This is a genomic window from Flavobacterium sp. F52 (assembly GCF_000278705.1).
Lineage (GTDB): Bacteria > Bacteroidota > Bacteroidia > Flavobacteriales > Flavobacteriaceae > Flavobacterium > Flavobacterium anhuiense.
Map to the genome: position 1 here is coordinate 57,672 of NZ_AKZQ01000025.1, position 57,671 is coordinate 115,342.

Here is a 57,671-nt window from a genome sequence, read left to right on the forward strand (position 1 = left end):
GAAGTTCCATAAATTACATAGCCTGCTGCAACTTGATTGATTCCCGGCTGTAAAAAATCCTCGCTAGTTACCGGAGTTCCTATTGGAGTAACTCTTCTGAAAACAGAAAAGATAGTTCCAACAGAAACATTTACATCAATGTTTGAAGACCCGTCTAGCGGATCCATTAAGATCACGTACTTATTATTATGACAGTTGTCGCTCCCCTGAACTGTAATAAAATCGTCGTTTTCTTCAGAAGCAATGCCACAGACAATCTCACGGTTTATTAACGTCTGGATAAATACTTCGTTTGCATAGACATCTAATTTTTGCTGATCTTCACCTTGGACATTCTGTTCGCCTGCCGCGCCCACAATATCTACTAAACCCGCTTGGTTTACTTTATGATTGACCACTTTTGCTGCCAATCGAATAGAGTTGATAATTCGCGAGAGTTCTCCCGACGAATACTGAAATGCTTTTTGGTTCTCAATAATAAACTCTCCCAGTGTTTTATTGCGTTCTTCCATTTCTAAATCGTTATAGTTTTATTTTTAAGTCACAAATATCGCTTATTTTGTGAGAATGATTTAAAAATTATTTTGTTTGTTTGCTACTATTGTATATTTGCTAACAATCTGCAAAAAGCATCCAATAAAATGACGCTTTTTTAGATAATAAATAGTTAAAAATAAGAATATATGAATATTAGAAAAGGAAATCCTGAAGATATGAAATCGGTGTTAGGGCTTATTCAGGAGCTTGCAATATTCGAAAAAGAACCCGATGCGGTTGTTATTACAGAGGAAGATTTAGTGCGCGACGGATTTGGCGAAAAACCATTATTTCACGTTTTTGTTGCAGAGATCGAAAACGAAGAAAAACAAAAAGAAATTGTTGGAATTGCGCTGTATTATTATCGTTATTCTACTTGGAAAGGAAAGACAATTCACCTTGAAGATTTGATTGTAAAAGAAAAAATGCGAGGCACCGGTTTAGGTTCTGCTCTTTATGCTGAAATCATGAAACAAGGAAAACGAGACGGCGTGCGAAGAGTAGAATGGAATGTTTTGGATTGGAATACTCCAGCCGTAAAATTCTATGAAAATTCTGGTGCAAAAATCCTTGACACTTGGAGGGTAGTGCAGATGGATCAAGCAGGAATTAATTCGTTCTTAGAAAAATTATAAAAATATTATTCGCCACGAATTCACGAATTTTTATTCGTAAAGATTAGAAAAAATAATTCGTGAATTCGTGGCGGAAAAAAAATCTAAAAATCTAAAATTAAAAATGAGAGTATTTAAATTTGGTGGTGCATCGGTAAAGGATGCAGATGGAATTAAAAACGTGTACGACGTTTTACAAAAAGTGGGTTATGAGGATGTAATTCTTGTGGTTTCGGCTATGGGAAAAACAACAAATGCTCTTGAGGTTGTAATCAAGAATTACTTTGAAAAATCGACAGAATTAAACGCTTCTGTTCAGGAAATTAAAAAATATCACAATCAAATCTTATTGGATTTGTTTGAAGATGAAAATCATGCTGTTTTTGCGGCTGTAAATGCTCAGTTTGACGAATTAGAATACTTCTTGGCCCATAATAAATCTCCAAATTACAACTTTGTTTATGATCAGGTGGTAAGTTTTGGTGAATTGATTTCGACTAATATCTTAAGTCATTATATGAATTTCAGAGGAATTCAGACGCAATGGCTTGATGTTCGTAATTTCATTAAAACGAATGCAAACTATAGAGATGCTGAAGTTGACTGGGAAACTACACAGCAAAATATCAGCAAAAATGTTCCAAGAAAACAATTAAACATTACACAAGGTTTCTTGGGTGCAGACGAAAATAATTTTACAACAACTTTGGGCCGTGAAGGTTCTGATTATACTGCCGGAATTTTTGCTTATTGCTTAAATGCAGAAAGCGTAACGATCTGGAAAGATGTTCCTGGAGTTATGAATGCCGATCCGCGTTATTTCGAAAATGCAAGTTTGCTAAACCAGATTTCATATCGTGAAGCTATCGAATTGGCATTTTATGGAGCAACGGTTATTCACCCAAAAACCTTACAGCCGTTACAGAAAAAAGAAATTCCTTTATACGTAAAATCTTTTATCAACCCATTATTAAAAGGAACTTGCGTTTCTAAAGGTGTTGATTTAGAACCGCAATATCCTTGTTTTATCGTAAAAAGAGAACAGCTTTTAATTTCGCTTTCTTCTATTGATTTCTCTTTCATTATGGAAGAAAACATCAGTGAGATTTTTGGTTTATTTCACGAATTCAAAATCAAAGTAAACTTGATTCAAAACTCTGCTATTAGTTTCTCTGTTTGCGTGGAAGATAAATTTGGAAATTTCCCAGAATTGAATGCTATTCTTTCTAAAAAATTCAAAGTAGAATACAGCGAAAATGTAACCTTATATACAATCCGTCACTTTACAGAAGAGGCAGCGCAAACTGTCGAGGCAAACAAAGAAGTTCTACTAAAACAAGTTAGCCGCGAAACAATGCAGATTGTCACTAAAGAATTAATCTAATATTGCTTTATAAAAGGTAATTATTTAATTCAAAAATTATTGAAAAGGCTTCACATAATTGTGAGGCCTTTTTTTTACGAAAGAATTTTCTTTATTTAGTCAATTTTTGATTATATTTACTTTTCTTTCTAAAGAACTTAAAATGAGCAAAAAAGGCTTCTTATTAGTTTTCATTATTCTTGGTTTATTATACATCAGTATATCTTTAAGTCCATTGCTTTCAAAAGACATAAAAGACATTTCTTATTCAGATTTTAAATTGGTAATTGGTCCGTTTTTATCTACAGTTGCTATTCTCATTACTTATACACAACTTAAAAGGAGAAGAAATTAATTTACTAGTTTTTCCCTTTATTCAAGTGCTTTATAATGGTTTTCAAATCTTCAATTTGCAACTCATATTGCTTTATAATTTTTCTGTAAACTCCTAACATCGCAATTTCTGTTTGTCGTTCTGTATTCATTAGACTTTCATAAACAGAATCTCCTAATCCTTTTCTAACCAATTCTTCTGGAGATATTTCAAAAATCTGACATATTTTATTAAAATGAATAGCCCAAGAAGTACTTTCTCCACGCTCCATTCTTGCATAAGCAGATTGGGAAATTTGCAAATAATCTGCGGCCTCTTCTTGTGACATATTCTTTGATTTTCTCAAAACTTTTAGATTATCTCCTACAATTTTATTCATAATTAACATTTTAAAAACAAATATAAACATAAGAATTATTTTACAATTATTCGAATTTAGGTTTTTAATAACCGATTTTCGGTTGAGACTATTTCGCGACCTATTATAAATTTGCTATATCATTTATTCTGATAATCTAATATTAACCAATAAATTTTAAAAGCATGAAAAAATTAAAATTAACACAAATGGAAATTTTAATAGGTGGTCAAGCAATAGAAGCGGATCAAAATGCCGAAACATTTGATGATGGGAGAAGAATTAACCTTGATTGCGGAATAGGTTTAGCTGGATTAGCTCTAACAGTTGTTGGCGCCGCTGCAGTTGTAACCACAGGAGGAGCTGCTCTTTTTGCCGCAAGTTTCATACTGGGTTCTATTGGAACAGCGCGATCTTGTTAACATAAATTTGAAAAAAATGAATTTACAATTTAAAAAATGGCTGTACTTTGTTATCCTATTTATAGCATGTGGATTAACAGGCTATTATATTTATAGGTATTTACAAACTAAGGACTTCTATTTTTTAATTAGCACTTTAGCAATGCTATTACTAGCTATTGGAAGTTTTATACAATGGAGACATATTTTCAAGATTTTAAAATAACGAATCTTATACATCATCCATTTTATTGTAAGATGGGATTTAAATTTTCTTTATAAAATATGAAATGACTTCAAGATAATAAATAAGAAATTTACCTTAAAAACACTATTTCCAAATTTAAACGCATTATTCATAAATGAATAATGCGTTTTTAGCAAAAACAATACATCTAATAAATGAAAAACATTCTACTTAGATATGGTTTACTTTCTATTTCTTTTATAATCATAACAGAAATAACAAATAAAATTATAAATCTAAAAGACCTGCTCCATCATTTTTTAATTGATTTTTTGTCTGTAGATCAAATAAACAGTTATTTTGAATTTCAAGATAAATGGCATTGGTTAATTTATCTATACATTCCTCTAATAATCTTAATTAAGACTTCTGTAATTTCACTGATTATATATATTGGACTGTTTTTATTATCAAAAGAAACAAAGTATAATCAATTATGGAATGCAACTATAAAAGCAGAATTTATCTTTTTGCTAGTACCCATTTTTAAAATCATATGGTTTTATTTTTTTCAACCGAATTACGATTTAAATGATATTCAGAATTACTATCCGTTATCTGCACTTAACATCATTGGTTATAAAGGATTAGAAGCTTGGTTTATTTATCCCTTTCAAGTACTCAATCTATTTGAGTTTGTCTACGTTATTTACTTGGGTTTTGAAATTGGCAAGCTAACCAATACCAATACAGATTATGGGCTTAAAATCGTTGGAATAAGCTATGTCCCCTCTTTAGTTTTATGGGTTGCGACGGTCATGTTTTTCACACTTAATTATAGCTAATATGGCAAATTTAAAAAAAGTCCTTTTTGTCTTATCCACCCTTATGATTATAGCATACCTAATCGATTACTTTTTTAATAATGCTGAATTACTTCAAACCATATTGGGAATCATTCCAATGATCTTACTAATTATTATAACCCAATTAAAGGAAGACTAAAAAAAATGAGAAAATCGCTCAAAAAAATTTTCGTCTTATTATTTTCGATTATTTTTCTATTTCTAGGACATCAAATAATCACAAAATTAAACTATAAAAAAGAGGTTCAAAACAATATCAAAGTTATCCCTGAATTTTCTTATCTAAATATAAATGGAAAAGATTTCACCAATGAAGATTTAAAAAAAAGCATTCCTGCACTATTTATTTATTTTAATTCCGAATGCGAGTATTGCAATGAAGAAGCACAAATGGTAAATAATAACATTGGGAAATTCAAAGACATTCAGATCGTTTTTATTTCATCTGAAAATAGCAATCAAATAAAAGAATTTGCACAAAAATTTAAACTCAACCATTATGATAACCTTCATTTTTTGCATGATAGTAAAACTACTTTTGCTTCTACATTTGATGTAAACACCTTGCCTTGCCTTGTACTTTATGATAAAGACAAAAAACTTATCGAAAAAATTAAAGGGCAGACCAAACCTGAAATCTTGATTAAAAAATTAAAGATAGAATAAATGTCTACTGTAGATTTAAAACATATTACAAAAACGCATACCTTACAATTAGATCAATCTGATTGTGGCCCATCTTGTTTATTATCTATAATAAAATTATATAATGGAAATAGTTCTTTAGAAAAAATCAGAGAATTAAGCGGTACAACCAAACAAGGCACTACTATGCTTGGTTTATACCAAGCCGCAAATAAATTAGGCTTTAATGCGGAAGGATGTCAAGCTGATATTAATTCCTTAATTGAACATAATAAACCTGTTATTTTACATCTATTAATCGAAAATCAATTAGAACATTATGTAATTTGCTATAAATACTCTGAAATAGAAGGTTTTTTAGTTGGTGATCCCTCAGTAGGTATTTATAATTTATCGATCGAACAATTAGAGAATTTTTGGAAATCTAGAACTTGCCTTATACTTGAACCTAACGATACTTTTTTAACTCAAAAAAAAGAGAAGGACAACCAAAAAAAATGGTTTCTAAATCTCCTAAAAGAAGATTATAAATTAATTTGGATTTCTGTTTTACTTGGCGTTTTTGTTGCAGGTCTTGGATTAGCAATGGCTTTGTTTTCACAAAAACTTGTAGATGATATTCTTCCATCTAATAATATCAAAAAATTAATTTCTGGCATTATTCTTCTCGCTGTCTTACTATCTGCCAGAGTAGGAATATCTATTGTAAGACAATATTTTCTCCTGAAGCAATCAAAAGATTTTAACAATCGAATAAATAATTCTTTTTTTAAAGAACTATTACAACTTCCTAAATCTTTTTTTGATAACAGAAAAACGGGTGAACTGGTTTCAAGATTAAATGACACACAGCGTATACAAAACGTTATCAAACTTCTAACGAGTTCTTTAATAATAGATATACTTGTATCAATAATTTCATCCGTATTCTTATTCTTTTATTCTTGGGAACTAGGATTAATATGCATTTTAAGCATCCCTGTTTACTTTTTCATAATTTATCGCAACAATAAAAAAATTCTACAGTCTCAAAAAAAAGTGATGCAAAGTTCTGCAGCCAATGAGAGCAATTTTATAAATACGATTCAAGGAATCTCTACTATAAAAACAGATAACAAACAATCTATTTTTAATCAACTCAATAGACAAATTTTTGCTCATTATCAAAACCAAATATTTAACCTCGGAAAAATCAACATTTCCCTTTCTTGGCAATCTGGCTTTGCAAATGTTATGTTCATTATCGGAATTTTAATTTATACCTCTTTGCAGGTTTTTAATAAAGAAATTAAGATTGGAGAACTGATGGCTATTTTAGGTATATCGGGTTCTTTGCTACCGTCAATTGCTAATTTAGCTTTAATATCCATTCCTATAAATGAAGCAAAAATTGCATTTAACAGAATGTACGAATTTGCATCTATTGAAAAAGAAAACGAAGATGGCTTAGAAATTTTTGAAATTGAATCTATTTCAATTCAAAATCTCTCTTTTAGATTTGCAGGGCGAAGTCTTTTATTTCATGATTTACATATAGAAATTGAAAAAGGCAAAATTATTGCAATTGTTGGAGAAAGTGGCAGTGGAAAAAGTACATTAGGTCAAATACTAAAACGCTTTTATCCGTATGAAATCGGAAATATAACAGTTAATAATAAATATAAGCTTTCTGAAATTGGATTAAAAAGTTATAGAGAATTATTAGGTGTAGTCCCACAGGAAATAACAGTTTTCAACGGAAATGTATTAGACAACATTTTGTTGGGAGCTACAGAAACGCTTGAAAACATGATTGATTTTATCCGCAAATATGGTTTTGAATTTTATTTTGACCAATTACCTCAAGGACTTATGACTATTGTTGGAGAAGAAGGTATTAATTTAAGCGGCGGACAAAAACAGATTATTGCTTTGGCAAGAGCTTTATATAAAAAGCCTCATTTTTTAATTCTCGATGAGGCAACATCTGCAATGGACAGAAATACTGAAAATTTTACAATGCAATTACTTCAAAAAACAAAGCCCAATTGTGCAGTATTATTCATTTCTCACCGTCTTAATAAACTTAAAAATATAGCTGATACCATTTATATACTAGAAAATAAAACAATATCAAATTTTGGTAATCATGAAGAATTAATGAAATCCAGTAATTTTTATAGCGAGTATTGGAACGAACAATTAGTATAAATATTTTTTTAATCATGAAATCAAAAAATCATAAGCCATATATTTTTATCTATAATTACATTTATAGTCCCCTAGTTGTGTTAGTAATGTTTTGGATATTCTTCTTTAAAGGAGAAAGATTTTCCATCGAAAAAATAATTAATCAGCGATATGAGCCAAGTCTATATATAGCTATAGGATGTGCAATAGGTTTTTTGCTAATTATGAGGTACAATAAGAAATTTCCTAAAAAATAAATCTATCAATTCTAAACATTGCTAAATCACATTTTATGATTAAGTCTAAACAAAACTATTTGCTATCTATTTATTTTTTTCTGTTATGTTTAACCCTTGTTGCCAACCTTAACAGGATTAACTAGCGCTATTTAAAGAAACAAATTGTATTAAATAAAGAATATGAATAATATTGAACCATCCGAAGAAGAAAAAAACAATTGGAGCCAAGATCCAAACAATTGGATTTGGGGAATTTTCTATTATAACCCACAAGACAAAAGAATGTTCCCGCCAAAGAAAATAAAAGAATTGGGCTGGACTATAAATTTTGCCAACTCAAATTCTGTTTTTCTTTGTGTTGTGCTTATCCTTATTTTAATGATTCTAGGTGAACGTATAAAAAGATAATTTATTGATAAAAAATTACACGATGACTCGCAAAAACTTAATCTTGCTTCTTTTAATTCTAATTATAGTATTTATTGGCTTTAATTTATACTCACTTTTTCAAAGAGAAAATCCAAAAGATATATCATTTTCAGATTTCAGGTCTTCGATTGGTCCTGCCTCAACCTTTATTGCTGTCTTTTTAAGCTATAGAGCAGAAATCAAAAAAGAAAAACATAACAATACATCTATTTAAACAAACATTATGTTATATCGATTATGAAAAATATAACTCTTCAACTATTTATTGTTGCTTTTAATATTATTGCATCGTTACTAATTTTTGGTGATGAAAAATTACTTTTTCACATTGATGATATTTGGATCCATTTTTTGTTTGTGTTACTGATAATATGGAATCTAATATTATTCTATATGCTAGCAAAACCAAATCGCAAGTAATATTTAGTATGAGACTCCGCAGATAAATGTCATCTCGCCCTATTATTTTCTGACTGTTCAACTTCCGACTTTCTATAAGTCGTCTTTTTTGAGTCTCCAAAATTGTAAGTTGCAATTAGTTTAAAATAATCAGTACTATAGGTTCGGTGATAATAAATTTGGGTTCGCCCGACATTATAATCGCCAGAAACCATAAACTTATGAAAGATGTCATTTGCGGTAAAATTGAGTTTTAGTGCATCTTTAAAAAAGTTTCTTTCTATTCCTAAAGTTACAGTCGAACGACCGTTTTCGCTTCCTAATCCATGGCTTCTATCACTTAAATACCAAGCTAAAAACTGCAATTTAAAGAGTTTTGGAATTGTAAATGTATTATTAGTATATAAATAAATCTGAGGTTCTACTGGACTAAAAGCAAATGCATAATAATTGTCTACAGATTTCTGCCAAGTGATACTTGCTGTATTAACAGAATTCCACCATTTGTAATTGAAAGATCTAGAAAGCGAAGCAAAAAACGTATGCCCTTTTTCTAGATTCAGTGCTCTTAAAATATAACTGTTTGGTGTATCTCCGCGTAAAGCGGCTGCAGAAATAGGATCAATTTTATAAGTGTAGCCGACTTTAAAATCGAACTTTTTGTACATCGTGCCTATTTCAAAAGCATGTGTTTTTTCTGGAAGCAGATTTGGATTTCCTTCAATTGTAGTAAAAGGATCCTGATAAATCACATACGGATTTAAAGCCTGATATCTAGGTCTTGTAATTCTAGAAACATACGAAAAATGTCCTTTCCAGTCTTCTGAAAGATTAAAGTTTAAAAGTGCGTTTGGAAAAAAATTACTGTATGATTTCTCATATTTCTGAATTCCGTTGGCATTTGCAAATAAATCATAACTCGTTTTTTCTGCCCGTACGCCAAGAGAAAAATTGACTTTTTCGTTTAATGTTCTAATATAATTTAAGTACGCGGCAGCAATTTTTTCATTGTATTCAAAATCACTCGAAAGCTCATCATCGAGTTCAAAATCTACATTATCATTAGAAATCAAAAAATCCGTTCCAGAGTTTATTGTGGCATGGCTAAACTTCGCTCCTATTTCTAGTTTTGTTTTTTCGTTTATTTTCTGCGAATAATCGGCTTGAACTGCGATTATATTAATTCTGCTGCCCACATTATTCTTCAAAAATCTTTCAGAATTTATCTGTTCAACCAAACTATTTTCTTCTATAAAATCTCCTATGGTCTGATTATAATTTGAAAATTGTGATCCTATAAATAATGTTGAACTTTTAGCAGTTGTCCAATTATAATTCAAATTGATAAACTGATTTAATAAAACATCGTTTCGGTCAACATCTGTGGCGTAAAAACTTTTTCCTGAATTGTTTGTTATGGAATTCCTGCTTTCTGTAATGCCGCCCAAATCGTTCACATTTCCGCTATATGCCAATGAAATATAATTATTTGGAGAAAAACTATATTGAAGTCCAAATCCAAAATTTGAATAATTATTGAATCTTCTTTTCCAATCGGTTGTCAATTCAGATTTCATAAAATCATCAGGATTTGCGCGTGTTCGAGTCGTGTACAACAATTCACGGTTTCTTCCTAACTGTAAACCGTAATTGGTGATAAAAGAGAATTTTCCTTTAGAATAATTAAAATCCAAAAGCGTATTATAAATTGTTCCGCCAAATTTAGAAACGGTTATGTGCTGATTGACAGTCCCCATTGTACCACTTTCAATATTTAGTTTGGTTATAATATTGATTACTGCTTTTCCTTCGCCGTCATATCTCGCAGAAGGATTGGAAATAACTTCGATCTTTTGAATCTGAGAAACGGGAATTGCAGCAAAGCGCTCGTAATTAATCAGAACTCCGTTGAGATAAATAATGGCTTCCCCTTTTCCGACCACGCTGATTTCGCCGTCGGCAACCACAACATTTGGCACTCTTCCGAGCAATTCACTTACCGAACTGCTGGTTGCAAGAACAGTTCCGTTTACATTGACATCAATATTGCCATTGGCTCCGTATTTTAATAATGAAGGTTGGCTTTTTACGACAACTTCTGATAGTTGATTAAGATTTTCTTTTACAATAATAGCACCTAAATCTATATTTTCTGTTCCCGAAAAATTCACATTCAAATAGCGATCTGCAAATTCTGCTGAAGTTAGTTTTACCAACACCTCTTTTTGATTTATATCTGATATTTGAAAAACACCATCTAAAAAATCCTGATGCTTTATTATTGTAGAATCTTTGACTGATACTATAGAAGCTGTTCCCATCATTAATTCGTTATTTGAATTGACGACTCTCCCAGAAATTGTCTGAATTGACTGTGCATTGGATTGCGTTACATTGAAAAGAAAACAATAAATGTAAACGAAAATTAAAATTAAAAACCTCATAAATTTTAGCGATTAAGTTTTGACTTTGATAAAACAAAAGTCAGTTCTTAATCCCTTTATAAGGTAATCGAAAGCGAAATCAGGAGTACGGATTTATAAATTAATACTCTATTTATGCCTGCAAAGCCTGAATTTGATAGTTTAAAGGTGTGGTTCCAGTATGTTTTTTAAAAGCCGCAAAAAAGGTTGATTTGGAATTAAATCCCACATCGTAACCAACAGATTCTAATGTCAGTTTATCATTTGAAGTTATAATTTCGCAAGCATTTTGAATTCTAAATTCATTTACGAAACTGGTAAAATTCTTTCCGAGATTGTTATTTAAAAACTGAGACAACTGATGGCTGGATATATTTACTTCTTTAGATAAATCTTTTAAACTCAAATTCGGATTTTTATATAATGCTTTTTCATTCATGATATTTTCCAATTTTTGGAATAAAATCACGGCTTCCTCATTGTTCAGTTTTTTATCTTTTTGAATATTAAGCAGAAATAAATCATCTGTTTTCTTTCTGTGCAAAAGAACCAAAATGATCAGGTATAAAATAAAGGTGAAAGCAAGCGCTCCCGTAATGCAGGAAACAAACGGAACTCGCGCAAATCCGAGAAAGTAAGCCATAAATATTGAAGCATTTCCCAGAAAAATCATTCCGAACCATCTCTCTGAAGGTGAAGAATCGGTATAATTCTGAGCTACTTTTTGAAGCAATTCTCTGTTTTCAAAACCAGAAATAAAGAAGTATGAAAACCATTGAAGAAAAATAGCTGTTACAAAATAATCATTCCATAAAACTGGATAATTTTGATATGGAAATACAAAACCAATTATTAGAATTACCAAAACCCAAGTGGCTAGATGCCATTTCCATTGTATCAAAATGTTGTTTCGGATTCCTGATTTTAAAACATAATACAAAAGCGGACCAATTAACATACAAGCTGAAAGCCCAATTTGAAGATAGATTTTAGACAGGTCATTATTAAAGTAAACCAAAACTGTAACCACAATTCTGGTACTTAAAATAAACAAAAGCGCACCAAGAAAAAGATTAGAAAGATATTTTTTCTTCGTAAAAAATAAAAAATACAGACTTAGAATAAATCCGTTGAAAGCGCCCAAAGCACCAAAAAAGAATAACATTTCTTTGCCTATACTCATATTTTAAGTTTGTAAAGCTTGAAGCTGATAGTTAAGCGGAGTAGTTCCCGTATGTTTTTTAAAGGCCGCGAAAAAAGTAGATTTAGAATTAAAACCAACATCATAGCCAACGGATTCTAAAGTCAATTTATCTGAAGATGTAATAATTTTACAAGCTTCCCTAATTCTAAATTCGTTTACATAACTCGTAAAATTCTTTCCTAAATTGTTATTCAGAAACTGCGATAATTGATGGCTAGAGATATTAATTTCCTGAGACAAATCTTGAAGGGTCAGATTCGGATTTTTATACAAACTTTTTTCAGACATAACTTTTTCCAGTTTTTCTGACCAGATTAATGCTTCTTCCGAATCTATTTTTTTATTCGAAGTCTTTCCATTCAATAAAAATAAATCGTCGGTTTTTTTTCTGTACAAAAGAATTGAAATTCCTAAATATAAAATGAATGAAAAAACAACTGCGCCACTTATATAAGTTGCTGCAGAAGCTCCCATAATGGCCAAGAAATAAAACAGAAATAAGAGAAAATTACCAAAAAACAACATTCCGAACCACATTTCTGACGGAGTTGTTTTTTCTTTTCTACTCAAGATTTTTCTTAGAACACCACGAAGTTCAAAACCAGCAAAAGCAATATAAACCAACCATTGCAAATAAATGATTCTTATAAAAAAGCCTCCCCAAAATTTCGGATACATTTCATACGGATATAAAATGCCGACAGCTACAATAAAAATTGCCCAAAATGCCAAAATAAATTTCCAGGATTTGGGCATTGTTTGCACTTCATCAATAGCCGATTTAATAAAGTAATACAAAAAAGGTCCGATGAAAAAACAAGCTGTAAGTCCAAATTGCAAGTACATTCTTGGCAATTCGGGATGAAAATAAACAAATACAGATTTCCCAATTCGGATACTTAAGGCAAACAAGAGCGCTCCAAGGAAATAATTGGTTAAGTATTTTTTCTTGGTAAAAAAGAAGAAATAAACCCCGAGAATAATTCCGTTGAAAGCTCCTAAAGCACTAAAAAAGAATAAAAGTTCTTTGCTAGTATCCATAATGTAAGTTAGTTATATCAAAACAAAGCTAAAAAAAAGATTGGCTTACTATGCGATTTTTTCTGCAATTATTTTTTTCTCTGCGATTTTAAAAATCTCAAAATGCTTCATTTTTCAATAAATAAAAGCCTCGTAATTTCTTGATTATAAATACTACTTTTGACTTTTTTAGAGTTAGAGTATTTATGTTGAAAAAATTACTGTTTTTGACGGTTTTCTTCTGGTTTTCTGCGCTTCAAGCTCAGGAAACTGAATCGCTGTACAAAACCAAAAAAGTAGTTGTTTCAAAAGATACCATTCGTCTAGAAAAAGTGGCCATCAACTCTGGATTTTTCCAAATTCTGAATACTAAAAATGAGCCTATCGATTCGACTTCTTATAAAGTCGATTTTCAAAAAGGCTATTTGCTTTTAAATGAAAATTTCCAATCGGTTTCAGATACTTTGATTGTCAATTATCTTAATTATCCTGATTTCTTAACCAAAGAATATAGCCTTTACAATTCGGATCAAATTGTAAGCGGTGATGTTGGAACAGACAAATTATATCGAATAGATAATGGTTCAAATGCTAAAAAAGCAACACCTTTTGATGGTCTGGAAACTTCCGGAAGCATTACTCGAGGCGTTACGGTGGGAAATAATCAAAGCACGGTTTTAAACTCCAATTTAGATTTACAGATTACAGGAAAACTTTCAGACAAAGTGAGTTTAAGAGCTTCGCTGCAAGACAATAATATTCCACTGCAAGATGGCGGTTATTCGCAGAAACTCGATCAGTTTGACAATATATTTATAGAACTTTTTAGTGATGACTGGAACATTCGCGCTGGCGATGTTTTTTTAGAAAATAGAAAAACTCAATTTTTGGGCTTTAATAAAAAAGTTCAAGGACTTTCTGCCAACTTTGATTTTGATACCGAAAAAAGCAAAACCAATGTTTTTGCCTCGGTTGCTTTTGTAAAAGGACAATATGCCAAAAGTACTTTTACGGGTCAAGAAGGAAATCAAGGTCCTTACAAACTAAAAGGCCAGAATGGCGAATTGTATGTTTTGGTGATTTCAGGCTCTGAACGTGTGTATGTAAACGGAGTTTTGCTAAAACGTGGTGAAAACAACGATTATGTGATTGATTATAATGCAGGTGAAATTGTCTTTACATCACTTTTTACGATTACTTCAGAAATGCGTATTAATGTTGAATACCAATATTCAGAGCGAAATTACAATCGTCTCGTAACATACGCAGGCGCTACACACGAAAACAAAAACTGGAGCTTTGGCGGTTATTTGTATTCTGAAAATGACATGAAAAATCAGCCTTTACAGCAAAATCTTTCTCCAGAACAAGTTCAGATTTTGAGTCAGGCGGGCGATGATGTTAATTTGATGAAAGCGCCTTCTGCCTATAAAGACAGTTATGCCGAGAATAAAATTTTGTACAAAAAAATATTGGTCAATTCGGTTGAAGCTTATGAATATTCAAATAATCCTGCAGATGTTTTGTACAATGTACGATTTAGCCAAGTTGGTTCAAATGCGGGAAATTATATCATTCAAAACAATAATTCTGTTGAACGTATTTATCAATATGTAGAACCTGTAAACGGAATTCTGCAAGGAAATTACGAACCCATTGTACAGCTTGTTGCTCCAATGAAACTTCAAGTGGCAACGTTTTTAGGGAAATACAATCCGAATGAAAAAACGCTGGTTGATTTTGAATTGGCCGTTAGCAATAATGATCAGAATTTGTTTTCGGGAATTGATGATGCTAATAATGAAGGAATTGCTTTTAAAACCAATCTTAAAAAACGTCTTTTTTCGAGAAGTTGGAATTTAGATGCTTTTGCAAATTATCAATTTGTGCAGCAGAATTTTAAATCGGTAGAACGTTTGTACAATATTGAATTTAATCGTGATTGGAATTTAGCAGGAACACTTTATGGCAATCAAAGTCTTTTGGTTACAGGTTTAAATTTTGATTTATTTTCGAAAAAAGAAACTTCAAATATTGGTTTGCTGACTTATCAATTTGAAAAATTAGATTTCAGCGAAAGCTATTCTGGAGCAAGGCATACAACAAACGCTTTATTCAAATTGAAAAATTGGACAATCGAAAACAACGGAAGTTTTCTAAATTCTGACGCCACAGCTTCGACTTCAAAATTCATTAGAAATCAAACCAGAACCAAATATCATTTTGGAAAAAATTGGGTTGGAGGAACTATGCAATTGGAAGATAATCAGGAAAAAGATAAAGTTACCAATCAGTTTTCGGCTTTAAGCCAAAGATTTTCAGAATATGGCGTATTTACAGGACGGGGTGACAGCACTAAAGTTTTTGTTGAAGTTGGTTTTCTGCAAAGGCGAAACGATAGTTTGCAAAACGGATTATTACAGCACGTTAATAATTCGCAGACGTATTATTTAAAATCAAAATTGATCCAGAACAAAACAACTGATTTAGCCGTTTATGCAAGTTATCGAAATTTAGATTTTACTGATAAATCTAGACAGAACGAACCTTCATTAAATTCGAGAATTTTATACAATGATCGTTTTTTTAATCAGTTTATGCAGATTGGAACGGCTTACGAAACCAGTTCTGGAACTATTGCACAGCAAGAATTTACATATGCAGAAGTCCCGACAGGACAAGGAGTTTATACTTGGAATGATTATAACGGCAACGGAATTCAGGAATTGGAAGAATTTGAAGTTGCGGTCTACCAAGATCAGGCGCGTTATGTTAGAGTCTTTTTACCGAATCAGATTTACATTAAAACCAACCAAAATAAGTTTTCGCAGTCTTTAACTCTGAATCCGTTGCAATGGCAGAATGAAAAAGGCTTTAAAAAATTGCTGTCCTATTTTTACAACCAGACCTCGTTTATAATGGATCGAAAGATTAAGAGCGATGGAGAAAAATTAGAATTGAATCCGTTTGATTCATCAGAAGACAATATTTTAGGATTGAATTCGAGTTTTAGAAATAGTTTATTTTACAATCGAGGTAAGCAGAAACATTCCGTTACTTATTCTTATTTGATTAATAAAGGCAAAAGTCTGCTTTCTGTAGGTTCGCAGCATGTGCAGAATTATTCGCATCAAATTCAGTACACACATTTATATCAGAAAAGCTGGCTGTTTAATTTCTTTACCAAAACCATAAAAACCGATTTGGTTTCTAAAGATTTTATCGAAAAAAACTATGATATTCAAGGCTGGCAACTGGCACCAAAAGTCAGTTATTTATTCTCAAAAAACACCAAATTGGATTTCTTTTACGAGCTTCAAAACAAAAAAAATCAGATTGGAAATTTCGAAACTTTAGATCAAAATAGAATCGGAACTTCTTTTTCTTATGCAGGCGAAAAGAAAGTGACGGTGAATGGGGAATTCTCTTTTTATGAAAATAAATTTAACGGAAATGAATTTTCATCAGTCGGTTTTCAGATGCTCGAAGGACTTCAAGCGGGATCAAATTTGGTTTGGAAACTGCTTCTGCAAAAGAACATTACGTCATTTTTGGATGTCAATTTAAATTATCAGGGCAGAAAAAGCGAAAAGGGAAATACGATTCATACAGGAAACGTTCAGCTTCGTGCATATTTTTAATGTGTTGCGAAAAAGATGACAATAAATTGTTTAATTTTAATTGAAATTTAAACTTTTAACCTTATGAAAAAATTAGTATTGTTCTGTTTGATGGTTGTTTTCTCTTCTAATTTTTATGCTCAGGAAACAACTGCAAAAACTACGAAAAGTAAAACAGAAGCTTCAGCAAAAAAAGCGAAAGCAAGTGCAGACAAAGCTTCGGCCGACGCAAAAAAGGAAGCAGCAAAATCTACAAAAGCAGCAGATGACGCAAAAGCTGCTTCGACAAAAGCCAAAAAAGAATCTGCTGACGCAGCAAAAAAGACAGCCGACAAAGAAGCTGCAAAAGCTAAAGCTGATGCCAAAAAAGCAACTGTAGAATCTGATAAAGCAAAAAGTACCGCTGACAAAGCAAAAAGCTCTGCTGACAAAACCAAAGCCGATGCCAAGAAAACGACCGCAAAAGCTGACGCTGCTAAAAAAGATGCAACAGCTGCCAAAAAATCGGCCGCAAAAACTTTAAAAGAAACTAACGAAAAAGCTCCTGCTGTCCCAGACAAAGTAACTGGCGAGTACAATGGCAAAAAAGTATATACAGGTCCAAGAGGCGGTAAATACTACATTAACAAAAATGGTAATAAAACGTATATTCAAGATTAAGTTTCTAAGATGCTGAGACTCTAAGTTGCTAAGCTTCTAAGATTAACAAATTAAGCCGAACCTATAGTTCGGCTTTCTTGTTTTCTAAACAGAAAATCTTTGAACTTAGAAGCTTAGCAACTCAGAAACTTAACACCTTAAATTAATAATTTGGTAATACCTCCGAAATAACATAAAAAACATATTTTTCTATCTTCGTTTTTAAAACTGTTAAAAATGAGTATAGATTATTCTGCGAATAAAACTATTTTAGTGGCTCCGCTAAATTGGGGACTTGGACATGCTACCCGATGCATACCTATTATCAAGGCGCTACAAGAGAATAATTATATTCCGATTATTGCTTCTGATGGAGTTGCTCTGGCTTTATTACGAAAAGAATTTCCTTATATACAAACTTTAGAACTGCCTTCTTATCATATTGAATATGCTAAAAATGGCAAAAACTTTAAATGGAAGCTGATTAAAAATCTTCCGAAAATGATTACTGCTATTTTGGATGAGAAAAAAATGGTGAATCATTGGATCAAAAAACATGGCATTGACGGTATTATCTCAGACAACAGATTGGGAGTCATCAGTAAAAAAGTGCCTTCGGTTTTTATTACGCACCAATTAAATGTTATGACAGGAAATACGACTTGGTTTACCAGTAAATGTCATCAGCATTTTATTAAAAAATACAATGAATGCTGGGTTCCTGACACCAACGAAAAAATAAACCTAACGGGAGATTTGGGTCATTTAAAAAATAATGAGCTGAATTTAAAATACATCGGTCCGCTGAGCCGCATGAAAAAAAAGGAAACTCCAAAAATATATGATCTAATGATTATATTGTCTGGCCCAGAACCTCAGCGTACTTTTTTGGATGAAAAACTGCAGAAAGAAGCGGCAAAATATCCTGGAAAAGTGGTTTTTGTACAAGGAAAAGTAGAAAAATCACAGGAAAAGTGGCAAGCTGGAAATGTTACTTATTATAATTTCATGAACTCCAAACAGCTCGAACAGACTTTTAATGAAAGTGAATTTGTATTGTGCCGTTCGGGTTATACAACCGTAATGGATTTGGCAAAGCTGGGCAAAAAAGCCTTCTTTATTCCGACACCCGGACAATATGAGCAGGAATATCTGGCGATAAAACTTCAGGAAGAAAATCTTGTACCATATGCGATGCAAGACGATTTTACCATTGAAGATTTATCAAAAGTAAAATCGTTTAAAGGATTGTCTCAATTTGAAAATAATATTGATTGGGATTCTTTATTTAAAGTTTTTGAAGACAAAATTGCTTGATTGCACGCGGATTAAACGGATTTTACAAATTGCTTTTCACATAAAAAACCTCCAATTAAAATTGGAGGTTTTTCATTTTTATAAAATAAATCAGTTTTTATCAGCGTCTTTGTGATAGCAAATCCGTTTTATCCTCGTACTGATTTTAGAAATTAAACTGCACTTGCAATCTTAGAACGTTTCCTTGCTGTCTGTTTACAGGCAAGACACTATCTTCAAAAGTTCTGTCGGCTACTACGTATTCTGCTGTAAGTTCAAATGCTTTAATCGGCTGCCATTCTACACCAAATTCGTAATCTCTAACCACATAACTTCTAGCATCTTTTTCGTATTTTTTTCCTCCGTCATAATATTGGAATTTGGCAAAAGGATAAATACGCTGTTTTTTAAGATCCCATTTGTAGTTTAATAAAACGTAACCTCCGTTCAAATCGGTTTGGTCAATTCTATTGGTTGCAGGATTGTATCGAGGTCCTGTTCCGATGTTGTATTCCGTCTGGATTCCGAATGGTCGTGGATATAAAACGAAAGTCGCTCCAACTCGCTGGTCTTTTACGTATTGCGGATCATTGACAACCACTCCTGGCGAAACTTCCCCCGTGAATGCCCATTTACCAGTATAACCTTGAATTCCAGGTTCTATAATCTGGCTTCCGATAACAAAGGGATATGTTATTCTAGACACAACATTTAAGTCTCTGTTTCCGTCTAACTTATTTGCAATCTGACCATTGTAAACTCCTAAAGCAAAAACCCCGAAGTCTCCAGAACCTTTGTAGCCATCTTTAACCAACATTTCAAAACGTTTTCTGATTTCGGCCGGCGCCCAATAAAAGAATATTCCTAAATCACGCTCATTTAAAATTGAAGAGTTGATGGCATCAGCACGGTCTAAAGTTAAACGCTGTGAACTTGACTGCATGTTTTCAAATCCGTATGGAATTTTACTCTGCCCGACACGTACCCGATATTCTTTTTTCTTATCAAAAGAAAGATCAAAATACAGGTCACGAATTTGAACAAAGTTCTGAATTCCTGTACTCGGCGAACTCGCAAAATCGGGTTGAAAATAGAAAAATACATTTGGATGCACTTGTCCAGAAAACACTAAACGGGCACGGCGAATAAAAAGCCCGTTGTTTGCTTTTGCATCTGGAGCCGTCGATGTTGTTCCCCAAGATCTATCGCATTGCTCACAGGAAACTTTATCATTTGTAGAAAACAAACCGTTATATCTGATTTGCGCGTAACCTCTTAAAGAGATTCTATCATACCAATGTTCCTCAACTCCACCTCCAGATTTTGTTTCCGGAAGTTTTGCTTTGTTTATAGAATCTAAAATACGAATTACTTCGTTTTTTACATCCTGTTTATTCAATTCTTGTTTGTTTGTTTCTTGCGCATTGGCTGCACAAGTTAGCAGCAATAAAACTGCCAATAGTTTTCTTTTTATCATTAGTTCTGTAATTCCCTTAATTTCAGGATGCAAAGATGGAGCACCTATGTTAAGAAATCATTAACCAGATGTTACTATAATAAAAATTTAATGTTATGGCCTAAATCGGAATGTTTATTTAGTGTTAAACACCTTTGTTTTAGGGCTTTTAGCAAAACTGACGTTACGATTTTTTAACGTCAGTTTTTGATGTTTTATTTGCTTTTTCGAGCGTAAAAGAGAATTCAGAGCCAATTCCGAACTCACTTTCTACATAAACTTTCTCTTTATGTGCTTCAATAATATGCTTTACAATCGCTAATCCTAAACCAGAACCGCCTTCAGATCTAGTTCCGCTTTTATCCACTCGGTAAAAACGTTCAAAAAGTCTGGGAATGTTTTGTTTTTCAACACCTTCGCCGTTATCGCTAATGCGGATTAAAACTTTTTTCTTAGTTAAGTTTACGACGCCAACTTCAGTCAAGCCGCCTTCCTTTCCGTATTTAATTGAATTGACAATCAGATTTTCCAGCACCTGCTGAATTCTATCCTTATCTCCTCTAATCATGACTGACTGTACATTTTTACTTTCAAAAGCCAGTTTTATTTTCTTTTTGTCTGCTTTCATTTCGAGCAACTCGAAAACATTTTGAATTAATTCGACAATATCAAAATCAGTCATATTCAAATCCAAATCGCCTGATTCTAATTTAGTAATCATATCCAAATCTTCTACGATATAGATAAGACGCTCTACTCCTTTTTCGGCGCGTTTTAAATATTTTTTTCTAATATTTTTATCGTCCATTGCGCCATCAAGCAAAGTAGAAACGTAACCTTGAACAGTAAATAAAGGTGTTTTCAATTCGTGTGAAACGTTTCCTAAGAACTCCCTTCTATATTGCTCACGAATTTCAAGCATTTCGATTTCGAGTTTTTTATCGGTTGCAAACTTTTTCACTTCACGAGAAAGCGTTTCCATATCGGTATTAATCGGCTGATTGATTAATGTTGTTGATTCTAATAAAGAAACCTCATCATAGATTTTCTTTACTCTTCTGTAAATAAAACGTTCTACGCGATATTGCAAAACCAGAAATGAGAAAATATAAATTACGATAATGAAGATTATTCCAAACGCAACTTGATGTTTTAATTGATTTTTATAAAATAATGACATTAGCATCAGTACAAATCCTGTTGTAAAGAGACTGATATATAATGCCGATTTTATGGCAAACTTGTATGTTTTTTTAAAATTAATTTTCATTGAAATAATTAACCATTAAGAGATTATTTTTCACCATATAAGTGATATAAGTTCATTTAAAAATAACTTTTTTTGGGAATAAATAATAATTTTGAAAAGCCCATCTTTATCAAAGTCAGGCTTTGACAAAAATGAGCTTTTTTATTTTAAAGTAAACTATAATTTTAAATGAACTTCTATCACTTATATAGTTCATTTTCTATAGAGAAATTAAACTTCAAATTTATAGCCTACACCTTTTATAGTTTTAAAAAGATCTTCGCCTATTTTTTCACGCAGTTTTCTGATGTGAACATCAATTGTTCTTCCTCCAACTACAACTTCGTTACCCCAAACTTTATCCAAGATTTCGTCTCTTTTAAAAACTTTCCCTGGTTTTGAAGCTAATAGATAGAACAATTCGAATTCTTTTCTTGGCAAAGCAATTTCTACATTGCCTTTTATGATTTTGTATTCCTCACGATTAATTTCGATTCCGCCTACATTTAAAGTATCCGTAACAACTTCCTGTTCTTTTAACCTTCTTAACAGCGCCTTTACTTTAGAGACCAATAATTTTGGTTTTATTGGTTTAGTAATATAGTCATCAGCACCGGCATCAAAACCAGCTACTTGAGAATAATCTTCGCTTCTTGCTGTAAGGAATGTTATGATAACATTATTTAACTCTGGAATTTTTCTAATATGCTCGCAAGCCTCCATTCCGTCCATTTCTGCCATCATCACGTCCATAATGATTAGTTCTGGCAGCTCTTTCTGCGCTTTTGCTATAGCATCTTTTCCATTAGAAGCTGTAACAATCTGATAGCCTTCCTGAGCAAGGTTATAGCCAACGATTTCTAAGATATCTGGTTCATCGTCAACTAATAAAATCTTAGTTTGTGTTTTTTTCATAAATAGCAAAAATTGAGATTTTTATATCGAAACTTCTTCACTAAACATTCGATATTTCTTATTTCACAGGGTAAATATACTAACAAAAGAACCTTTAAAAAATGGTGTTAACCGTAATTTAATCTCGTAACAATTTGATAATCTTAACAACACAAAAACATAACAAGTCGGTAACATGGACTTCACAGAGCGGTTCTTTCTTTGCACAAAAATAATAAGACACAAACACAACACTGAAAAAAATGAAATTCAATTTAAGATTTCTCTTTATTGCATTATTTATCTGTACGATTTCGATCGCGCAAAACAAAGGTACGATTTCTGGAGTTCTGACTGACAAAGATATGAACAACGCAGCTCTGCCATTTGCTAATGTTTTAGTTAAAGGTACAAATATTAGCGTAAATACCGACGTAGACGGAAAATATTCGTTAAGCGTAAATCCTGGAAATTATACTTTAATTTTTAGTTTTTTAGGATATGAATCTGTTGAAGCTCCAGTTGCTGTAAAAGCAAATGAAACTGTAACAGTTAATCAAGGCCTTTCGTCTGGAAGTTATACTCTTAAAGATGTAGTTGTAAAATCTTCTGCAGGAAACAAACAAAAAGAATCGGCATTATTATTAGATCAAAAAAATGCAGTTCAATTTAAAGCTGCTATTGGTGCTGAAGAAATTGCAAGAAAAGGAGTTAATGACGTTGCTAACGCTGTTGCAAAAGTAAGCGGTGTTTCTAAACAAGATGATTCTGGAAACGTATTCGTTAGAGGATTAGGTGACCGTTATAATGTAACTACTTTAAATGGTCTTCCGTTACCATCAAATAACCCAGCAAACAAAAACATTCTTTTAGAAATTTTCTCTACAAACATTGTAGATAATATCGGAATTAGTAAAACTTTTGAATCTCAAAACTATGCTGACTTTGGAGGAGCTAATATTGACATTAGTGCAAAGAAATTCAGCGGAAAACCATTCATTAACGTTTCAATTGGTACTGGTGCAAATACAAATGTTTTAGGACAAGATCATTTTTACCTTCAAGACGGACCTACTTATGCAGGATTTAAGAAAGTAGGAGTTCCGGATTCTCCACTATTGCCATACAGCTATTCAACAAGCTGGGACAGACAAGAAAGTAAAAATGTATTAAATGCTTTTTACACTTTATCTGGAGGAAAAAGATTTCAAATAAACGACGAAAGTTCAATTGGTGCTTTTGTTACTGGATCTTTCAGTGCAAAAAACAAATTTACTCAAGGTTACAGTCGAGGAGGTATTACTTCTGACGGAGATATTTATTCTGATTTTATCAGAACAGCTTACAAACATAATACTACAACAACAGTTATGGGTACTGCTGATTATAAAATCAATAACAAACATTCTATCTTCTTTACTTCTTTATTCTTAAACTCTAGTGAGCAAGACTATAGCGAGTATGAAGGAACTAATATTAACTTTGACGGTGGTGGAGATGCTCAACAGCAAATTAGCGGTTTTATCAAACGTGGAACTTTTGAAAGAACTCAATTGGTGGTAAACCAATTAACAGGCAAAAGCAAATTTAACGATCAGTGGAATTTAAACTGGGGAGTTGGATATAGTATTTCTGATAGCGCAATTCCAGATCGTATGCAGAACTCTTTCGTGTACGCGCCTAATGCTATTGATTACACGTTTTTTACGAATTCAAACATTAATAACCATAGATTTTTTCACGACTTGAAAGAAAATGAAATCGCTGCAAATATTGCTCTTTCTTATAACTTCAAAAAAGGAAGTGATGATACTTATAAAGGAAAAGTAACAGTTGGTTACTCAGGAAAATTCAAAGATGTAGATTATGATATGCAGCAATTTTCATTTTTCCCAAACAGAACTTCGATCTCTTTCCCTAAAGAAGACATTCACCATGTAGATAATTATTTAGATCCTGCACATTGGGGGTCTTCTTACTCAAACAGAATTCACCAAACATATAATGGAAATTTAGATATTAATGCTGCATTTGCTAATGTTCAATATTCTTTAACTGAAAGATTGAGCGTAATACTAGGAGCAAGATTAGAGCAATTAAATCAAAATGTTTTCTATATCACAACAACAGTTCCATCTGGAGGAAACTCTGACGATTCTAAATTCAATATTTTACCTAGCTTAATTTCAAAATATACTTTGAATGAAAGACAGAATTTAAAATTCTCTGCAAGTAAGACTTATACTCTTCCTCAATTTAAAGAAAAAGTGCCAATTATTTACGAAGATGTTGCACAAGCATACGAAGGAAATCCAAGATTATATGCTTCAACAAATTACAACTTCGATTTAGGATGGGAATTTTTCCCTAAAGCAAGTGAGTTAATTTCGGTAACTGCTTTTGGTAAAATCATTCAAAACCCAATCAACGAAATGTTCTTGAACTCTTCTTCAAATGATATTTCTTATGCAAATACAGGAGACAAAGGAACTGTAGCTGGGGTTGAAGTTGAATATAGAAAAGATCTTTTTGAAATTGAAAAAAGAGACAACTTAAAAACAAAACTTTCTTTTGACGCAAACGGATCATATTTATACACTAAACAAGATCTGAGCAATGACAAAGTAAACAATGAAAATGATTTTGGAGCTAACTTTACTTTTACGTCAAGTAAATTAACAGGAGCTTCTAATTTCCTTGCCAATGCGAACTTATCATTCTTAAATGAGTTTTCAGAAAACACAGATCTTTCAGCAACAGTATCTTACTCTTATTTCTCAGATAAGTTAGCTGTAATTGGAACTTCAAGAGTTGGAAACATGGTTGATAAAGCCGTAAACAAACTCGACTTTATTGTAAACTCTAGCTTAACTAAAAACTTAAAAATTGGTCTTATTTACAATAACATCTTAAACCCAACTTTTAAGCGTGTACAAGAGCAGGGAGAAGTACCTGGAAAAGAGTCTGTAGGAGACATCACCGTAACTTCTTACAAAGCAGGTTCAGATCTTAGACTTACTTTAAACTATACTTTCTAAAAAAAAGATATTCAATAAATTACAAGAAGCGATTGGATAACCAATCGCTTTTTTTTTATCCAAAATTGAAATGTAAATTTTATATTAAGACAATGCATTTTTACCCCAGTATACTTAATGGATTGTTAATATCATCTTAACTCAGCAAAAACATATGTTCGTTTACTTTGCCTTGAATAAATAAAACAATAAAACACAACAAAATGAAAAAAAGTTTATTTGCAATGGCTGCAATATTAGGACTTACTTTGACAAGCTGTAGTTCTGATGATAATAACAAAAACACTAACAATAGTTCTTTTGTTTTAAAAGTTGACGATTTAAAAGGAGAAATTAAAGACGGTACAGTAACTTTAGATCCTACTCAAACTTATACTTTAACTGGAGGCTTAGTGGTTAAAGGTGGAGCTACTTTAGTAATTCCTGCTGGAACAGTAATCAAAAGTTCTCCTACTGCTGAAGCAACTTCTTTATATATCGCTGTAGAAAGAAACGCTAAAATTAACATCAATGGGACCGCTGCTAAACCAGTTGTTATGACTTCTGGAAAAGCATCTCCTGCTCAAAGTGACTGGGGTGGATTGATCATTGCTGGTAATGGTAAAGTAAATACTGGAGATAATGGTACTTCTGAAGTAGGTGGTTTAAGCTACGGAGGAAATGACAATGCAGATTCTTCTGGAAACATTAACTTCTTAAAAATTTCTTACACAGGTTCTAAATATACTGCTGAAAAAGAATACAATGGAATTTCTTTCTTCGGAGTAGGTTCTGGAACTATAGTATCTGATATTTACGCTTTCGAAAGTGGTGATGACGGAATTGAGTTCTTTGGAGGAGCTGTAAATGCTTCTAACTTAACAATCATTAACTCTTATGATGATTCATTAGATTTTGCTGACGGGTGGCAAGGTACTGCTACAAACGTATACATTAAAGGTGTTTCTAAAGCTGGTGTTGAAGGGTCTACTAACGCTAAAGATCCAAGTGGAGCTACTCCAATGACAAACGCTAAAATCAACAACATCTCTATCGTTAAAGGTGGGGCTACTTTCTTAGCTGACGAAAAAGCAATCAATTACAAAGAAGGTGGTGGAAAACAAACTTACACTAACGTATATGTTGCTGACGGAATGCCTGCTGCTCTTGCTAAATTATCTGCAGACGCAGGTGTAACTGCAAATCTTGCTGCTGGTAACTTTACTATCACAAACTATACTTTTGGAGCTTCTGTAACTGATTTTACAGGTCCTAAATTAGCTGGAACAACTACAGGAAACCTTGGAGCTGGTAACGGAGCTGAGTTACCAACTTGGGCTAACTGGACTAAATAATTAAAGTTAGATTCTAAAAATAGAAAAGCGGTCTGAAATATTTCAGACCGCTTTTTTTATTTTAGGATTCTTAGAGAGCGTAAAATCACACTTTTTCCTAATCACTTCGAACACATAATGTTAAAAACATCCTAAATATTTAGGATGTTTTTTTTTGGCGTCATTTTTGTAATTTTTTTTGTATATTTACGGTAATCAAATACATGCGATGGCAAAAAACTACTTTTATATTACTTTCTTATTGGCATTTTTCTTTACTCTTAGCGTCGCGGCGCAAGATAGTAAGCAATTACCAAAACCTCAAGAATCTACTTCTATTGAGGGTCTCAGCTTGTATCCTAACCCAGTGACAAACGGAAAAGTGTACATATCATCTAAAAACGATTTAGAGAAAGAAATTATTGTGTTCGATCTTTTGGGCAAAAAAGTATTGCAAGCACATTTAGTATCAAAAGAATTAAGTGTTTCAGAACTACCTCCTGGTGTTTACATCATCAAAATAAGCGAACAGAACGCTTCGGCAACACGAAAACTCATTATAAGATAAAAAAAGCTCCTTTGGAGCTTTTTTAGTTTACAGTCTCAGTCACAGTTTTCAGTTACAGACTTTGCGGAAAACAGTGACTGAGACTGTAGCTAAAAACTGAGATTGAGACTGCGACTGAAAACTAAAAAAAAGTATCTTTGCAAAAAAAAGTTTTGATCACAGCCAACGATATCTTTACCATTTCAAGTCAGAAACAATTTGAAAAAATAGCACTAAAAGTGTTTCGTTTTCAGCATGAGAACAATAAAGTCTATCGCGATTTTTGTGATTTTTTAAAAATCAACCCACAGCAGGTAAAATCACTGCAGCAAATTCCTTTTTTACCCATTCAGTTTTTCAAAAGTCACAATGTGGTTTCTAATACAGATCCTGCACAAGTAACTTTTACCAGCAGTGGTACAACCGGAATGATTACCAGCAGACATTTAGTGACCGATGTTTCCCTATATGAGGAAAGTTACCGCAAAGGATTCTCTCAATTTTACGGCAATATAGAGGACTACGTTGTTTTAGCCCTTTTGCCGTCTTATTTAGAACGAGAAGGCTCTTCGTTAATTTATATGGTTGAAGATCTGATAAAACTCTCTAATCAGCCTGAAAGCGGGTTTTATTTGCACAATCATGACGACTTAATCAAAAAACTTCTTGAATTGGACGAAGCAGGGCAAAATGTAATCTTAATTGGGGTCACGTATGCTTTGTTAGATTTAATCGAAAAACATCAATTCAATCTTCAAAATACCATTATTATGGAAACTGGAGGAATGAAGGGGAAACGCAAAGAAATGATTCGTGAAGAATTGCACGACATTTTATGTAAAGGTTTTGGTGTTTCATCTATTCATTCAGAATATGGAATGACCGAACTTTTAGCGCAAGCCTATTCTCTTGGCGAAGGTGTTTTTGAATGTCCTTCTTGGATGCATATTTTAGTTCGTGATCCTGAAGATGCTCTTACTTACGTGAATGATGGAAAAACTGGCGGAATAAATGTTATTGATTTAGCGAATATCAATTCGTGTTCTTTTATAGCTACGCAGGATTTAGGCAAAAAATATTCGAATAACTCTTTTGAGGTATTGGGACGTTTTGATAATTCTGATATTCGTGGCTGTAATTTGATGGTCTTATAAAAAAGATTTTTCACGTAGTAGAATCCAAACACCTTTTCGTAGGAATATACAGAATTTATTAACCCATTGTTAATATAAGAAAAATACTGTTTTCATATTTAAAATATATTTTTATTTCAAATTTTAAATATAATTCTTATGAAAAAAATTACTTTATTACTACTTGTATTCACTCGTATTGTAAGTTGGTCACAAACCTACAAATTTCATACATTACAGGATTTAGGCTCTAATGTTGAAATAGCGATTTCAACTGAATGCACTCAAAACACTTCGCCTGGACCAACTAGAGATTTTAATTTAAGACAAAACTATAAACTAGAAGTTGGTAAAATCTATAAATCCGATTTAATACAAGGATCAACATCAGGATCTCATTACTATAAAGTTTTATATGCCGTTGATTATTCACTTGACAAAGGAAGTGATATAGACGAACCAGCCTCTTTTGAACTGATTCCAGACTTGTGCAATGCATTATCTTGGAAATACATTAGACCTGTTTTATTAGGATCAACCCTAGAACAAGCTCAAAGCAACTATTGCGCAAATTTGACTGCTAACACTACTCGAGAAAGAGTAAATGTAAAAACCCAAAAACCTTTAAATATAGGTGAAGTTTATTTTATGGACTTCGGAAAAGGCGTAAATTACTATTTGATTACAGGAGCAAGTATCGAAGCTGGTGACAGCGAATATCAAATAGACCCAACAAACAGCAATACCATTTTTTCACCTGCAACATTAAATTGTCCTAAACCAGATTTACAAGCTAACGCTGTAGATTGCGGAACTGCAACAATGACTCCTGGAACTACTTTTACAGCAGTTTATTCTCTTAAAAACATTGGTGGTAGAGCATTTTCACCGTCTCACTGCTTAATTTACTTTTCTAAAGGCAATGCAACTCTAAGTGCTGATGATGTATTAATCACGGATATCACTTTAGACCCGCTAAATCCTAATGAAATTAAATACGGAACACCATCGATAACTATTCCTGCAAATATTAGCGGTGGTATTTACTATGCAATTATGCAATTAGTTAATAGTGAAGAGACAAATACTGAAAACAACATAGTTTCGTCTACATCGTCATTCATTATTAACCAGACAACAACACCAACAGGAAAACCAGATTTAGCTGTTGATCCAACTAACACGATTATTTTTAGCAACTGTTTTGATTGCAGTGCCGCTTTAAGTGATTTGGGAAGCAAAAGACACACAATAAACAATCAATCTGGAATTATCAATTTACAATCAATAACGATTAAAAACACGGGAAGTGTTGCCTCAACTCCTTCTACCCTTCAGTTTTATTTATCTTCAGACGGTGTTCTTGATTCTGCTGATATAAAATCTACATCTGGCGCAATCTCAATAGGTGCAATAAACCCTGGCGCTTCAATTTCTGTATCTAGATCAATTTTCTCTTCTGATTTTGGAGGATTAACAGTTACCGGAAATCGAAACATTCTTATTTCAGTTGACGATTCTAAAACAAATACAGAATCAAATGAAAACAACAATATAACACCTATACCTGTAACTTTCGTTAGTCCTTTTGCAAGAACAGCACAATCAAGTTCAGATACTGAAGAAGTTACTCAACCATACTCTATCAATGTTTTCAATTTTGATGGCCAAAAAGTATTGACTAAAGAAGTTAATTCTAAAGAAGAAGAGGATAAATCTCTTGACTCATTAAAAACTGGAATTTACATCATCAAATCAAATGGTGTGACTAGAAAAGTTCTAAAAAACTAAACTTTACTATTATAAAAAGAAAGGCATCCTTTTTTAGGATGCCTTTTTTATTTCAAATTAAAATATTTTGTTTTCGAAATTATACAACTCTAATCACAAAATAGTTTTTCTTTCCGCTTTGTAATAAAACGAATTGATTATTAATTAAATCATTTGCAGTTAAAACAAAATCTTCTTTTATTTTTTCTCTGTTTACAGAAATCGAGTTTGCTGTTAAAGCTCTTCTCGCCTCTCCATTCGATTTAAAGAAACCTGTTTTTTCGTTTAAAACAGTAATAATATCCAATCCGTTTTCTAAATCCGCTTTTGCGATTTCAGCTTGAGGGACTCCGTCAAAAACTTCTAAAAAGGTTGCTTCATCCAATTTTTTCAAATCTTCTGCAGTAGAATTTCCAAACAAAATGTTTGAAGCCTGAATTGCTTTCTCTAATTCTTCTCTATTGTGAACAAAAACAGTAATTTCTTCTGCTAATTTCTTTTGTAAAACTCTTAAATGCGGAGCTGTTTTATGCTCTTCAATTAAGGCTTCAATAGTATCTTTATCTAAGAAAGTAAAGATTTTAATGTATTTCTCAGCATCTGCATCAGTTGTATTTACCCAAAATTGGTAGAATTTGTAGACAGAAGTTTTATCAGCATCCAACCAAACGTTTCCACCTTCAGATTTTCCAAATTTAGATCCGTCTGCTTTTGTAATCAAAGGGGTTGTTAAAGCGTACGCTTTAGCATTCTCACCACCCATTCTTCGCACTAATTCTGTTCCTGTGGTAATATTACCCCATTGGTCAGAACCACCCATTTGCAGAATACAATTGTTGTTTTTATATAAATGATAGAAATCGTAACCTTGAATTAACTGATATGTAAATTCTGTAAAAGACATTCCCTCACCTTCTCCGCTAAATCTCTTTTTTACAGAATCTTTAGCCATCATATAGTTTACGGTAATTCTTTTTCCAACTTCACGTGCAAAATCGATAAAAGAGAATTCTTTCATCCAATCGTAGTTATTCACCATTACAGGTGCATTTGCTTCGGTTGAATTAAAATCTAAGAAACGAGACAAAACGCTTTTGATTCCGGCTACGTTTTTAGCCAAAGCCTCTTCGTCAAGCAAGTTTCTTTCATCAGATTTACCAGAAGGATCTCCAATCATTCCTGTTGCTCCACCTACTAAAGCGATTGGTCTGTGACCAAAATTCTTTAGGTGAACCAACAAAATAATCTGAACCATACTTCCGATGTGCAGTGAATCTGCAGTTGGATCAAAACCGATATAGGCAGTGGTTGCTTCTTTTAGCAATTGTTCTTCCGTTCCAGGCATACTATCATGGTATAACCCGCGCCATTTTAATTCTTCAACTAGATTCTTCATTTTTTAAATAATTTGCGCAAATGTAATCAATGTCAATGGTAATGACAAAAAAGTCTACTACTAAGGCACAAAGACATGAAGATTCACAAATAGTTTATTGCAAAGTCGCTAAGACGCAAATGTTTTTTCCATCTTATTGCTTTTGTGCTTTTGCAACTTTCCAACAAAAAACAAGAACTTTGCGACTTTGCGACTTTGTGGCAAAAAAACAAAAACTTATCTTTACAACATGATATTAGTAACTGGAGGAACTGGTTTAGTAGGCGCGCATTTATTGCTTCATTTAATCGAAAATGGAGAAAATGTTCGGGCAATTTACAGAACCGAAAAAAATATTCAGAAAACAAAATCGGTTTTTGATTTTTATAAAAAAGCCCACTTGTTTGAAAAAATCAATTGGCTTGAAGCGGATATTCTAGACGTACCTTCACTTGAAACTGCTTTTATCGATATCAAACAAGTGTATCACAGTGCCGCTTTTATTTCGTTTGATCCAAAAGACGAAGAAATCCTTAGAAAAACCAATATCGAAGGAACTGCAAACATGGTCAATTTTGCTATTGCTAAAGATGTAGAAAAATTTTGCTATATCAGTTCTATTGCTGCTTTAGGAGATATTGCACCTCACGAAACGTATATTACAGAAGATACAGACTGGAATCCCGAAAAACCGCACAGCGATTATGCCATTTCTAAATATGGCGCCGAAATGGAAGTTTGGCGAGGACAACAGGAAGGTTTGAATGTTATTGTTGTAAATCCGGGAGTAATTTTAGGTCCTCCAAAAATGATGGATATTTTTAATGAAGGTAGCAGTGAAATTTATCGAAAAGTATCAAAAGGCCTTTCGTTCTATACGCTCGGGAGCACTGGCTTCATTTCAGTTGATGATGTAGTCAAAATAACTATTCAATTGATGAAAAGCGAAATTAAAAATGAACGTTTCACGCTTATCTCTGAAAATATTGTTTTTAAAGATCTTTTAAATACGATTTCTGATGTTTTTAAAATAAAAAGACCTCATATTCATGCCAAACCTTTTTTAATGAATCTGTTGTGGATTGCTGACGGAATCTTTTCAACTTTATTCTTTAGAAAAAGAAGTATTACCAAAGCAACAGCAAAAGCTTCATACTCGAAAAATCTATATAGTAACGAAAAAATAAAAACCGCTCTAGGAACGGTTTTTACTGATATTCATCTTTATATTAAAAGAGAAGCTTAAATCTCTCTTCTGTGTTTTCTTTGCGCCAATCTAATTGAGTCAATATTAATTTTCGGAATTGTTTTTCGAACTGAATCTTTTGAAACCTCTTTCAATTCTTTTGGTTTATTTTTATTCGCTTTAGCTGCTTTTTTTTCATCAATTTTAGCTAATGAATCCGCAGCTCTTTGATTGACTTCAATTCTTTTATTAACCTGATCGAACATGTCTTTGTAATTCTCATAATCGGAAGCATAATACATATTGTTCTGTGCAAATTGAAGACTGTCTACTTTATATTTTTTATAAATAAACTTTTTAGGATCGCTATCTACTGAATCCATAAACAATGGCTTCTGATATCTCATGGCTTCCAAAAGAGATAGATCATACATAATATCAATCATTTTCTCTTTCTCAATAAGCTTTGCAGGCTGTTTTACCACATCCTTTTTACAGCTTATAGAAAGAAACAAAACCAATAGTATGACTATAAAATTCTTCATAGTTGTTTTTTATCTGTCAAACAATAATCTTTTACCCGCTCTAATATCTTTTACTTTGAAATTATTGTAAACCAATTCTCCGTTTACAAAAGTATGCGTAATTCTAGATTTGAAAGTATAACCTTCAAACGGAGACCATCCGCATTTGTATAAAATATTTTCTGGTTTCACGCTCCAAGGCAAACTTGGATTAACGATTACTAAATCGGCGTGGTAACCTTCTCTTATAAAACCTCTTTTTTCTATTTTGAAAATCTTAGCCGGATTGTGGCACATTTTCTCCACGATTTTCTCCACACTAATTTTCCCTTGATGATGCGCTTCAAACATAGCCACAACTGCATGTTGCACCAACGGACCTCCAGAAGGAGCATTCAGATATGACTGTTGCTTTTCTTCTTTGGTATGAGGCGCGTGATCTGTCGCAATTACGTCAATTCTTCCATCATTCAATGCTTTCCAAAGTTCTGCACGGTCATCAGCAGTTTTAACAGCAGGATTCCATTTTATGAAATTCCCTTTAGTTTTATAATCTTCATCTGTAAACCAAAGGTGGTGTACACAAACCTCAGCAGTGATTTTTTTCTCTTCTAACGGAATTTTATTCGTAAACAATTCCATTTCTTTCGCAGTCGAAAGATGGAAAATATGCAATCTCGCTCCAGTTCTTTTTGCTAAAGCTACTGCTTTTGAAGAAGACATATAACAAGCTTCTGCACTTCTGATTAAATTGTGCGCCATTACTGGAACATCGTCTCCGTATTGTTCTTTAAAAGCAGCAAGATTATTTTTAATTGTGGTCTCGTCTTCGCAGTGAACTGCAATTAACATTGGAGTACTTGAGAATATTTTTTCTAAAACAGCTTCATTGTCCACCAACATATTTCCTGTAGACGAACCTAAGAAAATCTTGATTCCGGCAACATTTTTTGGATTTGTCTTTAAAACTTCTTCCAAATTATCGTTTGTTGCTCCCATCATAAACGAATAATTCGCAAATGATTTTTGAGATGCAATTTGATATTTATCTTCTAATATTTCTTGGGTAACTGCATTTGGAACTGTATTGGGCTGCTCTATAAAAGAAGTAATTCCGCCAGCAACGGCAGCACGAGATTCCGATTCGATATCACCTTTGTGCGTCAATCCCGGCTCTCTAAAATGCACTTGATCGTCTATCGCGCCAGGCATTAAATAATTTCCTTCAGCATCGATGACAATACAATCTGAAGTTTTTAATGAAATGCTGTCTGCAATTTCAACAATCAGATCGTTTTCAATTAAAACATCACCTTCAAAAATTGTCCCTTCGTTTACAATTTTGGCATTTTTTATTAAAATCCTGTTCATTTCGGTTGGTTTATAATGAATTGACTAATTTTCTTAATCTAAGTGAAATCACTCCAAGAATAGCTTCTTTAATAATAGCATTGCTCATTTTAGAAACTCCTTTCGTTCTGTCTGTAAATATAATTGGGACTTCGGTAATTTGAAATTTCGCGCAGTAAGTTCTGTACTTCATTTCAATTTGAAACGCGTATCCGACAAACTTTATTTTATTTAAATTGATTTTCTCCAGAACTTCTCTTTTGTAACACACAAAACCTGCAGTGGCGTCGTGAATTTTCATTCCGGTAATAAATTTCACATAAACAGATGCGAAGTAAGACATCAGAACTCGGCTCAATGGCCAGTTCACCACATTTACCCCTTTTACATAACGAGAACCAATGGCCAGATCTGCTCCACCAAAATGGCAAGCATCGTATAATTTTTCTAAATCATTTGGGTTATGCGAAAAATCGGCATCCATTTCAAAAATAAATTGATAATCGCGTTCCAAAGCCCATTTAAAGCCATGAACATAAGCCGTTCCCAATCCTGATTTTTTAGTTCTTTGCTCTAAAAACAGTTTTCCTGGATATTCTTCCTGCAATGCAATGACTTTTTTTGCGGTATGATCAGGAGAATTATCATCTATAATCAGCAGATGAAAAGATTTATGTTGTGAAAGTACAGCTCGAACTATACTTTCTATGTTTTCAATTTCGTTATAAGTTGGAATTATGACAATGCTATCATTCATTTTTTCTCGGTAATTTCACCGCAAAAGTAAACTTTTTATAGCATTTGATTCATAATAAATATATAATAAAAGTATTGCATCAAAAAATTACTAATTTTGTAACGCTATGATTGAACAATTACATCCTCGAATTCTTGAAAACAAAGACTGGGCAACACTTTTATTTGTGCTGACCTTTGCTGTTGTTGCCATGACAAAATCGGCTTACGAAACAAGATTTAGTGAATTTAGTAAACTTATTTTTTCTGATAAATATGCCAAAATTTATCGAGACAACAGCCACATGAAAAGTAGCTTTACGGTTGGTTTATTTTTTGTACAGGTTGTATCATTTGCCTTTTTTATTCTGCTTACGATGAATATTTTTGGCTATGCTTCAAAAACCGATTGGCTTTTATTTATCCGAATTGCAACTTTTCTGCTTTATTTCATTTTAGGAAAATATTTAATCGAAAAAATTGTAGCGGCTTCTTTCAACATTGATGATTTCGTAGAGCTTTTTAACTTACAAAAAGTAACCTACAGGACGTATATAGGTGTTTTAATCCTTCCTATTAATGCTGTTTTGTTCTATTACAATAATATTCCGCAGATTATTCCGCTAGCAATCATAGGCATTTCCCTGTGTATTAGCGTATACTCTTACTTTATTTCAATTAAAACGTATCAAAACGTAATAATCGGTAAGTTATTTTATTTTATTTTGTATCTTTGCGCTCTTGAAATAGCCCCTTATTATTTTCTCTATTATTGGATAACAAAAGGGAGTGCTTAGAAAATATTTATAATATGAAAGTGAAAACAATTTTGGTGTCACAGCCTGAACCTAAAGTGGAGAATTCTCCTTACTTTGAGCTCCAACAAAAACACAAAATAAAAATTGATTTCAGACCATTTATTCATGTAGAAGGGGTTAGCGCAAAAGAGATTCGATTACAAAAAATCGATCTTAATCATTACACTGCGATCATTTTAACAAGTAGAAATGCTGTAGATCATTTTTTTAGAGTGGCTGATGAAATGCGTTACAAAGTTCCGGAAGGGTTAAAGTATTTTTGCCAATCTGAGGCTGTTGCGTTTTACCTTCAAAAGTATGTTGTGTACAGAAAACGTAAGATTTACGTTGGAGCAAAAGATTTTGCAGATTTATCTCCGCTGATTAAGAAGTATAAAGACGAGAAGTTTTTACTTCCTGCGTCTGACCAATTAAATGCAGATGCTCCTGTTACATTAAACAGTCTAAAAGTAGATTGGGCACAAGCAATTTTCTACAGAACTGTAATGAGTGATTTATCTGATTTGGCAGATGTTTACTATGACGTTTTAGCTTTTTTCAGTCCGACAGGAATTAAATCATTGTTTAAAAATTTCCCAGATTTTAAACAAAACAACACCAGAATCGCCGTATTCGGAAGCACCACTCAGAAAGAGGCTCTAGATCATGGTTTAAGAATTGATATTCTTGCTCCAACTCCTGAAACGCCTTCTATGACAATGGCTCTAGAGAAATATGTAGCAGAAGCAAACAAAGGAAAATAATCCTTTTATAAAATATACTCCCGAAGCCTCGGGATAAAATTCCAAATTCCAAGTCAAGCACTTGAAATTTGGAATTTTTCTTTTTAGGGTTTATTAGATACGTCGTCTCCCGTGGTTGAAACCACGGGTTATGTTTGAAATTTGGAATTTGGGTTTTGGTTTTTGGAATTTCAAAAATTTGGAATTTCCTATTCTAATGCATTTTGACTACATTTGATTTCTATTGATAACCCAAATCTTAAAAATAGTTTCAAATTATAAGTTATGAAAATCAACTCCCTTTTAATTGAAATTGACGGAATCGACAAAGAAATACTCCGTTATCTCATGGACGATGCCCGAAAACCAATCTTACAAATTGCTAATAAAATAGGAATTTCAGGCGCAGCAATTCACCAGAGATTAAAAAAGTTAGAGCAATCTGGCGTTATTTCCGGATCTAAATTTACCGTAAACCCAAAAGTCCTAGGATATAATACAATGGCCTTTGTTGGTGTTTATTTAGACAAAGCTTCTCGAAACTCTGAAGCTGTAAAAGAACTTAGAAAAATTCCAGAAGTTTTAGAGTGCCACTATACAACAGGAAACTGGTCAGTTTTGATTAAAATTATCTGTCGCGACAACGAACATTTAATGCAACTTTTGAATACAAAAATTCAAGCCATTGAAGGAGTTTCTAGAACTGAAACTTTTATCTCATTAGACCAACAGATTGATAGGCAAATACAACTTTAGAATTAGAAAATGTGCCAATTTAGTAATTATATAATTTTACTACATCTGTCACTTATAAAGGCTTCGACTCCGCTCAGCCACACAAACTAATAAAAACACAAACCCCGACAGATTTTAAAATCTGTCGGGGTTTACTATAAATTATCTAATGACTAATTATCTCAATTAAAATTAGTTCCTTCTGCTTCCAGAATAAATCGATATATAGTACAGCAACGTTGCAATAGAACCAATTGCCGCTACTACATAAGTTCTTGCTGCCCATTTTAAAGCATCTTTTGCTCCAGCTTGTTCCTCTTGAGTCAACATGTGTTTATTTTCTAACCAAGCTAACGCACGGTTACTTGCATCATATTCTACAGGAAGCGTAATGATCGAAAACAAAGTTGTTGCCGCAAAAATGATAATTCCAATTAATAATAATCCAGGAAAAACTTTAATCATAAGAATTCCAGCAATTAAAATCCATTGTACAAAATTGGAAGCAACGCTTACAATCGGCACTAGCTTCGAACGCATAGTGAGCCATTCGTAACCAATTGCATGCTGAACTGCGTGACCGCATTCGTGCGCTGCAACTGCGGCCGCAGCTGCGTTACGATGGTTATAAACCGCTTCACTTAAATTTACTGTTTTATCTGATGGATTATAATGATCTGTTAACTGACCTGGTGTTGAAATTACGCGAACATCTGTAATTCCGTTATCGGCAAGCATTTTTTCAGCGATTTCACGGCCACTCATTCCGTTTCTCAATTGCAATTTCGAATACAACTCAAATTTGCTCTTCAGCTGCGAGCTTACCAGCCAGCTGAACAACATTATAGCTCCAGCAATAATTAAATATCCTGATCCCATTTTTTTTCTGTTTTTAGATTGATTTTTAAATTTACAAAACAAACCGCAAAATGCGAACCATTTTAACAAAATGCCATTTTGACATCATTTCAGCACTTTTGACTTAATTCAGCATGTTGTTTTTAAGCAAAAAAGCGATTAACTCTGCCACATTTTTCATTTTATATTTTTGGAGAATATTGCGTCGATGCGTTTGAACGGTTAGAAAACTCAAAAACAAATCATCGGCAATTTCCTGAGTAGATTTCCCTTGCGAAAGCAACAGAGCAATATCACGCTCTCTTCGGCTCAAACCTGGAATTCTTTCTAAATCTTCAGACAATGGCTGGCTAATTATGGTTTTCACTTCTTCACTAAAGACAATTTCGCCATCAATTGCTTTGTAAATGCATTCTTTAAACTCATCAAAAGAAGCATTTTTGAGTATATATCCGTTTCCTCCATTCTGGATAAATTGCATGACCAAACTTCTTTCAGACTGGCTGCTCATACCAATAATTACAATTTTCGGATGTTTCTGCTTGATGGTTTTACACAGATCAACTCCATTAATTACAGGTAGAAAAATATCCATCAAAATCAAATCGACTTTATGGTCTTCGATATAATCTAAAAGCGCAATTCCAGATTCAAATTTCTCTACAATTTCTATATTATCTAAATCCGACAGCAAACCTGAAATTCCAGAAATCACAATCGGATGATCGTCTACTATTACCGTTTTATACTTCATAATCATGATTTGAGTTATATTTTTATTTCGATATAAGTTGAAGTTCCTTTGCCAATCACAGAATCAATTTCCAGTTTTCCATTTAAAAAAGCCACTCGGTTTTTTATATTCCGCAAGCCCATTCCATCTCTTTTTTCTGCATCATCAACATTAAAACCAATTCCGTTGTCTTCTACCGTAATAAAAAACACATCTTTATTCTGCGAACAGGAAACCAAAATTTGTGATGCTTTGGCATATTTTAAAGCATTGTTCAGAAGTTCTTGAATGATTCTGAAAATCATAATTTTAAAATGTTGCGGCAAAGTTGTCTTTTTATTTAAATACTGAAATTCTATTGCTGTTTCAGCTGTTGAATGTGAAGCGCATAAATCTCGAAGCGCATGCTCAAGTCCAAGTTTCATCAAACTTTCTGGCATTAAATTCTGAGAGATATTACGAAGTTCTTTGATCGAATCATTCAATAAACCATTAATATTCGGAGCATTTTCTTTATTCTCGCGATCGGCAAGATTCAAATGCATTTTAAGCCCCGAAAGCATACTTCCGAGCCCGTCATGTAGATCTCTTGCAATTCTTTTCCTTTCAATTTCTTCCCCTTCAATCAAAGCATTTGAAATCGATAATTTTTGCTGATTTTCTAATGCTTCCAGTTCTTGTTTGTGATTGACTTCTTTTTGGAAACTTATTTTTTTCTGATAATTATTCCAGCTCCATAAAAACAAAACTGCCAAAAACAAAACAAACGAAAGCACCGCAAAAAGCAGCATATTCAAACGGTTGTTATTGACCTGCAAAACCGCTTTTTCATTTTCTGACTGCAGCAGACCAATTTTCTTTTCACTTTCAGCTTTTTTATACTTCGCTTCAAGCTCTACAATTTCGCTTTTCAGTTTCGCATCGTTTAAACTATCATTTATTATATTGTATTTATTCGAATAATAATACGCTTTCGGATATTCTTTAGTCGCATTATACACCTTAGATAGCTCTTTGTAATAATTCTTCTTATCGACAATAAAAGGCGTTTTTTCTATCAAATATTCCAAATTGCTTTTGGCTTTATCATAATTTTTTAGTTTGAAAAGTACTTCATATTCTGCAAATTTCAATCGGTTTACTGCAATGGCATTCTGATGGCTTTCTGCCGATTTTATTCCTTTTTCAAAACTTACCAATGCTTCATTGTGTTTATTTTGCTTGGCATAATAAATCCCTTCCGAATAAAAATAAGAATCATTTAAGTTTGATGTTGGGTATTTTTCTAAAGTCGCATAAGCTTTGTCTAAAATTTCTTTGGCGTCGTAAAAATGCTTCAGCTCAACTAAATTTTCGGCATTTATAATATATGTTTCCATCTTAGACTCGGCTAAAGTTGCCGATTTCTTAGTAGCACTTTCAATATATTTCTGAGCTTGATCTAGATATTCTGCTGCTTTTTCGCGTTCATTATTATTCATAAAAATAATCGCGACTGCTTTGTTTAATGCACTGATCAATTCATAATCGCCACTTTTTTTAGCAATCGGAATCGCTTCATTTACCAGCAATTTCATATAAGCGTTTTCATTATTCTTTCGCTGCTGCATAATGCCATAATTCTGAAGTATTACGGCACGAAGTTTATAGGCTTCTTTATTTCGATATTTTTTCAGTTTTGTATTGGCTTCGAGTAAGGCTTTTTCAAAACCTTCCAAATCGCCCTTTTCTATAAAACTATAGGCGTTATAAAAAATAGAAGCGTCTTTTAGAAAAGGAAATTTAGCTTTAAGCTTATTGGCTTGTTCAAGATATTCTTTAGATTTTTCAGCATCCTGCGCCATTAAAAACAGTTTTGACAATCTAAAGCTATTCAAACTTTTGACACTATCGGATTTTGTGTTTTTTGTGATTTTAACAATACTGTCAATATAAACAGTATCATCATCTAATGAAAGAATTACTTGTGAATTTGAAATTGCACTAAAAAATAAAAAAAATAAAAAGGCGTAGAGTTTCTTCATAAATGTGGCATTTACCCAAAGTTATTAAAGCTTAACGACTTTCAAAAAGAAACTGCTTGCTTTTACCTGATATCAGGTAATAAAAAATACATTTTATCAGGTATTGCCGTCCCGTAAGTAAGGGTCTAATTTTGTTATGAATCAGATTATTAATTAAAAAGAATATATTATGAAATCAATTTTGAAAACCTTAGCAATTGTAATGACTCTTGCTTTTACAACAGTTTCTTGCAGCAGTGATAACGACGATAATAACTCTGCTCCAGCATCAAGAGATGTAAAATATGAAATTACTGGAAATTATACTGGACAACTTGATGTAACCTATATGGAAAAAAGCGGCGCTCCGCTTATTGAAGATGTGCCTTCATTACCATGGACTAAAGAATTTACTGCCGATGCAGATTCTGATGGCGCGTTGGTACACACAAGTGGTTACGGAGGAGTTGCTGGACAAACTGTGACAGCAAAAGTTTATGTGGGAGGAAAAGTAGTTTCTGAGTTAACAGGAAAAGCAGATAGTGAAGGAATCATTGTTGCACATCCTAAAACATATATTTTTCCCAGATAAATCTTACTTTAAAATTTTAGATTTTTGTTTTTGGTAAAAGAAAGCTTCGCAATTGCGAAGCTTCTTTTTTTATGATTCCAACTGATGATTAACTTCTTCAAATTTTTCAATCAGACTATTAATTTTTTCTTGTTGTTTTTTGGTTTGTTTTGGATGGATATACAACCAATTAAACAACATCCATAACAATGTAATTCCATAAGTTAAAATAGCCATCCAAGCTGTCATCCTACTTGCATATTCATACATATACAAACAAATTCCAATAGTTAGCAAAACAAAATACAAAGCCATTAATTTCGTCTGCATGAAGTTTTGTTTCTTTTTAATTACAATCAAATTTTGCAAATACTCCTGATTGGTTTGATTTGCTTCTATATTTTTATAATTGCCTAATAATTTGTTGTAGACCATTAAATAAATCACCATTGCCAAAATCACCAGAACAATTCCGATTTTAGTCGAAATAAATTGCGGCTGATAATAAAACCAAACAAAAGCAATGAAAGCGCTGGTTCCTAAAAGCAGAATGTTCGTAAGCCATAAACAACGCAGTCCAGTTTTTTTAAACTTATTTATTCGTGCCAGCAAATCGGTTATATCTGGCTGACTTACGGATTGTTTTTTCCATAAATCTTTAAAATCTATATTATTATCGTTGTCCATTTTCTTTAAATTTTTGAGTCAGTTTTTCTTTAATTCTATGAATTTTCACTCTAACATTTGCTTCAGAAAGACCTACAATTTTAGCAATTTCATTTTGTTTGATATCTTCTAACTCTAACGAAATTATAATACGATCGGTTTCTGGAAGCTCAGCGATACATTTATACAAGAATTGAATCTGAGGTTCTATTGAGGTTAGTTTTTCTTCTGAAAGATGAACAGGAAGTTCAGATTTCGGAAAACGTTTTTGCTTTTCTATCTGTCTCAGACAATTGTTGGAAGCAATTCTAAAAATCCAGGTTCCAATAGAAGATTCATTTCTAAACGTTTCCAATTTCTGCCAGACAATTATAAAAGTTTCCTGAGCCAAATCCTGAGCGGCGTCATAATCGTTTACGAAACCCATGCAAAGCCTGAAAATTCGATCCCAATAGGTTTTATATATTTGTTCGAATTCCATCTTATGCTTTTATAAAATTGTTTAACTGCTCCATGTACCAAGCGGTATCGTCGTACATAATAAAATGAAGCCCTTTGTTAGCGTACTTAAAATTAGCTGTTTTCAAATTTGCATATTGTGTTTCAATTGCGGGTTTTAAATTTATAAAATAAGATTCTAATAAAACTAAAGACGGACATTTTACCTGTGCGATTTTCGCTCTTAAATCGGTATTGTAAAAGTCACAATATATTTGCCCAAAAGTATTTCGGTCCGATTTTACGCTCCAGCCAATAACCATCTCCAATTTAGATTGATCTTGCAGAAGTCTCGGCATCATTTGTTTCTGCATATCGTAAAATTGAGTTTCGTTCATTCCCGTCATTTGAGCTACCATTGGCGAACAATCATTATTTTCTTTTGATTTAAAAGAAGGATCGCTCAAAGCCGCCAGACATGGAATCGCATCGACAACAACAATTTTTCCTATCAATTCTGGATAATCGGCTGCAATGGCAAGTGCCAATCCTCCGCCCATACTATGACCAATTAAGATTGGCTTTTCGATTTTATTGTCTTTTATATAAGCAGCGATTTCGTTTTTCCAGTTTTCAAATGATGGATTCGGCTGTGGTTGTATTCCAGCGAAACCCGACATTGTAAGTGTATAGCAAGTGAAGTCTTTTTCGAATGCGATTTTAGTGTCTTTCCAAACTTCGCCAGAAGAAGCAAATCCCGGAATGAAGATTATAGATTGTTTTCCTTTACCAGTTTTAATTACTTCAAAAGGATATTGTTTTGTTTGTGCAAAAACATTTAGACATAATGCTGAGAATAAGAATGCGATAATTAAGATGATATACTTTTTCATTTGTAATAGTTTTAAGTTGTTAATTAAATCGGATCCGTGCTTTTGATACGACAACTATTAAAATGTTACAAAAGTTTTTAAATTTTTAATGAATCCCGACAGCTATCGGGACCAAACTCCAATGTTGGTACGGGTTTTTAACCGCAAAGTGCGCGAAGATTTTTCGCAAGGAACGCTAGATTTTTGCTCGAAACGGCGCAAGGTCGCAAAGTTTTTCCACAATATTGTCATTTCGACGAAGGAGAAATCTTCGCGAGTAGCTCTACAAAGATTGGCTTATTGGAACGGAGTTACTTACGAAGATTTCTCCTTCGTCGAAATGACAAGATTAAGGAGTTTCTTTGCTTTATTCTGCTTCAGATTGTACAAATCAATTCGTGAAAATTCGTGTAATTCGTGGCAAAAAAATAAGCATAAAAAAATCCCAAACTCCAATCGTAAAAATTGGAATTTGGGATTTTTATATTGAAAATTAATTTGGTTATCCTACCAAATTGATAATTTTTCCAGGAACGATAATCACTTTATTTGGAGTTCTACCGTCTAAGTGTTTTTGTGTTCTTTCGTCTTTCATTACGATTTCCTCGATTTGTTCTTTGGTTAAATCCAAAGGCAATTCGATTGTGAAACGCATTTTTCCGTTGAACGAAACTGGATATTCTTTATTCGTTTCAACTAAATGTTTTTCCTCAAAAATTGGGAACGCAACTTCTGAAATTGAAGTTGTATGTCCTAACTGTGACCATAATTCTTCGGCAATATGCGGCGCATAAGGCGAAACCAAAATAGCCAACGGCTCTAAAATCGCTCTTGAATGACAATTTTGAGAAGATAATTCATTTACACAAATCATAAACTGAGAAACCGAAGTATTGAAAGAGAAATTCTCAATATCTTCTGCTACTTTTTTGATGGTTTTATGCAATGATTTCAAGTTATCTTTTGTTGGTTCGTCGTTGTTTACGATTAATCCATTCTCATCAAAGTACAATCTCCATAATTTTTTCAAGAAACCAAATACTCCAGAAATTCCAGCAGTATTCCAAGGTTTTGCTTGTTCTAAAGGCCCTAAGAACATTTCGTACAAACGCAATGTATCAGCACCATATTCTGCGCAGATATCATCTGGAGTTACAACATTGTAGTACGATTTCGACATTTTTTCGACTTCACGGCCTACAATGTATTTCTTGCCCTCTTCTTTTATAAACTCTGCATTTTTGAAATCTTCTCTCCAATTTTTAAATTTTTCTTCGTCTAATTCATCTGAAGAATTTACAAAATTTACGTCAACTCTAATCGGAAGAACACTAAAATTAGTGATACCATTTAATTGAGAAGAAAGCTTTGAATCATTGATTTTTATGAATTCTTCTTTATATAATTTATATAAACTAGGTATTATTTCGTCTTCAACATGTACGTATTTCTTATCAAGCATGGCTTTACTTTCACTAACACGATTTGCTGTTACTTTATCTGCAATCGTTTTGGTTACAAATAAATTCTGAGGATATTTAATACCGTCTAAAAGTTCATCGAAATCCGCACCTACTAACCCCACAGTGGCATGAATTCTGTAAACCAAAGCAGTTGTCCCCAAAATCATTCCCTGATTGATGAGTTTTTTGAATGGCTCTTCGGTTGGAGCAAAACATTTGTCTTTTAAGAATTTATTCCAAAAACGAGAATATAACAAGTGACCTGTAGCGTGTTCACTTCCTCCAATGTATAAATCTACATTTTCCCAATAAGCCAAAGCCTCTTTGCTTGCAAATTCATTTTCGTTGTGTGCATCCATATAACGCATCCAATACCATGAACTACCCGCCCAACCTGGCATTGTGTTTAATTCTAAAGGAAAGACTGAAACATTGTCAACTAAATCTGTATTGACAACTTTGTTTTGTTTAGTATCCCAAGCCCAAACTGCTGCATTTCCTAATGGTGGCAAACCGTCTTCTGTTGGTAAATATTTCTCTACTTCTGGTAAAATAATTGGCAAATGCTGTGTGTCAATCATTTTAGGTAATCCATTTACATAATAAACCGGGAATGGCTCACCCCAATAACGCTGACGAGAGAAAACAGCATCACGCAAACGGTAATTTGTTTTACCCGTTCCCTGACCGATTTCTTCTAATTTAGCAATTGCTTTTTTAGTTCCTTCTTTATAATTTAATCCGTTTAAGAAATCAGAATTTGCGATTTCAACGTTATCTTTTGATCCATACGCTGCTTCAGAAATATCAACATTTGCGAAGATATTTTTGATTTCAGGCATTCCTTTCAGGCCTTTAAAGAAATTTGCAAATGCGTAATCTCTTTCGTCTCCGCAAGGAACCGCCATTACAGCACCTGTTCCGTAACCAGCCAAAACATAATCACCAATCCAAACAGGAATTGGTTCTTTTGTAAACGGATGTTCAGCATACGCTCCTGTAAATACTCCAGAAATCGTTTTTACATCAGCCATACGCTCACGTTCAGAACGTTTCGCTGTTTTTTCAATATAGGCTTCAACTTCTGCTTTTTGTTCTGGAGTTGTAATTTTAGCAACCAAATCGTGTTCTGGGGCCAAAGTCATAAAAGTTACTCCAAAAATTGTATCAGGTCTTGTCGTAAAAACCTCGATTACTTCATTGTGATCTTTCACATTAAAAGTTACCAATGCTCCTACTGATTTTCCAATCCAGTTTCTTTGAGATTCTTTAATTGACTCACTCCAATCAATATCATTTAAGCCTTCAAGCAAGCGTTCGGCATAAGCAGAAATTCGCATGCTCCATTGTGTCATTTTTTTTCTTATAACAGGAAAGCCTCCACGTTCAGAAACTCCGTTTACAATTTCGTCATTTGCCAAAACAGTACCTAAGCCTGGACACCAGTTTACTTCGGTTTCTGCTAAATAGGTTAATCTATATTGTAAAAGGATTTTCTCTTTTTGATCTTCAGAATAAGAATTCCATTCATCAGCCGTAAAAATTGCTACGTTATCATCGCAAACTGCTTCTACTAATGCATTTCCGCTTTCTTCAAAAACAGTCACAAGCTCTGAAATATCAAATGCTTTTCCTTGTTTTCTGCAATACCAAGAATTAAACAATTGGATAAAAATCCATTGTGTATGTTTATAGTAATCTGGATTTGAGGTACGCACTTCACGCGCCCAGTCAAATGAGAATCCGATTTTGTCTAATTGTTTTCTGTATCCAGCAATTTGTTTTCCTTCTTTGTCAACACCACCGTCAATGTTTACACGTGTAGTATCTTCTGGGCGTTGCCCTGTCTGAATTGCATATTGTTCTGCAGGTAATCCGAAACTATCATACCCCATTGGATGCAAAACATTGAATCCTTGATGTCTTTTGAAACGAGAATACACATCTGAAGCAATATAGCCCAGTGGGTGCCCAACGTGTAATCCTGCTCCAGACGGATAAGGAAACATGTCGAGAACATAATGTTTCGGCTTTTCAGAGTTGTTTTTTGCTGCAAAAGTTTGATTTTCTGCCCAATATTTTTGCCATTTGGCTTCAATTTCGTTTGGATTGTACTTCATTTCTAAGTGACTAAGATTCTAAGTTACTAAGGCTCTAAGCTTTTCACTAAATTAATTTAGCCGCAAATTTACATTTATTGTGCATTGTAGCAAAGCTATTTCATTGGCAAACAAATAAAATATGTAATTCTTCAATTAAATTAAGTCAAAACACAATATTGATCTTAAAATTAACTGCAAAACATGCAAAATTTTAATTCAATCTATACGTTACAAAACACAAGCTTCGTAAAGCCCTGCTTAAAATACAACTTTGCAAACCTTGCCGTTTATGTTACAAGGTAGAATATCAAAAACTTTACATGCTTTACGGTCAAACTCCAATTTTTTCAAGATTTAAATCGTACTTTTAAGTATAAAAGTTTGTTATTAACTTTAAATAAAGAAATTGTTTATTATTTTTACCACATAATTTAAGCACAGTATGAGTTCTAACTTTGATAAATTTCAAAAGCGCAGGTTAATTTCCTCTTATTTTTCGGTAGTATTAAGTGTATTCTTGGTTTTATTCCTATTGGGAGTACTGGGATTATTCATTATTAATTCTAAACAATTGGCAGACGATTTTAAAGAAAAAATCGCCATGACGGTTTTCTTCAAAAATGAAGCGAATGATAGTATTATCAAAGCATTTAATACCGAACTTAAAAGAGCACCTTTTGCTAAATCTTTTGTTTATGTAACGAAAGAAAAAGCGGCAAAAGAACATACTGATATTATCGGAGAAGACTTTTTAACCTTTTTGGGAGAAAATCCGTTATTGAATTCATACGACATTCACTTAAAAGCAGACTATGTAGAAAGAGACAGTATCGTTAAGATTGAAAGCAACTTTCGCAAAAATGCTATGATTTCAGATATTGTTTACGACAAACAATTGGTAAATCTGGTAAATGACAACATCAGAAAAGTAAGTATGTGGATCCTGATTATTAGTGGTTTCTTGACAGTAATTGCAGTTTTATTAATCAATAGTTCACTACGTTTATCTATACATTCAAATCGTTTTATTATCAAAACCATGCAAATGGTTGGTGCGACAAAAGCATTTATCCGAAAGCCTTTTGTAATGCGAAGCGTAAAATTAGGAATGCTGGGTGCTGGTCTGGCAATTATTGCTTTAATCGCACTATTATTATATGTAGACACTAATTTCCCTGGTTTAGGAATTCTCGAAGACAAAGCTTTAACTGGTTTGGTTTTGGTTGCTGTTTTCGGATTAGGAGTTTTAATTACTTGGGTAAGCACACATTTTGCAACACAGCGTTTCTTGAATTTAAGAACTGACGATCTTTATTAATTTTTGATTGCAGATTTTAGATTGCAGATTTTAGATTTAAAAAAAAATGCCTTCGATTTCGCTCAGGCTGACAAACACATAAAAATGAAAAACAATAAAAATAAAGAAGAACAACAAGTTCAAAAACAGGAATTCCTTTTTGATGCCATTAATTACAAAATCTTATTAATCGGAATTGCGGTTATAGCACTTGGATTTATTTTAATGTCTGGCGGAGGAAGTAAAGATCCAAATGTTTTTAATGAAGACATTTTCAGCTTTAGACGCATTCGTTTAGCACCAACAACTGTTCTTATCGGTTTTGGCATCACGATTTATTCTATCTTCAAAAAATCTAAATAGACTTTCTTAGACAGCTTAGATTTCTTAGATCTTTAGATTATTAAATTAATCTTTTTAAATCTAAGAAGTCTAAGAAGTCTAAAATCTAACAATCTCAATTAAATGAACACATTACAAGCTATTGTTCTTGCCATTATTGAAGGAATTACAGAATTTTTGCCTGTTTCTTCTACAGGACATATGATTATTGCTTCTTCTTTTTTCGGAATCGCACATGACGATTTCACTAAACTTTTTACCATTGTAATTCAGCTTGGCGCTATACTTTCGGTTGTAATTTTATACTTCAAACGTTTCTTTCAAACCTTTGATTTCTATTTTAAACTTTTAGTTGCTTTTATTCCTGCAGCTGTTTTAGGATTATTATTAAGCGATTTTATTGATGGCCTACTAGAAAACCCAGTTACAGTTGCAATTTCACTTCTAATTGGAGGTTTAGTTTTATTGAAAGTAGACGAATGGTTTAACAAACCAAATGATCCAGAAGTTTCAACTGAAATTACATATGCCAAAGCTTTAAAAATTGGTTTATTCCAATGTCTTGCAATGATTCCTGGAGTTTCTCGAAGCGGCGCAAGTATTGTTGGAGGTATGGCTCAAAAACTGACTAGAACTTCTGCAGCAGAATTTTCATTTTTCTTAGCGGTTCCAACTATGTTAGGAGCAACTGCAAAAAAATGTTATGACTATTACAAAGCAGGTTTTGAATTGTCTCACGACCAAGTTAACATGTTGGTTATTGGAAACATCGTTGCTTTTGCTGTAGCATTATTAGCCATAAAAACTTTCATCGGATTTTTGACTAAAAACGGATTCAAAGTTTTTGGTTATTACCGAATCATTGCCGGAATCATTTTATTATTGATTCACTTTTTCATTCATCCGCTTACGATTATATAATGACACCTGAAGAATATTTAGAAGGACAAGTTTTATTGATTGACAAACCATTAAAATGGAGTTCATTTCAAGCTGTCAATAAATTAAAATACCTTTTAATTAATAAAGTCGGACTTCCTAAAAAGTTCAAAATTGGCCATGCAGGAACTTTAGATCCTTTGGCAACAGGCCTTTTATTGATCTGCACTGGAAAATTCACTAAAAAGATTTCTGAACTTCAAGATCAAGCAAAAGAATATACCGGAACGTTTTATATCGGTGCTACTACTCCATCGTATGATTTGGAAACTGAAATCGATCAGACTTTTCCAACAGACCATATCAATGAAGATTTGATTCATGAAACTGTAAAGCAATTTTTAGGCGAAATCGACCAAAAACCGCCCATTTTTTCTGCTATTAAAAAAGATGGCGTTCGTTTGTATGAACATGCGCGTGCGGGAGAATCAATAGAAATTGAAAGCAGAAAAACTACTATTCACGAATTTGAAATCACGAGAATTGCATTACCAGAAGTCGATTTTAGAGTAGTTTGTTCTAAAGGAACTTACATTCGTTCTCTTGCTTACGATTTTGGAAAAGCAATGAATTCAGGTTCGCATTTAACTGTTTTACGCCGAACAAAAATTGGTGATCACAATGTAAAAAATGCGATTGACATTACTTTGTTTGAAGAAAGTTTTAAATAGCTAAAAAATAAAAAAGCACATTACATTGTTTGAAAAGTAATGTGCCAAGCTCTAAAGAAAAGTAATTTTATTCCATACTCATCTCGATTTAATAGTGAGGCACATTTTTCCCTCCAAACAAAAATTTAGAAAAGAAATCATAAAACCTTTCGAATAACTTTTTCATAATAGTGTATTTTTTAATTGTTAAACATTAAATAAACACCAATAAAAAGAGTAAATCTGAAAGTTATAATAGAAGTGGGTAAGCTTCACTAAGTTACGAAATTCTATTAAAGCGAAAAAGACTTTAAGATAATTTTATCAACCAATAATACTGTTTATCAACATATTAATCCGATTAAAGGCGATTATATTTGATATTTTCCATGATTTCGACCAATTCTTCTTGAACAGAAATACCTTTATCTGTTAAATACCATAATTGAAGATCTGTTTTTATTTTTTCGTCGATAGCGCCAACTTCTCTTTTATGCTTTTCCATTAATTCGGTTGCTCCTTTTGGTCTTGGCCCCCAATCGGCGCGTACAATTCCTGCTTCTTTACAAATCACGATTACCTTTGGAATTGCTCTTCCGCCGTTAGTCAAATAATGGTTCATCAAATCGTCATTTTCATCGCGCAATGCAATTCTCAAATCGATTCTTTTATTGGAAGCCAAAGCCATTTTGTTTAAAATTGGAAGAATCTGCGCCGCATCTCCACACCAACCTTCTGAAAGCACCAACCAAATATAATGATTATCTAAGTTTTGAAGTTTCTCTGCAATAGCCTCTGAAATAGTGATCGTTTTTTCCAGCCTGTTCATTCTGGCTTCATTTAATTTGGAATAATTGGTAAGACTTTCAGATTGTTCGTTTCCTGTTGATTTTCCTTCGGTTAACAAATCGGTTACGATTTTTCTGTATTCAGCATAAGAATGACTATTGAATAATGCTTTGGCTACGATGCTTTTCATATTTGTTTCATTTTTAGGATACAATAAAAATACAAAATTTAGGAAGACGGAGAAAATGACATTTGTCACATTTAATATTCCTTTTAAATCTTATCCAACAATAATTGTATAGCTTTTAAATGTACATTTACTGCAATGAGCGCAAAGCATTTTAAATGCTAAGCTTTGCAAACTTTACAAATTCCAGTTTTATCTATATAAAAATTCTTAGCGTACTCTGCGGTAAAAACAGATCCTTAGAACAAATCCCTTTTTAAGGCTTTAAATGGCTAAAATTGAAGCAAGAATTAATTTTTTGCAAACATTATTTTTAAAAATCAGAATATGTCTATATTTGCACAAATTAACGCAACACACACATGAAATATAAAAGAATTCTTCTTAAACTTAGCGGCGAAGCCCTAATGGGTGATTTACAATACGGTATTGACCCGAAAAGATTAGGCGAATATGCAGATGAAATCAAGCAGATTCACGACAAAGGAGTAGAAATTGCTATTGTTATTGGAGGAGGAAATATTTTTAGAGGCGTTGCCGGAGCAAGCTCAGGAATGGACAGAGTGCAAGGAGATTATATGGGAATGCTTGCAACTGTTATAAACGGAATGGCTTTGCAAGGCGCTCTTGAAGATAAAGGAATGAAAACGCGTCTGCAGACGGCTTTGAAAATGGAATCTATAGCAGAACCATATATCAAAAGAAGAGCTGACCGCCACCTAGAAAAAGGCAGAATTGTAATTTTTGGAGCTGGAACTGGAAATCCATATTTTACAACTGATACTGCAGCAGTTTTAAGAGGTATCGAAATTAATGCTGATGTTATTCTAAAAGGAACTCGCGTTGATGGAGTTTACGACTCTGATCCAGAAAAAAATGCGTCGGCAGTAAAATTTGATTTTATTTCGTTTGACGATGTAATCAAAAAAGGATTAAATGTAATGGATACCACTGCATTTACATTAAGCCAGGAAAACAAATTGCCAATCGTTGTTTTTGATATGAATAAAATCGGAAACCTTTTGAAAATCTGCGAAGGCGAAAACATCGGAACTGTAGTAAATATATAGTCATCAGTAACAGTTTTACAGTCGCACAATAAGACTTTAACTGAAAACTGAGAATGAAAACTGAAAACTAAAAAAACAATGACTGAAGAAATAGACTTTATTTTAGAAAGTACTGAGGAATCAATGAATGGTACTATTGCACACTTAGAGAAAGAATTTCTTAATATTCGTGCAGGAAAAGCTTCTCCAGCTATGCTTGGAGGTGTTTTTGTAGATTATTATGGTTCTTCTACTCCGCTTTCTCAAGTATCTAAAATCAGCGTTCCAGATGCTAGAACAATTACATTACAGCCATTTGAAAAAAATATGCTTTCTGTTATTGAAAAAGCAATCTTAGTCGCTAACATTGGTTTTAACCCAATGAATAACGGAGACGTTATCATCATCAGTGTACCGCCTTTGACAGAAGAGCGTCGTCGTGATTTAGCAAAACAAGCAAAAGCTGAAGCTGAAGATGCTAAAATTGGTATCCGCAATTCTCGTAAAGATGCTAATACTGATATCAAAAAATTGGAAAAAGAAGGAACTTCAGAAGACATCTGTAAATCTGCAGAAGAAGAAGTTCAGAACTTAACAAATGCTTACATTAAAAAAATTGATGAGTTATTGGCTGCAAAAGAAGCTGAAATCATGAAAGTATAAGTAAGTTTTGATTATAAAATAAAAATCCGTCTGGTTTATTGCACTAGACGGATTTTTTTATTGCTATTTTTGCATACGAAAATTAATTTCTTTTCGTTTTTGAAACTATATCATTCTGTATGAAGCTATTTTGTTTTTTGACTTTGTTTTTTACGCTTACTCTTCAGGCGCAAATTCAAATAAACGGAATCGTAACCGATTCAAACAACAAACCTCTTCCGTTTGCCACCATTACCACCTCAGAAAACAATAACACAATTACAGATGTTGACGGAAAATTTATTTTTAAAATCAGTTCCTCCGCGACATCGCTTACGGTATCTTATATAGGCTTTCAATCCAAAACTATTGCTTTAATCAACAGCAAAACCTTTTATTCGATTTCGCTTTTACAGCAGACCGATGATTTAAAGGAAGTTGTGGTATCAAATGAAAATCCTGCTCTTACCATAATAAAAAAAGTTATTGCCAATAAGGCAACAAACGATCCGCAGAAGAAACTCAATAATTTTGAATATAAAACCTATAACAAACTTATCGTAACCGCCAATCCAGATTCAATTGACGGCCGTATTGACACAACAGCCGCTTATAAAGACTTAAACAAAAGAATCATAAACATTGATTCTTCTGATTATAAGTTTAAAGAAATTGTAAGCAAACAGCATTTATTTCAAACTGAAAAAGTTTCTCAATATCAGTTTAGAAATAACAAATTAAAGGAAACGGTTCTAGGCACAAAAATCGCTGGTTTCAAACAACCGATTTATGAAGTTCTGGCCTTCAACCTCCAATCTATTTCGATTTACGATCCAAAATACGAATTGTTCGAAACCAAGTACGAAAATCCCATTTCCAAAAATGCTCCTTCAAGCTATAATTACAAACTGTTAGATACGGTTACCATTAGAGGCCGAGATGCGTATATGATTTATTTTAAAAACAAATCAAAACACAGGGCTTCTGGACTGGAAGGGGTTTTATATATTGACAAAGAAAATTACGCTGTCGCGAAAGCGGTCATGCGAATTAAAGGCGTTTTGGACATTAGCGGCATCCATGAATTTGAATATATTCCGAAAGAAAAAATCTGGTTTCAGAGCAATACTACTTTTAAAATCGTAAAAGGAAAAAATGACGACGATATTCGTATTCTTGGCGGTACGATTCAATTTGACGGAGATGTTGAAGATAATTACGAACGCAGAAAAAAAGTAGCTTCAGATTTCACCTATCTGCTTTCTGAAAGCAATAGTTTTGATGTTCGTGTAAATACCGACACTCCAATAAAAAATCCTTCGCTTTATATCGAAATCAAAGACGATGCGGCCAAAAAACCTGAAAGTTTCTGGGAAGCTTATCGAAAAGAAAATCTCGATCAAAAAAGCCAAAAAACCTATTTATTGCTCGACAGCCTTTCGGTTCGAAATAGAATTGAAAAACGTTTAGGAATTGGTCGAAAAATTATTAATGGTTTCTATCCGATTGGCCCTGTCGATTTAGATTTGAAAAAGATTATAAGTTATAACAATTATGAAGGCTTTCGTCTTGGTGTGGGAGGTATTACAAATGACCGTTTGTCTAAGTATTTCCGAGTTGAAGGCTACGGCGCTTATGGAACAAAAGATGGTGTCTTTAAATATAGCGTCGGAGGTGGCGTTTTATTAGATAAACATACCAATACTTGGATTAATGGCTATTATACTGACGATGTGCGAGAAATTGCAAGTACTGTTTTTTCTGTTGACAAACGTGTTTTTAAAATTTATGATCCGCGCCCAATAAACATTAGTACTTTTTACGAGTATATAGGATGGCGTACCAATATTCAAACCAAATTTATTCCGAAAACCGAGGCTGTTTTAGAACTTTCGAGAAATTATATTGAACCAAAATTTGATTATCTCTATAACCTAAACGGAAAACTGTATTCTAATTATACCATGACCACGGCAATGCTTTCTATTGTTTGGGCGCCATTTAGCAATTATATGCAAACTCCAACTGGAAGAACTGAAAGCGATAAAAAATTTCCGAGGTTTACTTTCCAATACACACAATCTTTGCCAAATGTTTTTGACAATGATTTTACTTTTAGCAAAATAGATTTTAAGGCCGAATACGAAAAACAGTACCTAAACCGTCAAAAAACAAGTTTACTTTTACAGGGAGGTTTGGCAATGGGAGATGTGCCTATTACGCATTTGTACAATACAGCACCAAACAACTTAACAAAAGAAACTGTCGTACAGCGTATCACTTTTGCGGGAAGAAATGCTTTTGAAACCATGTTTTTTAACGAGTTCTTTTCGAGCCAATATTTAATGTTTCAAATTAAACATGGTTTTGACCGAATCAAAATTATGAAACAAGTTCGTCCGTCATTGGTTTTAGTTACTAGAATGGCCTGGGGAAACATGGAAAAACCAGAACAGCATGTTGGTCCAGCATACAAAACGCTTGACAAAGGTTATTTTGAATCGGGATTAGAATTGAACCGAATCTTTAAAGGTTTTGGTTTGGGCGGATTCTACAGATACGGACCAAATCAGTTAATGAGGTTTGAAGACAATATCGCGGTTAAGATTTCTTATGTTCTTGACCTGGGACTTTAATTTTAAAATTCATTTTTTTTCGCCACGAATTCACAAATTTACCCACTAAAACTTTACAAAAATTTTACCGATGAATTTCACGAATTTCCGCTAGCATCTGCGTAAATTTGTGCGATTTATCGACAAGTACAGCGTAAAGAAATTCATTAAAATTCGTGAATTCGTGGCTAAAAAAAAATCCCAAACTCCAATAAGTAAAATTGGAATTTGGGATTGTAAAATTTTGGTATTTCAAAAAGTTATGGTTTCAAAATCAAAACTGACGGCGAATTATTAAGCCAAATACTTTGAGATTCTATTAGTTTTTTCCAACTTTCTAGACTGATAATCATCAAGTCCTGACTTTCTAAAAATTCTTTCTTCAATGTTCTGTCGTGCATAATCATGATATGATTTGGTGCAATCTGTTCAATAGAACGTATGGTTTCTTGAATTTCTCTTGTATTTTTCACTTCTCCGCCAGCATCTAAAACGGTAATCTGAGAACCGTTGTTATTGATTAGTTTTTTAGCATAATCAATTAAAAAAGCATCTTCTTTATTAAAAACAGGTATCAAAACTTGATTAACCTCTTCTAGATTTTTTTCAATGAAAATTCCAACTGGCATTTTTGCTTTAGCAATAATATGTCGTGTTCTTTCATCAAATGGAGAATTCTCAAACAATCCTTCTTTTCCTGTAAACTTATCAATCAAACGGTCTGGATTTACAATTCTGGTTGTAAACCCAAGAATTTTTCCAAGCAGCGTTCCGTCAAAAATAGATTGTCCTAAACCAATCAACAGTAAATCATACTCTCCTTGATTTGCGGTATCAATAATATCCGAATCAATATCATTTGAAACTTTAAACAAACTTACCACATTCTGATTCAGACGCTGTGACTCTTCAATTACAGGAACCAACATTTTGCGTTCATGTTCTTTAATGTCAAAAGAATGCACTTCTGTACTTAAAGACAAATGCATTGCGGTTACAATAGAATTATCACCTTGCTTTTTAACTAAACTATTGGCAATTTGAAGCAATTTTTTTCCCTTTTCTGGAGTTGCAAACGAAAGCAGAATTTTATACTTGCTTTTAGTTCCAATTTCTTCTGGAACTGCCGTAGTTTTATCTTTAAAAATAAATCCGATAAAATCTAATGCCGGACCTGTCATAAAAGTGGTCACCAAAGCCATAATGACCATCATAGTAAAAATCTCTGTTGACAATACCCCTAGATCATAACCAATATTCAAGACCACCAATTCCATCAAACCTCTAGTATTCATCAAAGCACCAATCGACAAACTGTCTTTCCAGTTTTGCCCCATGAATTTTGCTGCCAACGCGCTTCCGAAGAATTTTCCAACTACGGCAACTAAAATAATCAGACCGGTAATTTTCCATAATTCAGGGTCATTCAATAATCCGATTTGGGTACGTAAACCTGTAAATACGAAAAACAATGGCAATAGCACAATAATCGAAACGTCTTCAACTTTTTCAATAAATATGTTTCTGAATTTGTTGTTTTCTGGCATAATTGCTCCCGCTAAAAAAGCCCCAAACAAAGCGTGAATTCCAATTAATTCTGACGCATAAGCAGAAATTAAAAGCGTAATAAAGAAAATCGCAACAACAGGTTTGTTCAAACTTTCGCGTGTTGCATTCAAATCTCCTACTCTTTTTAAGAATGGGCGAACAATTTTAAGCATTATAATGACATACAAAATCGCCATTCCAATTACATACAATGAGCTTGAAAGTGAACCTGCTTTTACAATGGCAATAACAACTGCCAAGATACACCAAGCCGTAATATCGTCTGCAGCGGCACAAGTAATGGCAATAGTCCCGAGTT

The 57,671-nt window shown here is 33.0% G+C and carries 49 protein-coding genes (2 of these 49 cut by a window edge); 28 read left to right on the top strand and 21 right to left on the bottom strand.

Translation table 11 applies throughout. The features are described from left to right. Window positions 1-512: the 5' portion of a class 1 fructose-bisphosphatase gene (fbp, locus tag FF52_RS09815; protein ID WP_008465065.1), read on the bottom strand. It extends 493 nt beyond the left edge of the window; the window shows 512 of its 1,005 coding nt (coding positions 1-512); it begins with the start codon at window positions 510-512; its stop codon lies off the left edge, out of view. Between the two features lie 171 nt (window positions 513-683). Here fbp and FF52_RS09820 point away from each other — a divergent pair, with 171 nt between their 5' ends. From FF52_RS09820 to FF52_RS09830, 3 genes are all read left to right on the top strand, one after another. Beyond that, entirely contained in the window at window positions 684-1,172 is a 489-nt protein-coding gene (locus FF52_RS09820) for a GNAT family N-acetyltransferase (RefSeq protein WP_008465066.1), read from the top strand. A gap of 103 nt (window positions 1,173-1,275) precedes the next feature. Further along, entirely contained in the window at window positions 1,276-2,535 is a 1,260-nt protein-coding gene (locus tag FF52_RS09825; RefSeq protein WP_008465067.1) for an aspartate kinase, read from the top strand. 142 nt (window positions 2,536-2,677) lie between these two features. Further along, a complete protein-coding gene (locus FF52_RS09830) occupies window positions 2,678-2,869 on the top strand; it encodes a hypothetical protein (protein WP_035691315.1) in 192 nt (63 codons plus the stop codon). A gap of 4 nt (window positions 2,870-2,873) precedes the next feature. On the opposite strand, the gene FF52_RS09835 is transcribed toward FF52_RS09830, so the two are convergent. After that, the gene (locus FF52_RS09835) at window positions 2,874-3,227 is read right to left on the bottom strand and encodes a helix-turn-helix domain-containing protein (protein ID WP_008465068.1); all 354 of its coding nucleotides are present in this window, start codon (window positions 3,225-3,227) and stop codon (window positions 2,874-2,876) included. A gap of 188 nt (window positions 3,228-3,415) precedes the next feature. On the opposite strand from FF52_RS09835, the gene FF52_RS09840 reads away from it, so the two are divergent. The 5 genes from FF52_RS09840 to FF52_RS09865 all read left to right on the top strand — a co-directional run bounded on the left by FF52_RS09840 (window position 3,416) and on the right by FF52_RS09865 (window position 8,121). Then, the gene (locus tag FF52_RS09840; RefSeq protein WP_157498567.1) at window positions 3,416-3,628 is read left to right on the top strand and encodes a hypothetical protein; all 213 of its coding nucleotides are present in this window, start codon (window positions 3,416-3,418) and stop codon (window positions 3,626-3,628) included. Between the two features lie 381 nt (window positions 3,629-4,009). After that, complete coding sequence (locus tag FF52_RS09845) at window positions 4,010-4,639, top strand: hypothetical protein (RefSeq protein ID WP_008465071.1); 630 nt, start codon at window positions 4,010-4,012, stop codon at window positions 4,637-4,639. A 165-nt stretch (window positions 4,640-4,804) separates the two neighbouring features. Further along, window positions 4,805-5,326, top strand: a complete 522-nt coding sequence (locus tag FF52_RS09850) for a peroxiredoxin family protein (RefSeq protein WP_008465073.1) — start codon at window positions 4,805-4,807, stop codon at window positions 5,324-5,326. Continuing rightward, window positions 5,327-7,495 carry a peptidase domain-containing ABC transporter gene (locus tag FF52_RS09855; protein WP_008465075.1) on the top strand — a complete coding sequence of 723 codons (2,169 nt, stop codon included), beginning with the start codon at window positions 5,327-5,329 and terminating at the stop codon, window positions 7,493-7,495. Window positions 7,496-7,893: 398 nt separating this feature from the next. Beyond that, the gene (locus tag FF52_RS09865; protein ID WP_008465078.1) at window positions 7,894-8,121 is read left to right on the top strand and encodes a DUF5808 domain-containing protein; all 228 of its coding nucleotides are present in this window, start codon (window positions 7,894-7,896) and stop codon (window positions 8,119-8,121) included. A gap of 470 nt (window positions 8,122-8,591) precedes the next feature. On the opposite strand, the gene FF52_RS09880 is transcribed toward FF52_RS09865, so the two are convergent. The 3 genes from FF52_RS09880 to FF52_RS09890 all read right to left on the bottom strand — a co-directional run bounded on the left by FF52_RS09880 (window position 8,592) and on the right by FF52_RS09890 (window position 13,209). After that, complete coding sequence (locus FF52_RS09880) at window positions 8,592-10,985, bottom strand: TonB-dependent receptor domain-containing protein (protein WP_008465082.1); 2,394 nt, start codon at window positions 10,983-10,985, stop codon at window positions 8,592-8,594. Window positions 10,986-11,097: 112 nt separating this feature from the next. Next, window positions 11,098-12,147 carry a helix-turn-helix domain-containing protein gene (locus tag FF52_RS09885; protein ID WP_008465085.1) on the bottom strand — a complete coding sequence of 350 codons (1,050 nt, stop codon included), beginning with the start codon at window positions 12,145-12,147 and terminating at the stop codon, window positions 11,098-11,100. A 3-nt stretch (window positions 12,148-12,150) separates the two neighbouring features. Beyond that, the gene (locus FF52_RS09890) at window positions 12,151-13,209 is read right to left on the bottom strand and encodes a helix-turn-helix domain-containing protein (protein WP_008465087.1); all 1,059 of its coding nucleotides are present in this window, start codon (window positions 13,207-13,209) and stop codon (window positions 12,151-12,153) included. Between the two features lie 185 nt (window positions 13,210-13,394). Between FF52_RS09890 and FF52_RS09895 the strand changes: the two genes are divergently transcribed. From FF52_RS09895 to FF52_RS09905, 3 genes are all read left to right on the top strand, one after another. Further along, a complete protein-coding gene (locus tag FF52_RS09895) occupies window positions 13,395-16,829 on the top strand; it encodes a hypothetical protein (protein WP_035691320.1) in 3,435 nt (1,144 codons plus the stop codon). A gap of 63 nt (window positions 16,830-16,892) precedes the next feature. Continuing rightward, window positions 16,893-17,468, top strand: coding sequence for a hypothetical protein (locus FF52_RS09900; protein ID WP_035691322.1), 576 nt, complete (start codon window positions 16,893-16,895; stop codon window positions 17,466-17,468). Between the two features lie 216 nt (window positions 17,469-17,684). Beyond that, the gene (locus tag FF52_RS09905) at window positions 17,685-18,764 is read left to right on the top strand and encodes a glycosyltransferase (protein ID WP_008465092.1); all 1,080 of its coding nucleotides are present in this window, start codon (window positions 17,685-17,687) and stop codon (window positions 18,762-18,764) included. A 145-nt stretch (window positions 18,765-18,909) separates the two neighbouring features. Here FF52_RS09905 and FF52_RS09910 read toward each other — a convergent pair whose 3' ends face one another. From FF52_RS09910 to FF52_RS09920, 3 genes are all read right to left on the bottom strand, one after another. Beyond that, entirely contained in the window at window positions 18,910-20,220 is a 1,311-nt protein-coding gene (locus FF52_RS09910) for a porin (RefSeq protein WP_008465094.1), read from the bottom strand. Window positions 20,221-20,383: 163 nt separating this feature from the next. Further along, window positions 20,384-21,469, bottom strand: a complete 1,086-nt coding sequence (locus FF52_RS09915) for a sensor histidine kinase (RefSeq protein WP_035691324.1) — start codon at window positions 21,467-21,469, stop codon at window positions 20,384-20,386. Between the two features lie 210 nt (window positions 21,470-21,679). Continuing rightward, a complete protein-coding gene (locus FF52_RS09920) occupies window positions 21,680-22,363 on the bottom strand; it encodes a response regulator transcription factor (protein WP_008465097.1) in 684 nt (227 codons plus the stop codon). 242 nt (window positions 22,364-22,605) lie between these two features. Here FF52_RS09920 and FF52_RS09925 point away from each other — a divergent pair, with 242 nt between their 5' ends. The 5 genes from FF52_RS09925 to FF52_RS09945 all read left to right on the top strand — a co-directional run bounded on the left by FF52_RS09925 (window position 22,606) and on the right by FF52_RS09945 (window position 30,164). Beyond that, on the top strand, window positions 22,606-25,380 hold the full coding sequence (locus FF52_RS09925; RefSeq protein WP_008465099.1) for a TonB-dependent receptor: 2,775 nt from the start codon (window positions 22,606-22,608) through the stop codon (window positions 25,378-25,380). A 203-nt stretch (window positions 25,381-25,583) separates the two neighbouring features. Further along, window positions 25,584-26,714 (top strand): hypothetical protein, encoded by a 1,131-nt coding sequence (locus tag FF52_RS09930; RefSeq protein ID WP_008465101.1) that lies wholly within the window; start codon window positions 25,584-25,586, stop codon window positions 26,712-26,714. Window positions 26,715-26,922: 208 nt separating this feature from the next. Continuing rightward, window positions 26,923-27,261, top strand: a complete 339-nt coding sequence (locus FF52_RS09935; RefSeq protein ID WP_008465102.1) for a T9SS type A sorting domain-containing protein — start codon at window positions 26,923-26,925, stop codon at window positions 27,259-27,261. Window positions 27,262-27,413: 152 nt separating this feature from the next. Then, window positions 27,414-28,394 (top strand): acyltransferase, encoded by a 981-nt coding sequence (locus tag FF52_RS09940; protein WP_008465104.1) that lies wholly within the window; start codon window positions 27,414-27,416, stop codon window positions 28,392-28,394. 138 nt (window positions 28,395-28,532) lie between these two features. Then, entirely contained in the window at window positions 28,533-30,164 is a 1,632-nt protein-coding gene (locus tag FF52_RS09945; protein WP_008465105.1) for a CARDB domain-containing protein, read from the top strand. Between the two features lie 79 nt (window positions 30,165-30,243). Here the strand turns inward: FF52_RS09945 and tyrS are convergent, their stop codons facing one another. Next, window positions 30,244-31,539: a tyrosine--tRNA ligase gene (gene tyrS / locus FF52_RS09950; RefSeq protein WP_008465107.1), complete on the bottom strand. Its 1,296-nt coding sequence runs from the start codon at window positions 31,537-31,539 to the stop codon at window positions 30,244-30,246. Between the two features lie 229 nt (window positions 31,540-31,768). Here tyrS and FF52_RS09960 point away from each other — a divergent pair, with 229 nt between their 5' ends. Continuing rightward, window positions 31,769-32,764 carry an NAD-dependent epimerase/dehydratase family protein gene (locus FF52_RS09960; RefSeq protein WP_008465111.1) on the top strand — a complete coding sequence of 332 codons (996 nt, stop codon included), beginning with the start codon at window positions 31,769-31,771 and terminating at the stop codon, window positions 32,762-32,764. Here FF52_RS09960 and FF52_RS09965 read toward each other — a convergent pair. From FF52_RS09965 to FF52_RS09975, 3 genes are read right to left on the bottom strand one after another with little or no spacing between them, the layout of a single operon-like run. After that, on the bottom strand, window positions 32,761-33,249 hold the full coding sequence (locus tag FF52_RS09965; RefSeq protein WP_035691328.1) for a DUF4296 domain-containing protein: 489 nt from the start codon (window positions 33,247-33,249) through the stop codon (window positions 32,761-32,763). The genes FF52_RS09960 and FF52_RS09965 overlap by 4 nt on opposite strands. A gap of 9 nt (window positions 33,250-33,258) precedes the next feature. Beyond that, the gene (locus tag FF52_RS09970; RefSeq protein ID WP_008465115.1) at window positions 33,259-34,599 is read right to left on the bottom strand and encodes a dihydroorotase; all 1,341 of its coding nucleotides are present in this window, start codon (window positions 34,597-34,599) and stop codon (window positions 33,259-33,261) included. A gap of 10 nt (window positions 34,600-34,609) precedes the next feature. Next, window positions 34,610-35,335 (bottom strand): polyprenol monophosphomannose synthase, encoded by a 726-nt coding sequence (locus FF52_RS09975; protein WP_008465116.1) that lies wholly within the window; start codon window positions 35,333-35,335, stop codon window positions 34,610-34,612. Window positions 35,336-35,441: 106 nt separating this feature from the next. On the opposite strand from FF52_RS09975, the gene FF52_RS09980 reads away from it, so the two are divergent. The 3 genes from FF52_RS09980 to FF52_RS09990 all read left to right on the top strand — a co-directional run bounded on the left by FF52_RS09980 (window position 35,442) and on the right by FF52_RS09990 (window position 37,609). Then, the gene (locus tag FF52_RS09980; protein ID WP_008465118.1) at window positions 35,442-36,110 is read left to right on the top strand and encodes a DUF4271 domain-containing protein; all 669 of its coding nucleotides are present in this window, start codon (window positions 35,442-35,444) and stop codon (window positions 36,108-36,110) included. 14 nt (window positions 36,111-36,124) lie between these two features. Beyond that, window positions 36,125-36,874, top strand: coding sequence for a uroporphyrinogen-III synthase (locus FF52_RS09985; protein ID WP_008465120.1), 750 nt, complete (start codon window positions 36,125-36,127; stop codon window positions 36,872-36,874). A 264-nt stretch (window positions 36,875-37,138) separates the two neighbouring features. Continuing rightward, window positions 37,139-37,609 carry an Lrp/AsnC family transcriptional regulator gene (locus FF52_RS09990; RefSeq protein WP_008465121.1) on the top strand — a complete coding sequence of 157 codons (471 nt, stop codon included), beginning with the start codon at window positions 37,139-37,141 and terminating at the stop codon, window positions 37,607-37,609. 171 nt (window positions 37,610-37,780) lie between these two features. On the opposite strand, the gene FF52_RS09995 is transcribed toward FF52_RS09990, so the two are convergent. From FF52_RS09995 to FF52_RS10005, 3 genes are all read right to left on the bottom strand, one after another. Next, complete coding sequence (locus FF52_RS09995; RefSeq protein WP_008465123.1) at window positions 37,781-38,467, bottom strand: zinc metallopeptidase; 687 nt, start codon at window positions 38,465-38,467, stop codon at window positions 37,781-37,783. Window positions 38,468-38,570: 103 nt separating this feature from the next. Next, the gene (locus tag FF52_RS10000) at window positions 38,571-39,200 is read right to left on the bottom strand and encodes a response regulator (RefSeq protein WP_236940436.1); all 630 of its coding nucleotides are present in this window, start codon (window positions 39,198-39,200) and stop codon (window positions 38,571-38,573) included. Between the two features lie 14 nt (window positions 39,201-39,214). Then, window positions 39,215-41,203: a sensor histidine kinase gene (locus FF52_RS10005; RefSeq protein ID WP_008465129.1), complete on the bottom strand. Its 1,989-nt coding sequence runs from the start codon at window positions 41,201-41,203 to the stop codon at window positions 39,215-39,217. A 169-nt stretch (window positions 41,204-41,372) separates the two neighbouring features. Here FF52_RS10005 and FF52_RS10010 point away from each other — a divergent pair, with 169 nt between their 5' ends. Next, window positions 41,373-41,774: a hypothetical protein gene (locus FF52_RS10010; RefSeq protein WP_008465130.1), complete on the top strand. Its 402-nt coding sequence runs from the start codon at window positions 41,373-41,375 to the stop codon at window positions 41,772-41,774. A 69-nt stretch (window positions 41,775-41,843) separates the two neighbouring features. On the opposite strand, the gene FF52_RS10015 is transcribed toward FF52_RS10010, so the two are convergent. The 4 genes from FF52_RS10015 to FF52_RS10030 form a co-directional block, all read right to left on the bottom strand. Continuing rightward, window positions 41,844-42,440 carry a hypothetical protein gene (locus FF52_RS10015; protein WP_008465131.1) on the bottom strand — a complete coding sequence of 199 codons (597 nt, stop codon included), beginning with the start codon at window positions 42,438-42,440 and terminating at the stop codon, window positions 41,844-41,846. Next, window positions 42,427-42,900 (bottom strand): RNA polymerase sigma factor, encoded by a 474-nt coding sequence (locus FF52_RS10020; protein ID WP_008465132.1) that lies wholly within the window; start codon window positions 42,898-42,900, stop codon window positions 42,427-42,429. The genes FF52_RS10015 and FF52_RS10020 overlap by 14 nt, the downstream gene beginning before the upstream one ends. A 1-nt stretch (window position 42,901) precedes the next feature. Continuing rightward, window positions 42,902-43,750 carry an alpha/beta fold hydrolase gene (locus FF52_RS10025; protein ID WP_008465133.1) on the bottom strand — a complete coding sequence of 283 codons (849 nt, stop codon included), beginning with the start codon at window positions 43,748-43,750 and terminating at the stop codon, window positions 42,902-42,904. 481 nt (window positions 43,751-44,231) lie between these two features. Beyond that, window positions 44,232-47,312, bottom strand: a complete 3,081-nt coding sequence (locus FF52_RS10030; protein WP_008465134.1) for a leucine--tRNA ligase — start codon at window positions 47,310-47,312, stop codon at window positions 44,232-44,234. A 424-nt stretch (window positions 47,313-47,736) separates the two neighbouring features. On the opposite strand from FF52_RS10030, the gene FF52_RS10035 reads away from it, so the two are divergent. The 4 genes from FF52_RS10035 (at window position 47,737) to truB (ending at window position 50,543) form a co-directional block, all read left to right on the top strand. Beyond that, the gene (locus FF52_RS10035; RefSeq protein ID WP_008465135.1) at window positions 47,737-48,612 is read left to right on the top strand and encodes a cell division protein FtsX; all 876 of its coding nucleotides are present in this window, start codon (window positions 47,737-47,739) and stop codon (window positions 48,610-48,612) included. An 84-nt stretch (window positions 48,613-48,696) separates the two neighbouring features. Next, entirely contained in the window at window positions 48,697-48,954 is a 258-nt protein-coding gene (locus FF52_RS10040) for a DUF3098 domain-containing protein (RefSeq protein WP_035691391.1), read from the top strand. A gap of 102 nt (window positions 48,955-49,056) precedes the next feature. Continuing rightward, window positions 49,057-49,854, top strand: a complete 798-nt coding sequence (locus FF52_RS10045; RefSeq protein WP_008465138.1) for an undecaprenyl-diphosphate phosphatase — start codon at window positions 49,057-49,059, stop codon at window positions 49,852-49,854. After that, window positions 49,854-50,543 carry a tRNA pseudouridine(55) synthase TruB gene (gene truB, locus FF52_RS10050; RefSeq protein ID WP_008465139.1) on the top strand — a complete coding sequence of 230 codons (690 nt, stop codon included), beginning with the start codon at window positions 49,854-49,856 and terminating at the stop codon, window positions 50,541-50,543. The genes FF52_RS10045 and truB overlap by 1 nt, the downstream gene beginning before the upstream one ends. Window positions 50,544-50,883: 340 nt before the next feature. On the opposite strand, the gene FF52_RS10055 is transcribed toward truB, so the two are convergent. Beyond that, window positions 50,884-51,501, bottom strand: a complete 618-nt coding sequence (locus FF52_RS10055; protein WP_008465140.1) for a thioredoxin family protein — start codon at window positions 51,499-51,501, stop codon at window positions 50,884-50,886. A gap of 359 nt (window positions 51,502-51,860) precedes the next feature. On the opposite strand from FF52_RS10055, the gene pyrH reads away from it, so the two are divergent. The 3 genes from pyrH (at window position 51,861) to FF52_RS10070 (ending at window position 55,825) form a co-directional block, all read left to right on the top strand. Then, window positions 51,861-52,568, top strand: a complete 708-nt coding sequence (gene pyrH, locus FF52_RS10060; RefSeq protein ID WP_008465141.1) for a UMP kinase — start codon at window positions 51,861-51,863, stop codon at window positions 52,566-52,568. A gap of 78 nt (window positions 52,569-52,646) precedes the next feature. Further along, on the top strand, window positions 52,647-53,210 hold the full coding sequence (gene frr, locus FF52_RS10065) for a ribosome recycling factor (RefSeq protein ID WP_008465142.1): 564 nt from the start codon (window positions 52,647-52,649) through the stop codon (window positions 53,208-53,210). Window positions 53,211-53,329: 119 nt separating this feature from the next. Then, window positions 53,330-55,825, top strand: coding sequence for a DUF5686 family protein (locus FF52_RS10070; RefSeq protein ID WP_008465144.1), 2,496 nt, complete (start codon window positions 53,330-53,332; stop codon window positions 55,823-55,825). Window positions 55,826-56,064: 239 nt separating this feature from the next. On the opposite strand, the gene FF52_RS10075 is transcribed toward FF52_RS10070, so the two are convergent. Beyond that, a protein-coding gene (locus tag FF52_RS10075; RefSeq protein ID WP_008465145.1) for a cation:proton antiporter crosses the window boundary here: on the bottom strand, window positions 56,065-57,671 show its 3' portion. It continues 664 nt past the right edge of the window; the window shows 1,607 of its 2,271 coding nt (coding positions 665-2,271); its start codon lies beyond the right edge, outside the window — the gene reads right to left on this strand; the stop codon is at window positions 56,065-56,067.

Excerpts from the sequence above, each read along its gene's own strand:
- FF52_RS09820 (WP_008465066.1), top strand. The coding sequence starts at position 684 with ATGAATATTAGAAAAGGAAATCCTGAAGATATGAAATCGGTGTTAGGG.
- FF52_RS09825 (WP_008465067.1), top strand. The coding sequence starts at position 1,276 with ATGAGAGTATTTAAATTTGGTGGTGCATCGGTAAAGGATGCAGATGGA.
- FF52_RS09830 (WP_035691315.1), top strand. The coding sequence starts at position 2,678 with ATGAGCAAAAAAGGCTTCTTATTAGTTTTCATTATTCTTGGTTTATTA.
- FF52_RS09835 (WP_008465068.1), bottom strand. The coding sequence starts at position 3,227 with ATGAATAAAATTGTAGGAGATAATCTAAAAGTTTTGAGAAAATCAAAG.
- FF52_RS09840 (WP_157498567.1), top strand. The coding sequence starts at position 3,416 with ATGGAAATTTTAATAGGTGGTCAAGCAATAGAAGCGGATCAAAATGCC.
- FF52_RS09845 (WP_008465071.1), top strand. The coding sequence starts at position 4,010 with ATGAAAAACATTCTACTTAGATATGGTTTACTTTCTATTTCTTTTATA.
- FF52_RS09850 (WP_008465073.1), top strand. The coding sequence starts at position 4,805 with ATGAGAAAATCGCTCAAAAAAATTTTCGTCTTATTATTTTCGATTATT.
- FF52_RS09855 (WP_008465075.1), top strand. The coding sequence starts at position 5,327 with ATGTCTACTGTAGATTTAAAACATATTACAAAAACGCATACCTTACAA.
- FF52_RS09865 (WP_008465078.1), top strand. The coding sequence starts at position 7,894 with ATGAATAATATTGAACCATCCGAAGAAGAAAAAAACAATTGGAGCCAA.
- FF52_RS09880 (WP_008465082.1), bottom strand. The coding sequence starts at position 10,985 with ATGAGGTTTTTAATTTTAATTTTCGTTTACATTTATTGTTTTCTTTTC.
- FF52_RS09885 (WP_008465085.1), bottom strand. The coding sequence starts at position 12,147 with ATGAGTATAGGCAAAGAAATGTTATTCTTTTTTGGTGCTTTGGGCGCT.
- FF52_RS09890 (WP_008465087.1), bottom strand. The coding sequence starts at position 13,209 with ATGGATACTAGCAAAGAACTTTTATTCTTTTTTAGTGCTTTAGGAGCT.
- FF52_RS09895 (WP_035691320.1), top strand. The coding sequence starts at position 13,395 with ATGTTGAAAAAATTACTGTTTTTGACGGTTTTCTTCTGGTTTTCTGCG.
- FF52_RS09900 (WP_035691322.1), top strand. The coding sequence starts at position 16,893 with ATGAAAAAATTAGTATTGTTCTGTTTGATGGTTGTTTTCTCTTCTAAT.
- FF52_RS09905 (WP_008465092.1), top strand. The coding sequence starts at position 17,685 with ATGAGTATAGATTATTCTGCGAATAAAACTATTTTAGTGGCTCCGCTA.
- FF52_RS09910 (WP_008465094.1), bottom strand. The coding sequence starts at position 20,220 with ATGATAAAAAGAAAACTATTGGCAGTTTTATTGCTGCTAACTTGTGCA.
- FF52_RS09915 (WP_035691324.1), bottom strand. The coding sequence starts at position 21,469 with ATGAAAATTAATTTTAAAAAAACATACAAGTTTGCCATAAAATCGGCA.
- FF52_RS09920 (WP_008465097.1), bottom strand. The coding sequence starts at position 22,363 with ATGAAAAAAACACAAACTAAGATTTTATTAGTTGACGATGAACCAGAT.
- FF52_RS09925 (WP_008465099.1), top strand. The coding sequence starts at position 22,606 with ATGAAATTCAATTTAAGATTTCTCTTTATTGCATTATTTATCTGTACG.
- FF52_RS09930 (WP_008465101.1), top strand. The coding sequence starts at position 25,584 with ATGAAAAAAAGTTTATTTGCAATGGCTGCAATATTAGGACTTACTTTG.
- FF52_RS09935 (WP_008465102.1), top strand. The coding sequence starts at position 26,923 with ATGGCAAAAAACTACTTTTATATTACTTTCTTATTGGCATTTTTCTTT.
- FF52_RS09945 (WP_008465105.1), top strand. The coding sequence starts at position 28,533 with ATGAAAAAAATTACTTTATTACTACTTGTATTCACTCGTATTGTAAGT.
- tyrS (WP_008465107.1), bottom strand. The coding sequence starts at position 31,539 with ATGAAGAATCTAGTTGAAGAATTAAAATGGCGCGGGTTATACCATGAT.
- FF52_RS09960 (WP_008465111.1), top strand. The coding sequence starts at position 31,769 with ATGATATTAGTAACTGGAGGAACTGGTTTAGTAGGCGCGCATTTATTG.
- FF52_RS09965 (WP_035691328.1), bottom strand. The coding sequence starts at position 33,249 with ATGAAGAATTTTATAGTCATACTATTGGTTTTGTTTCTTTCTATAAGC.
- FF52_RS09970 (WP_008465115.1), bottom strand. The coding sequence starts at position 34,599 with ATGAACAGGATTTTAATAAAAAATGCCAAAATTGTAAACGAAGGGACA.
- FF52_RS09975 (WP_008465116.1), bottom strand. The coding sequence starts at position 35,335 with ATGAATGATAGCATTGTCATAATTCCAACTTATAACGAAATTGAAAAC.
- FF52_RS09980 (WP_008465118.1), top strand. The coding sequence starts at position 35,442 with ATGATTGAACAATTACATCCTCGAATTCTTGAAAACAAAGACTGGGCA.
- FF52_RS09985 (WP_008465120.1), top strand. The coding sequence starts at position 36,125 with ATGAAAGTGAAAACAATTTTGGTGTCACAGCCTGAACCTAAAGTGGAG.
- FF52_RS09990 (WP_008465121.1), top strand. The coding sequence starts at position 37,139 with ATGAAAATCAACTCCCTTTTAATTGAAATTGACGGAATCGACAAAGAA.
- FF52_RS09995 (WP_008465123.1), bottom strand. The coding sequence starts at position 38,467 with ATGGGATCAGGATATTTAATTATTGCTGGAGCTATAATGTTGTTCAGC.
- FF52_RS10000 (WP_236940436.1), bottom strand. The coding sequence starts at position 39,200 with ATGAAGTATAAAACGGTAATAGTAGACGATCATCCGATTGTGATTTCT.
- FF52_RS10005 (WP_008465129.1), bottom strand. The coding sequence starts at position 41,203 with ATGAAGAAACTCTACGCCTTTTTATTTTTTTTATTTTTTAGTGCAATT.
- FF52_RS10010 (WP_008465130.1), top strand. The coding sequence starts at position 41,373 with ATGAAATCAATTTTGAAAACCTTAGCAATTGTAATGACTCTTGCTTTT.
- FF52_RS10015 (WP_008465131.1), bottom strand. The coding sequence starts at position 42,440 with ATGGACAACGATAATAATATAGATTTTAAAGATTTATGGAAAAAACAA.
- FF52_RS10020 (WP_008465132.1), bottom strand. The coding sequence starts at position 42,900 with ATGGAATTCGAACAAATATATAAAACCTATTGGGATCGAATTTTCAGG.
- FF52_RS10025 (WP_008465133.1), bottom strand. The coding sequence starts at position 43,750 with ATGAAAAAGTATATCATCTTAATTATCGCATTCTTATTCTCAGCATTA.
- FF52_RS10030 (WP_008465134.1), bottom strand. The coding sequence starts at position 47,312 with ATGAAGTACAATCCAAACGAAATTGAAGCCAAATGGCAAAAATATTGG.
- FF52_RS10035 (WP_008465135.1), top strand. The coding sequence starts at position 47,737 with ATGAGTTCTAACTTTGATAAATTTCAAAAGCGCAGGTTAATTTCCTCT.
- FF52_RS10040 (WP_035691391.1), top strand. The coding sequence starts at position 48,697 with ATGAAAAACAATAAAAATAAAGAAGAACAACAAGTTCAAAAACAGGAA.
- FF52_RS10045 (WP_008465138.1), top strand. The coding sequence starts at position 49,057 with ATGAACACATTACAAGCTATTGTTCTTGCCATTATTGAAGGAATTACA.
- truB (WP_008465139.1), top strand. The coding sequence starts at position 49,854 with ATGACACCTGAAGAATATTTAGAAGGACAAGTTTTATTGATTGACAAA.
- FF52_RS10055 (WP_008465140.1), bottom strand. The coding sequence starts at position 51,501 with ATGAAAAGCATCGTAGCCAAAGCATTATTCAATAGTCATTCTTATGCT.
- pyrH (WP_008465141.1), top strand. The coding sequence starts at position 51,861 with ATGAAATATAAAAGAATTCTTCTTAAACTTAGCGGCGAAGCCCTAATG.
- frr (WP_008465142.1), top strand. The coding sequence starts at position 52,647 with ATGACTGAAGAAATAGACTTTATTTTAGAAAGTACTGAGGAATCAATG.
- FF52_RS10070 (WP_008465144.1), top strand. The coding sequence starts at position 53,330 with ATGAAGCTATTTTGTTTTTTGACTTTGTTTTTTACGCTTACTCTTCAG.